At 71.3% G+C, this 43599-nt stretch carries 48 protein-coding genes and 1 tRNA gene (1 of these 49 only partly in view); 7 read left to right on the plus strand and 42 right to left on the minus strand.

What is annotated here, in order from left to right:
* Nucleotides 1–55, plus strand: the 3' end of a protein-coding gene (nucS, locus tag ABZ883_RS25540; protein WP_360909854.1) for an endonuclease NucS. The gene continues 608 nt to the left of window position 1, outside the view; 55 of the gene's 663 nt are visible here — the last part of the coding sequence; its start codon lies beyond the left edge, outside the window; the stop codon is at nt 53–55.
* Nucleotides 56–138: 83 nt separating this feature from the next.
* On the opposite strand, the gene ABZ883_RS25545 is transcribed toward nucS, so the two are convergent.
* From ABZ883_RS25545 to ABZ883_RS25555, 3 genes are all read right to left on the minus strand, one after another.
* The gene (locus ABZ883_RS25545) at nt 139–2706 is read right to left on the minus strand and encodes an ATP-binding protein (RefSeq protein WP_360909856.1); all 2568 of its coding nucleotides are present in this window, start codon (nt 2704–2706) and stop codon (nt 139–141) included.
* A 237-nt stretch (nt 2707–2943) separates the two neighbouring features.
* Nucleotides 2944–3267 (minus strand): STAS domain-containing protein, encoded by a 324-nt coding sequence (locus tag ABZ883_RS25550; RefSeq protein ID WP_018563514.1) that lies wholly within the window; start codon nt 3265–3267, stop codon nt 2944–2946.
* 205 nt (nt 3268–3472) lie between these two features.
* A complete protein-coding gene (locus tag ABZ883_RS25555) occupies nt 3473–4321 on the minus strand; it encodes a 3-hydroxyacyl-CoA dehydrogenase family protein (protein ID WP_360909858.1) in 849 nt (282 codons plus the stop codon).
* Between the two features lie 171 nt (nt 4322–4492).
* Here ABZ883_RS25555 and ABZ883_RS25560 point away from each other — a divergent pair, with 171 nt between their 5' ends.
* Complete coding sequence (locus ABZ883_RS25560) at nt 4493–5065, plus strand: cob(I)yrinic acid a,c-diamide adenosyltransferase (RefSeq protein WP_360909860.1); 573 nt, start codon at nt 4493–4495, stop codon at nt 5063–5065.
* Between the two features lie 19 nt (nt 5066–5084).
* Here the strand turns inward: ABZ883_RS25560 and ABZ883_RS25565 are convergent, their stop codons facing one another.
* Nucleotides 5085–5288 carry a hypothetical protein gene (locus ABZ883_RS25565; protein WP_360909862.1) on the minus strand — a complete coding sequence of 68 codons (204 nt, stop codon included), beginning with the start codon at nt 5286–5288 and terminating at the stop codon, nt 5085–5087.
* A 459-nt stretch (nt 5289–5747) separates the two neighbouring features.
* Between ABZ883_RS25565 and ABZ883_RS25570 the strand changes: the two genes are divergently transcribed.
* On the plus strand, nt 5748–6950 hold the full coding sequence (locus tag ABZ883_RS25570; RefSeq protein ID WP_360909864.1) for a histidine kinase: 1203 nt from the start codon (nt 5748–5750) through the stop codon (nt 6948–6950).
* A complete protein-coding gene (locus ABZ883_RS25575; protein WP_360909866.1) occupies nt 6947–7600 on the plus strand; it encodes a response regulator transcription factor in 654 nt (217 codons plus the stop codon). Before ABZ883_RS25570 ends, ABZ883_RS25575 begins: the two co-directional genes overlap by 4 nt.
* Nucleotides 7601–7616: 16 nt before the next feature.
* On the opposite strand, the gene ABZ883_RS25580 is transcribed toward ABZ883_RS25575, so the two are convergent.
* The 25 genes from ABZ883_RS25580 to ABZ883_RS25700 all read right to left on the minus strand — a co-directional run bounded on the left by ABZ883_RS25580 (nt 7617) and on the right by ABZ883_RS25700 (nt 33150).
* Entirely contained in the window at nt 7617–8063 is a 447-nt protein-coding gene (locus ABZ883_RS25580) for a DUF2550 domain-containing protein (protein ID WP_360909869.1), read from the minus strand.
* A 100-nt stretch (nt 8064–8163) separates the two neighbouring features.
* Nucleotides 8164–8541 (minus strand): F0F1 ATP synthase subunit epsilon, encoded by a 378-nt coding sequence (locus ABZ883_RS25585; RefSeq protein ID WP_360909956.1) that lies wholly within the window; start codon nt 8539–8541, stop codon nt 8164–8166.
* Between the two features lie 122 nt (nt 8542–8663).
* Nucleotides 8664–10106, minus strand: coding sequence for a F0F1 ATP synthase subunit beta (atpD, locus tag ABZ883_RS25590; RefSeq protein WP_360909871.1), 1443 nt, complete (start codon nt 10104–10106; stop codon nt 8664–8666).
* A gap of 2 nt (nt 10107–10108) precedes the next feature.
* Entirely contained in the window at nt 10109–11026 is a 918-nt protein-coding gene (locus ABZ883_RS25595) for a F0F1 ATP synthase subunit gamma (RefSeq protein WP_360909873.1), read from the minus strand.
* Nucleotides 11027–11028: 2 nt separating this feature from the next.
* On the minus strand, nt 11029–12600 hold the full coding sequence (gene atpA / locus ABZ883_RS25600) for a F0F1 ATP synthase subunit alpha (RefSeq protein WP_360909875.1): 1572 nt from the start codon (nt 12598–12600) through the stop codon (nt 11029–11031).
* Nucleotides 12601–12688: 88 nt separating this feature from the next.
* Nucleotides 12689–13504 (minus strand): F0F1 ATP synthase subunit delta, encoded by an 816-nt coding sequence (locus tag ABZ883_RS25605; protein WP_360909877.1) that lies wholly within the window; start codon nt 13502–13504, stop codon nt 12689–12691.
* Complete coding sequence (locus ABZ883_RS25610) at nt 13501–14046, minus strand: F0F1 ATP synthase subunit B (RefSeq protein WP_360909879.1); 546 nt, start codon at nt 14044–14046, stop codon at nt 13501–13503. The genes ABZ883_RS25605 and ABZ883_RS25610 overlap by 4 nt, the downstream gene beginning before the upstream one ends.
* A 43-nt stretch (nt 14047–14089) precedes the next feature.
* On the minus strand, nt 14090–14332 hold the full coding sequence (gene atpE, locus ABZ883_RS25615) for an ATP synthase F0 subunit C (RefSeq protein WP_018563527.1): 243 nt from the start codon (nt 14330–14332) through the stop codon (nt 14090–14092).
* 78 nt (nt 14333–14410) lie between these two features.
* A complete protein-coding gene (gene atpB, locus ABZ883_RS25620; RefSeq protein WP_360909958.1) occupies nt 14411–15241 on the minus strand; it encodes a F0F1 ATP synthase subunit A in 831 nt (276 codons plus the stop codon).
* A 210-nt stretch (nt 15242–15451) separates the two neighbouring features.
* On the minus strand, nt 15452–15865 hold the full coding sequence (locus ABZ883_RS25625) for a hypothetical protein (RefSeq protein ID WP_360909881.1): 414 nt from the start codon (nt 15863–15865) through the stop codon (nt 15452–15454).
* Between the two features lie 254 nt (nt 15866–16119).
* Nucleotides 16120–17421, minus strand: a complete 1302-nt coding sequence (locus ABZ883_RS25630) for an MraY family glycosyltransferase (protein WP_360909883.1) — start codon at nt 17419–17421, stop codon at nt 16120–16122.
* Between the two features lie 117 nt (nt 17422–17538).
* Nucleotides 17539–18840 carry a serine hydroxymethyltransferase gene (gene glyA, locus ABZ883_RS25635; RefSeq protein WP_360909885.1) on the minus strand — a complete coding sequence of 434 codons (1302 nt, stop codon included), beginning with the start codon at nt 18838–18840 and terminating at the stop codon, nt 17539–17541.
* A 129-nt stretch (nt 18841–18969) separates the two neighbouring features.
* Nucleotides 18970–19593 (minus strand): protein-tyrosine-phosphatase, encoded by a 624-nt coding sequence (locus ABZ883_RS25640; RefSeq protein WP_360909887.1) that lies wholly within the window; start codon nt 19591–19593, stop codon nt 18970–18972.
* Complete coding sequence (locus ABZ883_RS25645; protein WP_360909889.1) at nt 19590–20237, minus strand: L-threonylcarbamoyladenylate synthase; 648 nt, start codon at nt 20235–20237, stop codon at nt 19590–19592. Before ABZ883_RS25645 ends, ABZ883_RS25640 begins: the two co-directional genes overlap by 4 nt.
* A gap of 31 nt (nt 20238–20268) precedes the next feature.
* The gene (gene prmC, locus ABZ883_RS25650; protein WP_360909891.1) at nt 20269–21114 is read right to left on the minus strand and encodes a peptide chain release factor N(5)-glutamine methyltransferase; all 846 of its coding nucleotides are present in this window, start codon (nt 21112–21114) and stop codon (nt 20269–20271) included.
* Nucleotides 21115–21128: 14 nt separating this feature from the next.
* Complete coding sequence (prfA, locus tag ABZ883_RS25655; protein WP_360909893.1) at nt 21129–22217, minus strand: peptide chain release factor 1; 1089 nt, start codon at nt 22215–22217, stop codon at nt 21129–21131.
* A 117-nt stretch (nt 22218–22334) separates the two neighbouring features.
* On the minus strand, nt 22335–22559 hold the full coding sequence (rpmE, locus tag ABZ883_RS25660) for a 50S ribosomal protein L31 (protein ID WP_319659968.1): 225 nt from the start codon (nt 22557–22559) through the stop codon (nt 22335–22337).
* Between the two features lie 123 nt (nt 22560–22682).
* A complete protein-coding gene (locus ABZ883_RS25665; RefSeq protein WP_360909960.1) occupies nt 22683–23810 on the minus strand; it encodes an LCP family protein in 1128 nt (375 codons plus the stop codon).
* A 348-nt stretch (nt 23811–24158) separates the two neighbouring features.
* Nucleotides 24159–26099 (minus strand): transcription termination factor Rho, encoded by a 1941-nt coding sequence (rho, locus tag ABZ883_RS25670; protein ID WP_360909895.1) that lies wholly within the window; start codon nt 26097–26099, stop codon nt 24159–24161.
* 393 nt (nt 26100–26492) lie between these two features.
* The gene (gene thrB / locus ABZ883_RS25675) at nt 26493–27416 is read right to left on the minus strand and encodes a homoserine kinase (RefSeq protein WP_360909897.1); all 924 of its coding nucleotides are present in this window, start codon (nt 27414–27416) and stop codon (nt 26493–26495) included.
* Between the two features lie 263 nt (nt 27417–27679).
* Nucleotides 27680–28768 (minus strand): threonine synthase, encoded by a 1089-nt coding sequence (gene thrC / locus ABZ883_RS25680; protein ID WP_360909899.1) that lies wholly within the window; start codon nt 28766–28768, stop codon nt 27680–27682.
* Between the two features lie 7 nt (nt 28769–28775).
* Nucleotides 28776–30110: a homoserine dehydrogenase gene (locus ABZ883_RS25685; protein WP_360909901.1), complete on the minus strand. Its 1335-nt coding sequence runs from the start codon at nt 30108–30110 to the stop codon at nt 28776–28778.
* 126 nt (nt 30111–30236) lie between these two features.
* On the minus strand, nt 30237–31628 hold the full coding sequence (lysA, locus tag ABZ883_RS25690) for a diaminopimelate decarboxylase (protein ID WP_360909903.1): 1392 nt from the start codon (nt 31626–31628) through the stop codon (nt 30237–30239).
* A gap of 19 nt (nt 31629–31647) precedes the next feature.
* On the minus strand, nt 31648–32625 hold the full coding sequence (gene nrtL / locus ABZ883_RS25695; RefSeq protein WP_360909905.1) for an ArgS-related anticodon-binding protein NrtL: 978 nt from the start codon (nt 32623–32625) through the stop codon (nt 31648–31650).
* A gap of 66 nt (nt 32626–32691) precedes the next feature.
* Nucleotides 32692–33150, minus strand: coding sequence for a response regulator (locus ABZ883_RS25700; RefSeq protein ID WP_360909962.1), 459 nt, complete (start codon nt 33148–33150; stop codon nt 32692–32694).
* Between the two features lie 180 nt (nt 33151–33330).
* On the opposite strand from ABZ883_RS25700, the gene ABZ883_RS25705 reads away from it, so the two are divergent.
* Nucleotides 33331–33402 (plus strand) — tRNA-Arg (locus ABZ883_RS25705).
* A gap of 218 nt (nt 33403–33620) precedes the next feature.
* On the opposite strand, the gene ABZ883_RS25710 is transcribed toward ABZ883_RS25705, so the two are convergent.
* The 13 genes from ABZ883_RS25710 to ABZ883_RS25770 all read right to left on the minus strand — a co-directional run bounded on the left by ABZ883_RS25710 (nt 33621) and on the right by ABZ883_RS25770 (nt 42663).
* Nucleotides 33621–34994: a site-specific integrase gene (locus tag ABZ883_RS25710; protein WP_360909907.1), complete on the minus strand. Its 1374-nt coding sequence runs from the start codon at nt 34992–34994 to the stop codon at nt 33621–33623.
* A complete protein-coding gene (locus ABZ883_RS25715) occupies nt 34991–35164 on the minus strand; it encodes a helix-turn-helix domain-containing protein (RefSeq protein WP_360909964.1) in 174 nt (57 codons plus the stop codon). The genes ABZ883_RS25710 and ABZ883_RS25715 overlap by 4 nt, the downstream gene beginning before the upstream one ends.
* 11 nt (nt 35165–35175) lie before the next feature.
* The gene (repSA, locus tag ABZ883_RS25720; RefSeq protein WP_360909909.1) at nt 35176–36567 is read right to left on the minus strand and encodes a replication initiator protein RepSA; all 1392 of its coding nucleotides are present in this window, start codon (nt 36565–36567) and stop codon (nt 35176–35178) included.
* Complete coding sequence (locus ABZ883_RS25725) at nt 36564–38093, minus strand: DNA cytosine methyltransferase (RefSeq protein WP_360909911.1); 1530 nt, start codon at nt 38091–38093, stop codon at nt 36564–36566. Before ABZ883_RS25725 ends, repSA begins: the two co-directional genes overlap by 4 nt.
* Nucleotides 38087–38284 carry a hypothetical protein gene (locus ABZ883_RS25730; protein WP_360909913.1) on the minus strand — a complete coding sequence of 66 codons (198 nt, stop codon included), beginning with the start codon at nt 38282–38284 and terminating at the stop codon, nt 38087–38089. The genes ABZ883_RS25725 and ABZ883_RS25730 overlap by 7 nt, the downstream gene beginning before the upstream one ends.
* 91 nt (nt 38285–38375) lie before the next feature.
* The gene (locus ABZ883_RS25735) at nt 38376–38693 is read right to left on the minus strand and encodes a SpdD-like protein (protein WP_360909914.1); all 318 of its coding nucleotides are present in this window, start codon (nt 38691–38693) and stop codon (nt 38376–38378) included.
* A gap of 11 nt (nt 38694–38704) precedes the next feature.
* Complete coding sequence (locus ABZ883_RS25740; RefSeq protein ID WP_360909916.1) at nt 38705–38860, minus strand: hypothetical protein; 156 nt, start codon at nt 38858–38860, stop codon at nt 38705–38707.
* A gap of 12 nt (nt 38861–38872) precedes the next feature.
* Nucleotides 38873–39064 (minus strand): mobile element transfer protein, encoded by a 192-nt coding sequence (locus ABZ883_RS25745; protein WP_319159126.1) that lies wholly within the window; start codon nt 39062–39064, stop codon nt 38873–38875.
* 5 nt (nt 39065–39069) lie between these two features.
* Nucleotides 39070–39249, minus strand: coding sequence for a hypothetical protein (locus tag ABZ883_RS25750; protein WP_360909918.1), 180 nt, complete (start codon nt 39247–39249; stop codon nt 39070–39072).
* Nucleotides 39250–39264: 15 nt separating this feature from the next.
* Nucleotides 39265–39942, minus strand: a complete 678-nt coding sequence (locus ABZ883_RS25755; RefSeq protein WP_360909920.1) for a DUF2637 domain-containing protein — start codon at nt 39940–39942, stop codon at nt 39265–39267.
* An 85-nt stretch (nt 39943–40027) separates the two neighbouring features.
* Nucleotides 40028–41389, minus strand: a complete 1362-nt coding sequence (locus ABZ883_RS25760; protein ID WP_360909922.1) for an FtsK/SpoIIIE domain-containing protein — start codon at nt 41387–41389, stop codon at nt 40028–40030.
* Between the two features lie 3 nt (nt 41390–41392).
* Nucleotides 41393–41743: a hypothetical protein gene (locus tag ABZ883_RS25765; protein ID WP_360909924.1), complete on the minus strand. Its 351-nt coding sequence runs from the start codon at nt 41741–41743 to the stop codon at nt 41393–41395.
* 140 nt (nt 41744–41883) lie between these two features.
* Nucleotides 41884–42663 carry a GntR family transcriptional regulator gene (locus ABZ883_RS25770; protein WP_360909926.1) on the minus strand — a complete coding sequence of 260 codons (780 nt, stop codon included), beginning with the start codon at nt 42661–42663 and terminating at the stop codon, nt 41884–41886.
* A gap of 18 nt (nt 42664–42681) precedes the next feature.
* On the opposite strand from ABZ883_RS25770, the gene ABZ883_RS25775 reads away from it, so the two are divergent.
* On the plus strand, nt 42682–43149 hold the full coding sequence (locus tag ABZ883_RS25775) for an NUDIX domain-containing protein (protein WP_360909928.1): 468 nt from the start codon (nt 42682–42684) through the stop codon (nt 43147–43149).
* Nucleotides 43146–43379 (plus strand): e9imm peptide, encoded by a 234-nt coding sequence (locus ABZ883_RS25780; protein WP_360909930.1) that lies wholly within the window; start codon nt 43146–43148, stop codon nt 43377–43379. Before ABZ883_RS25775 ends, ABZ883_RS25780 begins: the two co-directional genes overlap by 4 nt.
* The last annotated feature ends 220 nt before the right edge of the window (nt 43380–43599 follow it).

A 43599-nucleotide genomic window follows, 5' to 3' on the forward strand; every position in this document is an offset into this window, starting at 1 on the left:
GCTCGACTACGACGCGCTGCGCGGCATCGAGGACGACAAGCTGCGCCTCTTCTGAGCACGGGCCGCGCGGCGGCCCCCCGACAGCGCCGTGGCCCCGTCGTCTGCCGACGACGGGGCCACGGTGCGCTTCCGACGGCCTCAGATGACGGGCGTCCCGGCGGTGCCGGTGGCGCTCTCGCTCGCCGTCACCGGGGTGTCGGTCGACGGGCCGCCGGCGGTCGTGGTGCCCTCCGGCCCGGTCGGGGTGTCCGTCGGCGTCGGGGTGCCGGGCGGGGTCGACGGGCTGCTCGGCGGGGTGGAACTCGTCGACGAGCTCGGCGACGTCGACTGCGTCGGCGTCCACGACGGCGGCTTGGGGCCGCCCTTGGTCGGCTTCGTGGAGTGCGACGGCGTGCCGCTGCCGCCCTCCTCGCCCGTCGTGGCGCCACCGTCCGTGTCCGGGTCCTGGCCGCCGCCCGAACCGCCGCCGTTGCCGCCGTTCGTGCCCGTGCCCGGGGCGCTGGGGTCCGTGGCGGGGCCGCTGCCGGTGGCGGAGGGCGAGGGCCCGCGGTGGGTGGAGCCCGGGGTGGGGGACACGCCGTCCGCCGGGAGGCCGTCGTCGGCGTCGTCGGGCTGCGCGGTCTCGAGGGGCTTGACGTTCATCGGGGTGTTCTGGTCACCGCCGGAGGCCGTCGTGCCGAGGGTGACGATGGTGCCGAGCACCGCCGCGAGCAGCGCGCCCGCGCCGGCGGCGACGAGGTTGCGGCGCGAGCCGGTGAGGCCGCGGCGGCGCGGCGTGGTGACGGCCAGGCGCTTGCTGATGATCGTCGCGGGGGAATCGGGCAGCGCCAGGTCCGTCGTGGCCGTCGCGGCGCTCTCCGGGGTGGTGAACGGCGCGATGTGGCCCGAGCGGTCGAGGACCAGGGCGAGGGTGCGGCGGCCGACCGTGGTGCCCTGGCGGTCGGCGAGCGCGGCGCGCAGGGCTATGGAGGCCTCCAGCTCGCTGCGCGCACGGTCGAAACCGCCGAGGCAGAGCGCGAGGACGCCGAGTTCGTGCAGGAAGTACGCCTCCTCGGCGACCTCCCCGGACTGCCGCGCGGCCTCCTGGCCGGTCCGCAGGGCGCGTTCCCAGGCGCTCCAGTGCAGCGACGCGGCGAACACCGGTGCCGCCGTGCGCGCGAGAAGGACGGCCGCGCTGGCGTGGCCCCCGTCGCGGCAGGCGCTGAGGGCGGCGAGGACCGCCTCCGCCTCGGCGGCGACGCGTTCGGGCGTGACGGAGGGGTGGCCGACCCACCAGGTGTAGTGCTGGGCGGCCGTGAGGGCCTGCGGGGCGCCCTCCGCGGCGGCGTCCTCGGCGAGTTCACCGGGGGCGGCGAGCTGCGTCCGTACGCCCGCCGCGAGGCGGTGGTGCCGGTCGACCGGCGCGACGAGCCCCACGGCGAGGAGTTCGCCGAGCGCGGCGTCGCCGTGCGTCTCGCCGACCAGCGCGGGCAGGTGCGACTGGTGCGGGCACTCCCCGCCCAGGGCCACCGCGAAGCGCAGCGTCTCCTGGGCGGCGCCGCTGAGCCGGGAGGCCAGCAGCGCGGCGGGGGCGGCGCTCTCGGCGAGCGAGGGCAGTGGAACGTGCGAGGAAGACGAGGAAAACACCTCCGCCCCCGGCCCGGGGATCGCGTCGAAGGGTGCGTCGACGGGCAGTTCGTCGTCCGGCTCCGTGCCGCCCCAGACGGACTCGTCGGCGGCGAGGATCTCGGCCGCGAGCACGTCGCGCTGCCGCAGCAGCGCGCCGGCCTGGACGAAGCGCAGCGGCAGCCCCTCGGACTCGAACCACAGGTCCGCGGCCCAGGCGGTCTCCTCCTCCTGCAGCGGCCGCCCCGCGGCCAGTTCGAGCAGTTCGAGGCAGGCGACCCGGGTCAGCCCGGGCAGGAAGACCTCCTCGACCGCGGAGTCGGAGGCGGGCGCGGCGACGTCGGGCGTCGCGGCCATCAGGAAGGCGCACTCGGGTGCGGCGGCGAGCAGTTCCTCCAGGCCCGCGCCGCCGAACTCCAGGTCGTCCAAGACGACGACCGCGCCGACCTCGCGCAGCAGCTCGGTGAGCCGCCCGCGGTCGGGGCGGTAGCCCGCGACATCGCCTGTCTGCGAGGACTCGTCCTCGCCGCCGTAGACCGTGCTGAAGATCTCCTGCAACAGGTCGCTGGGCGTGCGGCGGTAGCCGGAGAGCCGGATCACGCCGTCGGGGGCGACGCCGGCGGACGCCTCGGCCACGGCGTCGAGGAGCACGCTGCGGCCGGCGCCGGACGGGCCGGTGACCCGGACCGAACGCCCGCGGGTCAGCAGCCGGGTGAGCCGTTCGCGCTCCTCCTCCCGCTCCAGCAGCGGCAGCTCGGGCCCGCGGGGGCCCGGCGGCACGGCGGGGTGCGTGCCGGACGTGCGCACGGCCCGCGCGTCCGCGTCGCGGCGCACCGGGGCGGGCAGCCCCGCGGCCGGCAGGGTGCTCACCTCGCTGCCGTCGACGGGATTGAGGGTCAGCAGGCAGTCGCCGACGACGAGCTGGACGACCCGGGGTGCGTCGCCGTCCGCCGTGCCGGAGCCGACCTCGGGGGTCAGCGGGTCACGCGGGGGCCGCGTCACGCGCGGCACGGGCTGTGTGCCGTTCTCGGGCCCGGCCGGGGCCGGCCGCTCGGGAAAGCTCGGGGAGTCCTGCTGTGCGCCGTACTCGTCGCCGGACATGTCGGGTCCGATGTGTGGGTCCATTAGTCTCCGCCCCCCATTCGCGTCGCAGCGGGGCCGTACCGGGCCCGCACGTCCGCAGCTGGACCGGTCCGGCTCCCCTCCTCGGCGTACGGGGTGTGGCACGCCGGAACCGAACCTTAAACCTTCCCACAGTATGTGCGAACCCCAGGGCCGCCATGCCGCCCATGCGTCCAAATCTGTCCGGGCTTGCCAGTTCCGTTGCGGCACGCCCCGCTAGGTACGCGGCAGTGCCTCTGCCGCGATACCCCCCTCGATGACCAGAATGCGGTGCAGCCGCGTGGCGACGAGCAGCCGCTGCATCTGCGCCGGGACGCCCCGCAGGACCAGCCGGCGGTCGGCCCGTCCGCAGCGGCGGTGCGCACCCATGATCACACCCAGTCCGGTGGCGTCCCACGAGTCGAGCTCGGTCAGATCGAGCACCAGGTCGCCGTGGCCGCCGTCCACCGCGGAGTGCAGGACCTTGCGGGCGTCCGCCGCGGTACGGACGTCGAGGCGACCCCCGACAACCAGTTCGGCGTGGTCGCCCCTGATGTGCATGAAGCCTCCCCGTGGAGTGAATGGGTGGGAAAGTACCGTGGTTCTACGTAACTGACGGTCCGTCGTACGAAGAGGTTGCCGTCTGTGAGCGAACCGATACCGAATTCACTCTGGAGAGTGATGTGATGCGCCCGCCAGGCCCACCCTCCCCCCGGGTGATCGCCCCGGCGGGGGCCCTTGGCCGCCCGCCGGGACCGACCGTCCGTCAGTAGCGGTAGAAGCCCTCGCCGCTCTTGCGGCCGAGCGCGCCCGCGTCGACCATGCGCCGCATCAGCTCCGGCGCCGCGAACTTCTCGTCCTGCGACTCGGTGTAGATGTTGCCGGTGGCGTGCAGCAGGATGTCGACGCCCGTCAGGTCGGCCGTGGCCAGCGGGCCCATGGCGTGGCCGAAGCCGAGCCGGCAGGCGGTGTCGATGTCCTCCGCCGAGGCGACGCCGGACTCGAAGAGCTTGGCGGCCTCGACGACCAGCGCCGAGATCAGGCGGGTGGTGACAAAGCCGGCGACGTCGCGGTTGACCACGATGGTGGTCTTGCCGACCTCCTCCGCGAAGGCCTTGGCCCGCTCCAGCGTCTCGTCGCTGGTCTTGTAGCCGCGCACGAGCTCGCACAGCTGCATCATCGGGACCGGGGAGAAGAAGTGCGTGCCGACCACCCGCTCCGGACGCTCCGTCACGGCCGCGATCTTCGTGATCGGGATGGCGGAGGTGTTGGAGGCGAGCACCGCGTCCTGGTGCGCGATCTTGTCCAGGGCCCGGAAGATCTCCTGCTTGACCTCGATCTTCTCGAAGACCGCCTCGACGACGATGTCCGCGTCGGCGGCCGCGTCGAGGTCGGTGGTCGTGGTGATGCGGCCCAGCGAGGCGGCCGCGTCCTCGGCCGACAGCTTGCCCTTGGCGACGAACCGCTCGTACGACGCCTCGATACCGCTCCTGCCGCGGGCCAGCGCCTCGTCGGTGATGTCGCGCAGGACGACCTCGTAGCCGGCCTGGGCCGACACCTGCGCGATTCCGGAGCCCATCAGGCCGGCTCCGACGACGGCGAGCTTCTTCGCCACGGCACACACCTATCTTCTCGATGCTGTTGCCGGGACCTTAACGGTGCTTCGCAGCCCTGCGCAGCAGTTGGAGACCCGGGTCACCGTGTGTCCTTCGTCGCAATCACGGAGCGACCGGGTACGCGGTGGGACACCGGCGGCCGGGCACCGCCGGGGACTACGCTCGGCCCCATGGTCAATCTGACACGCATCTACACGCGGACCGGGGACGACGGGACCACCGCCCTCGGCGACATGAGCCGCACCGCCAAGACCGACAGCCGCATCTCGGCCTACGCGGACGCCAACGAGGCCAACGCCGCGATCGGTGTCGCCCTCGCGCTCGGCGGGCTGCCCGCGGAGGTCGCCACCGTCCTCGTGCGGGTCCAGAACGACCTCTTCGACGTCGGCGCGGACCTGGCGACGCCGGTCGTGCCCGACCCCAAGTACCCGCCGCTGCGCGTCGAACAGGGCTATGTGGACCGGCTGGAGGAGGAGTGCGACCGCTTCCTGGAGGAGCTGGAGAAGCTGCGCAGCTTCATCCTGCCCGGCGGCACCCCGGGGGCCGCGCTGCTCCACCAGGCGTGCACGGTGGTGCGGCGCGCGGAACGCTCCACGTGGGCGGCGCTGGAGGAGCACGGCGAGACGATGAACCCGCTCACCGCGACCTACCTCAACCGTCTGTCGGACCTGCTGTTCATCCTGGCCCGCACGGCCAACAAGGAGGTCGGCGACGTGCTGTGGGTGCCCGGAGAGAACCGCTGAGCCGCTGACGGCACGTCATTCATCGGCGCGGGCCCGTGGCGGGCTCGCGCCGCGGCCGCAGCGAGTACGACGCCGCGAAGGCGGCGTTGAGCCCGGTGACCCACGCCATCCGCAACCGCCACTGCCGCAGCGCCTCCGTGCGATCCGCGTCGCCGACGAGCCGGACCGCGCACTCCAGCAGCAGCACGGCCAGCACCGCCGCCAGGGCCGTGCGCCCGCACATCCGCCACTCGTGCACGACACGCGCCCCGGCCGTACTTCGGCGGGCCCTGCGACCTCGGCCCGCCCGCCAAGCGGTACGCGACACGGGCGTCGGCCCAGCGCACCAGGTAGTGCCCGTAAGCGACGGAGAAGCCGAGGTACGCGGCGGCCAGGCCGTGCCGGAATCCGGCGGTGCCGCCCGCGCGCAGGTCCGCGACGGCCGCCGCCGGCAGCACGACGTCCACCAGCGATAGCGCACGACCAGGCGAGTGAGCCAAGGGGGCGCGGCGCCCGCCGAAAGGGAGAACACGCGCAGGTCCCGAGGAACGAGGGACCGAGCATGATCGACTGTCGGCGGGTGCTCCGAGCGCCCCGGAGGCGAACCGAGCCTCAAAGGAGCCGCGCCTGCATCCTTTGGTGCAGGGCGCGTTCCACCCACGGGCCGACGCGCCCCCGGCAGCGGGCGTGCTGTCATGGGGGCATGCCGACCACCGCCTCCCCGCGTCCGCACCGCGACGACGTGCTGATCGCCGCGGCGGGCCTCGTGGGCGGCGTGCTGATGTGGGCGCTCGGGCTCTACACGTACTCGGGCAACCAGCCGCGCGGCGGCTCCGCGTGGCTGTCGCTCCTGCCGCTGACCGCGATGGCCGGCTGCGAACTGCTGCGGCGCAGTGCGCCCCGCTTCGCGGTGGTGGCCGGGACGCTGGTCTTCGCGGCGGACTTCGTGATCGGCTCGCTGCTGGTGACCGTGCTGATGTACACGGACCTGGTGTACGCCGCCGTCGTGTACGGGCCGAAGCGGCTGATCCGCGTCGTGCCGGTGGCGAGCGTCCTCGGCACCGCCGCGCTGACCGCCACGGCGCTGGCCCTGCACCCGGTGGCCGACTCGCTGCTGATCGGCGTCGTGGGCTCCCTGGTCTCCGTCGCCCCGGCCTTCACCGGTGTCGTCGTACGGCGGCACCGGGACGAGGCCGCGACCGAACGGCTGCGCGCCGAGCAGACCGCGCTGCTGGCCGAGATGGACCGTCGCGAGGCGGTCGGCACCGAGCGCGCCCGCATGGCGCGCGAACTGCACGACATGGTCGCCGGCCATCTGTCGGCGATCGCCATCCATTCCGCCGCCGCGCTGTCGCTGGACCGGCGGGACGGGCCCGCCCGCGAGGCGCTGTCGGTGATCCGGGAGAACAGCGTCCAGGGCCTGTCGGAGATGCGGCGGCTCATCGGCCTGCTGCGCGATGCCTCGGGCGCGGACGCCGAACCCGCGGCCGTGCCCCGGCTGCACAGTCTGGACGTCTTGCTGGAGCAGATGGGGGCGGCGGCCCCCCACGCGCGGTTCGTCCTGCGCGACGAGCGGCCGGCCGGCGCTCCCCCACCGCCCGCGCCGGTCGAGCTGGCCGCGTACCGGATCGTGCAGGAGTCGCTCACCAACGCGCTCAAGCACGCCGCGCCCGGCGAGGTCCCGGTGGTCCTGGGACAGCATGCCGGGGTGCTGACCGTCACGGTGGCCAGCCCCTGCGGCCCGACGGGCACCGCGGACCGGCCGGGTCCGCGGGCCCCCGGCTCCGGCAGCGGCCTCATCGGCATGCGGGAACGCACCGAACTGCTCGGCGGCACCTTCGAGGCCGGCCGGCACGGGGACATCTGGCGCGTACGGGCCGCACTGCCCGTCAAGGGGGAAGCATGATCCGGGTCGTCGTCGCCGAGGACCAGTCGGCGGTCCGGGCGGGGCTGGTGCTGATCCTGCGCTCGGTGCCGGACATCGAGGTGGTCGGCGAGGCCGCCGACGGGGAGGCCGCCGTCCGCGCGGCCCGGGAGCTGCGGCCCGACGTGATCCTCATGGATGTGCAGATGCCCCGGCTCGACGGTGTGCGGGCCACCGGCGAGATCGTCTCCGAGGGCCTGGCGGACGTACTGGTGCTGACCACGTTCGACCTGGACGAGTACGTCTTCGGCGCGCTGCGCGCCGGGGCCGCGGGATTCCTGCTGAAGGACACCGAGGCCGACCGGCTGATCGAGGGAGTGCGCCTGGTGGCTCGCGGCGAGGGGATGATCGCCCCGGCGGTGACCCGCCGCCTGATCGGGGAGTTCGCCCGGCCGGCACGCGCGGTGCGCGAGGCGGACCGCGGTTTGCTGGACGGCCTCACACCGCGCGAGCGGGAGGTACTGGCCTGTGTCGGCCAGGGACTGTCGAACGCGGAGATCGCGGCCCGGCTCGGGATGGCGGAGGCCACGGCCAAGACCCATGTCAGCCGGATGCTCGCCAAGCTCGAACTGCGCAGCCGCGTGCAGGCCGCGGTTCTCGCGCAGGAGTGGGGACTGCCGGCGAAGCCGTGACGGGGGCGCTCACCCCTCAGGCCACGTTGACCCTCTGGCCGGGAGGGGCGGCTTCCAGCCAGGCGAGGAAGCCGGTGAGGGCGTCCTCGCTCATCGCGAGTTCGAGCCGGGTGCCGCGGTGCTCGCAGACCAGGACGACGGCGTCGGAGAGCAGCGCCAGTTCCTCCTGGCCCTGGGGCAGCCGCCGGTGCAGCACCTCGATGGCGGAGCGTTCCAGGGACCGCCGCGGCCGGGGGGCGTAGGAGAAGACCCGGAACCACTCGATCCGGTCACCGCTGTAGCGCGCGACGCCGTACGCCCAGCCCTTGCCCGAGGGGGCGTCGACACCGCCGGGCGCGGTACGCAGGCTGCAGTCGAAGGTGCCGCCGGGACGCTGGATGAGCCGCCGTCGCAGGCCGAAGACGAACAGCCCCAGCAGCGCCACCGCGACAAGGGCCCCGCACAGCTGAAAAGCGAGGATCACGCCCATCGACCTCCTCGCTCAACGTCACGTACAGGAATACTGCAACCGCGGGAAGCCCTCTCGGGCCTCCCGCGGCTCATGGCCCCAGTGGGCCGGATGCTCAGCGCGAACCGGTCGCCGCGATGAGACGGACCTCGGCACGCCGCTCGCCGACCGCGTCGGCGTCGGCCTTCGCACGCTCCAGGGCCCGCTCCGCGCGCTGGACGTCGATCTCGTCGGCCAGCTCCGCGATCTCCGCGAGGATCGACAGCTTGTTGTCCGCAAAGGAGATGAAGCCGCCGTGCACCGCCGCGACAACGGTGCCGCCGTCGGTGGTGCGGATGGTCACCGGGCCGGTCTGCAGCACACCGAGCAGCGGCTCGTGGTTCGGCATGACGCCGATGTCGCCCGACTCGGTGCGTGCGACGACAAGAGTGGCCTCGCCGGACCAGACATTGCGGTCCGCGGCGACCAGCTCGACGTGCAGCTCAGCCAAGATGGCTCCTCGGGTCGGCACCCACCGCCGTCCGGCGGGTGCATAAAACAAAGGATAACGGGGGTGCGGCAAGGGGGCGGACACAGGGTCCGCCCCCTGCCACGGTGAGCCGTCGGGCGAAGGCGTCAGCCGACGCCGAGCTCCTTGGCGTTGCGCTCGAGGTCCTCGATGCCACCGCACATGAAGAACGCCTGCTCAGGGAAGTGGTCGTACTTACCGTCGGCGATGGCGTTGAACGCGTGGATCGACTCCTCCAGCGGGACGTCGGAGCCGTCCACACCGGTGAACTGCTTCGCCGCGTGGGTGTTCTGCGACAGGAAGCGCTCGATGCGGCGGGCGCGGTGGACGGTGAGCTTGTCCTCCTCGCCCAGCTCGTCGATACCGAGGATCGCGATGATGTCCTGGAGGTCCTTGTACTTCTGCAGGATCCCCTTGACGCGCATGGCGCACTCGTAGTGGTCCTGCGCGATGTAGCGCGGGTCCAGGATGCGGGACGTCGAGTCCAGCGGGTCCACCGCCGGGTAGATGCCCTTCTCCGAGATCGGACGCGACAGAACGGTCGTCGCGTCCAGGTGCGCGAAGGTCGTCGCCGGCGCCGGGTCGGTCAGGTCGTCCGCGGGGACGTAGATCGCCTGCATCGAGGTGATCGAGTGACCACGGGTCGAGGTGATGCGCTCCTGGAGGAGGCCCATCTCGTCGGCGAGGTTCGGCTGGTAACCCACCGCGGACGGCATGCGGCCGAGCAGCGTGGAGACCTCGGAACCGGCCTGCGTGAAGCGGAAGATGTTGTCGATGAAGAACAGCACGTCCTGCTTCTGCACATCGCGGAAGTACTCCGCCATGGTCAGACCGGCCAGGGCGACGCGCAGACGGGTGCCCGGGGGCTCGTCCATCTGGCCGAAGACCAGCGCGGTCTTGTCGAGAACGCCGGACTCCTCCATCTCCTGGATGAGGTCGTTGCCCTCACGGGTGCGCTCGCCGACGCCGGCGAACACGGAAACGCCCTCGTGCAGCTTCGCCACACGCATGATCATTTCCTGGATGAGGACGGTCTTGCCGACACCGGCGCCACCGAACAGACCGATCTTGCCGCCCTTGACGTACGGGGTCAGCAGGTCGACGACCTTCAGGCCGGTCTCGAACATCTCGGTCTTCGACTCGAGGTCCTCGAACTTCGGGGCCTTGCGGTGGATCGTCCAGCGCTCGCCGACGTTGGCGTTCTCCTCGGGGACGTTCAGCACCTCACCGAGGGTGTTGAACACCTTGCCCTTGGTGAAGTCGCCGACCGGGACGGTGATGCCCGTGCCCGTGTCGGTGACCGCGGCCTGGCGGACCAGGCCGTCGGTGGGCTGCATGGAGATGGCGCGGACCAGGCCGTCACCCAGGTGCTGGGCGACCTCGAGGGTCAGCGTCTTCAGCTTGCCGTTCTCGGCCGGGTCGGCGACCTGGACGGTGAGGGCGTTGTAGATCTCGGGCATGCCGTCGACGGGGAACTCCACGTCGACGACCGGGCCGATGACCCGGGCGACGCGGCCCGTGGCAGCGGCCGTCTCAACAGTGGTGGTCATGTTTAGTCACTCCCCGCAGAGGCGTCGGCCAGGGCGCTGGAGCCACCGACGATCTCGCTGATTTCCTGGGTGATTTCGGCCTGGCGGGCCTGGTTGGCAAGCCGCGTGAGCGTCTTGATGAGCTCCTCGGCGTTGTCGGTCGCGGCCTTCATCGCGCGGCGGCGGGCGGCGTGCTCGGAAGCGGCACCCTGCAGCAGCGCGTTGTAGATCCGGCTCTCGACGTACCGCGGCAGCAGAGCGTCCAGGACGCCTTCCGCCGACGGCTCGAAGTCGTACAGGGGAAGGATCTCCCCCTCCTTGCGGGCCTGGCCGCCGGTGGCCTCGTCGAGGGAGAGCGGCAGCAGCCGCTTCTCGACGGGGGACTGCGTCAGCATCGACACGAACTCCGTGAAGACGATGTGCAGCTCGTCGACGCCGCCCTCGGCCGTGTCCTTGAGGACCTGGTCGATCAGCGGGTCTGCCACGGCCTTGGCGTCCGCGTAGGCCGGCTTGTCGGTGAATCCCGTCCACGAGGCGGTGACGGGACGCTCGCGGAAGCCGTAGTACGCGACGCCCTTGCGGCCGACGATGTAGTGCTCGACCTCCTTGCCCTCCGCGCGCAGCCGCTCGGTGAGCCGGTCGGCCGCCTTGATCGCGTTGGACGAGTAGCCGCCGGCCAGACCGCGGTCGCTCGTCACGAGCAGCACCGCGGCGCGGGTCGGGTTCTCGGTCTCCGTGGTCAGCGGGTGGTTCGTGTTGGAACCGGTCGCGACCGCGGCCACCGCGCGGGTGAGCTCATCGGCGTACGGGGACGAGGCCGCCACCTGGCGCTGGGCCTTGACGATCCGGGACGCGGAGATCATCTCCATCGCCTTCGTGATCTTCTTTGTGGCGGTGACGGTCTTGATGCGGCGCTTGTATACCCGAAGCTGGGCGCCCATGCTCAGCCCTCACCCAGAAGCTTGCCGTCCGAGGTCTCGAACTGCTTCTTGAACTCCGTGACCGCGTCCGTCAGGGCCTCGATGGTGTCGTCGCCCAGCTTGCCGGTCTCGACGATGCCCTGCAGGAGGTCCTTCTTCTCGCGGCGGAGGTAGTCCAGCAGCTCACGCTCGAAGCGGCGGATGTCCTCGACCGGAACGTCGTCCAGCTTGCCGGTGGTGCCGGCCCAGATGGAGACGACCTGGTCCTCGATCGGGAACGGCGCGTACTGGCCCTGCTTCAGCAGCTCGACCATGCGCTTGCCGCGCTCCAGCTGGGCCTTGGAGGCCGCGTCCAGGTCGGAACCGAAGGCGGCGAAGGCCTCCAGCTCGCGGTACTGGGCGAGGTCGACGCGCAGGCGGCCGGCGACCGACTTCATGGCCTTGATCTGCGCCGAGCCACCGACTCGGGAGACCGAGATACCGACGTTCAGCGCCGGGCGCTGGCCCGCGTTGAACAGGTCGGACTCCAGGAAGCACTGGCCGTCTGTGATGGAGATGACGTTGGTCGGGATGAACGCCGAGACGTCGTTGGCCTTGGTCTCGACGATCGGCAGACCGGTCATCGAGCCGGCGCCCATGTCGTCGGAGAGCTTGGCGCAGCGCTCCAGCAGGCGGGAGTGCAGGTAGAAGACGTCACCCGGGTAGGCCTCGCGGCCCGGCGGACGGCGCAGCAGCAGGGAGACGGCACGGTAGGCGTCGGCCTGCTTGCTCAGGTCGTCGAAGACGATGAGGACGTGCTTGCCCTGGTACATCCAGTGCTGGCCGATGGCCGAGCCGGTGTAGGGGGCGAGGTACTTGAAGCCTGCCGGGTCGGACGCCGGAGCCGCGACGATGGTCGTGTACTCCAGGGCGCCGGCCTCCTCCAGCGAGGCGCGCACGCCCGCGATGGTGGAGCCCTTCTGGCCGATGGCGACGTAGATGCAGCGGACCTGCTTCTTCGGGTCGCCGGAACGCCAGTTGTCGCGCTGGTTGATGATCGTGTCGATCGCCAGGGCGGTCTTGCCGGTCTGGCGGTCACCGATGATCAGCTGACGCTGACCGCGGCCGATCGGGGTCATCGCGTCCACGGCCTTGAGGCCGGTCTGCATCGGCTCGTGGACGGACTTGCGGGCCATGACGCCGGGAGCCTGGAGCTCCAGCGCGCGGCGGCCGTCGGTCTCGATCTCGCCGAGGCCGTCGATCGGGGTGCCGAGCGGGTCGACGACGCGACCCAGGTATCCCTCGCCGACAGCGACGGAGAGCACCTCACCGGTGCGGTGCACCGGCTGGCCCTCCTCGATACCGCTGAACTCGCCGAGGACGATCGCACCGATCTCGCGCTCCTCGAGGTTGAGGGCGAGACCGAGGGTGCCGTCCTCGAAGCGCAGCAGCTCGTTCGCCATGGCCGAGGGCAGACCCTCGACCTTGGCAACGCCGTCGCCGGCCATGCTGACCGTGCCGACCTCCTCGCGCGAGGCCGCGTCCGGCTTGTACGCCTGGACAAAGGTCTCCAGCGCGTCCCGGATCTCCTCCGGCCGGATCGTGAGCTCCGCCATCTGGGTTCCCTGCTCTCCTTGTTGGGCCCGAAGTATTCGCTACGGCCCAACTCGGGCCGCTGTACTGCTCTTTGAGTTGGTGGCTGGTTCAGCCGGCCATCCGCCGGGCCGCCTCTTCGAGGCGTTCCGCGATGGTCCCGTTGATGGCCTCGTCGCCCACCCGCACCTGGATTCCGCCGAGGACCTCGGGGTCCACGTCGAGGTTCAGGTGCACCGGCCGGCCGTAGATCGTGGCCAGCGCGGCGCCGAGACGCTGCTTCTGCCGGTCGCTCAGCGGTACCGCCGAGACGACGACCGCGACCGTACGGCCCCGGCGCGCCGCCGCCAGCTTGGACAGGCCGTCGAGCCCTGCCTCCAGGCTACGGCCTCGCGGATGGGTCACAAGACGGACCACAAGCCGCTCGGTGACCGGGTTGGACCGGCCTCCCAGCAGCGAGCGGAGCAGCCCGGCCTTGGCCTGGGCGCCCGCGGCGCGGTCGGTCAGCGCCGCCCGCAGATCAGTGCTGCCGGAGACGATCCGGCCGAAGCGGAACAGCTCGTCCTCGACGTCGTCGAGGTGGCCGGCGCGCTCCGCGGCGATCAGGTCGGCGCCGAAGGAGAGTTCCTCCAGCGCGTCGGTCAGGTCCCGCGACTGCGACCACCGGCTGCGGACCATGCCCGAGAACAGGTCGAGGGCTTCCCCGCCGACCTGACCGCGCAGCACCGTCTGCACCAGGCCCGCCTTGGCCTCACCGGACTGCGCCGGGTCGGTCAGCGCCCGGCGCAGGGTGCCTTCGCGGTCGAGCAGCCCCGTGACGGCGGCCAGGTCCTCGGCGAGCTTCGCCGCGTCGACGGACGTGTTGTCCGCCAGCGCGTCGAGACGCTCGCGTGCGGCGGCCAGTGCCTCGCGGCTCGCTCCGTTCATCGCGCGGCCTCGGCCTTCTCCTCGAGCTCGTCGAGGAAGCGGTCGATCACACGGCTCTGCCGGGTGGTGTCCTCCAGGGACTCACCGACGATCCTGCCCGCCAGATCGGTGGCGATCCTGCCCACGTCCTGGCGCAGCGCGTGCGCGGCGGACTTGCGGTCCGCCTCGATCTGCGCGTGGCCCGCGGCGATGATCTCCTCGCGCTGCCGCTGGCCTTCCGCACGCATCTCGGCGATGAGCGCGGCACCCTGCTCCTGCGCCTCCTGGCGCAGACGCGCGGCCTCGTGACGAGCCTCGGCGAGCGACTGCTTGTACTCCTCGAGGGTCCGCTGAGCCTCGGCCTGGGTGGCCTCGGCCTTCTCCATGCCGCCCTCGATGGCCTCGCGGCGCTCGTCCAGAACCTTGTTGATGTTCGGGATGAGCTTCTTGGCCAGGAAGAAGAAGACGATGGCGAAGGCGATGAGACCGATGACGAGCTCTGGGATCGGCGGGATGAGGGGGTTCTCCGCCTCCTCGGCCGCCAGCTGTACCAGGGCGTTCACATCAGTGCCTTCCGTCGAAAGGGGTTGGGCTCGTCAGCCCGGATCAGGAGGTCGGGTAGACGAACGGCATGACCAGACCGATCAGGGCGAGCGCCTCACAGAAGGCGAAGCCGAGGATCTGGTTGGCGCGGATCAGGCCGGCAGCCTCGGGCTGACGGGCGAGGGCCTGGGTGCCGTTGCCGAAGATGATGCCGATGCCGACGCCGGGGCCGATGGCCGCGAGGCCGTAGCCGATGGAGCCCAGGTTGCCGAGGATCTGGGTGGCGGCGAGGTTCACAGCGGACATGCTGTTTCTTCCTTCTCTTTCACGGACCGGTGGGGGTTGGCCACCGGACAATCGGGGGTGCCGAGCGGTGAGCGGTGCTCAGTGGTGCTCGGCCAGCGCGCCCTGGATGTAGGAGCAGGCCAGGAGGACGAAGACGTAGGCCTGGACGGCCTGGATGAACAGCTCGAAGGCGGTCATCACGATGACCATCACGAACGAGACGCTCGCGTAGGCGATGCCGATGCCGTTGAGCAGGTACCAGCTGGCGATGGTGAACAGCAGCAGCAGGACGTGCCCGGCGAACATGTTGGCGAACAGTCGCACCGCGTGCGTGAACGGTCGGACGATCACGTTGGAGAGGAACTCCAGGCCGACGACCATCGGCAGGACCGGGCCGAGGTTCTTGTCGTAGCCGGTGATGTTCTTCCAGCCACCGACGAAGCCGTGCTTCTTGAACGTCAGCGACATCCAGGTGATGTAGACGATCGCGGCGAGCGCTGCCGGGTAGCTGATGATCGCGGTGACCGGGAACTGGGCGATCGGAATGATCGACCACAGGTTCAGGATCCACACGAAGAAGAACAGCGAGACCATGAACGGCACGTACTTCTCGCCGTCGCGCTTGCCGATCGTCTCGTAGACGATGCCGCGGCGCACGAAGTCGTAGCCGGCCTCGGCCACCATCTGCAGCTTGCCGGGGACGACCTTCGGCTTGGCGAAGGCGGCCCAGAAGAAGCCGACGATGACGATGCTGCCGAGCAGCGCGAGCAGCATCGTCTTGTTGAAGTAGACGCTGCCGTCCCCGTCGCCGATCAACGGCTTGAAGAGGAAGGAGTGCAGGCCGGGGGCCGGGAAGCCGCACCCGTCGAAGATGTGGCAGTTCGTCTCGAAAGCGAGCGTCTTTACATCACTCACCGCGAGCTCCTTCAGCGTGGCGCATGGGTACGGCAACCTCGTTGTGTCGGCGCGGCGTAGGCCCGCGGAACGGCACTGGACTGGTCAAGCAGATGTGGGGGCGGCGGTCGGACATCGAGCCGGACGACTGTGGAGAAGGCATGACTGCCGCCCGCGCCAGCTCTGCCGCAGTTGAGACCGGACGATAGCAAACGAGCGGCAGCCCTCTTGCACCGGCCCCTGGGTTCACGACGACGTTCCGGCGGATCCGGGCTCGACGTACAGCATCTTGGTCTTCATGTGCGCACGGGCCTGGGCGGCGATCCACACCAACGTCGTGCCGAGCAGGGTGAACGCGAACACCTGGGTGTCGAACAGCGATGTGTGCTTGAACACGGCCAGGACGATGGCCAGCAGCAGCAGCTGCACCGTGTAGAGCATCAGGCCCATCGCCTGGAACAGCGTGGGATAGGAACGGGCGGTGCGCTGAAGCACCGTCAGGCCGATTCCCATGAACGTGATCACGACAACCGCGCCGAATCCGGCGCCGATCGCCCCCTTGCCGCCCGAGAGCACAGCTGCGACAGCGACCGCGATCACTCCCGCGGCTACGGCGGGCACGGCGCAATTCAGGAGCGTTCGGGCGTCGTTGGACTGCATGGCGGCAGCTCCTCCGGCGAGGTTGGGGGTACAGGGGTCGTCGTGGACGAGCGTAGCCCGGCGGCGGGGACATGCCTGACGCCGGAAGACCATCGCACTCGGTCTTTCGGCTTGCTTCCGGGCTTTCGTGAACGGTATCACAAACTATTTGATGAGGTCTTTACCCGGTTCGTGTGCGACCTGTCACACGACCGGAGTAACACCCGTGGCGCCCGGCTGACGGCCGGACGCCCGTGTGTTATTGGACCCGCGGATCAGTGACCGCTGCCCGCCGAACGGCCGGCCTCCACCAGCTGCCGGTCGATCTCGCTCAGCGCGGTCGCGCCGTTGACACCCGGCGCCTCCCCCGCGGCGATGGCGGCGCTCGCCGCGGCGTGCGCCTCGATCCGGGTGCGGCGGTAGCGGGGCGGCACGAACGACTCGGCCCAGCGCGGGGCCTTGGGGTTGAAGCGCGGCATGAGCAGCGCGATCAGTCCGATCGCGCTCAGCATGACGATGCCCAGCACGATCCACAGGCTGGAGGAGTTGACCGAGAACGCCACCGCGCCGAAGGCGATGAGCGCCGACCAGAAGTACATGATCAGCACGGCCCGGCTGTGCGAGTGGCCGATGTCCAGCAGCCGGTGGTGCAGATGGCCGCGGTCGGCGGCGAACGGCGACTGGCCGTTCCACGTGCGGCGCACGATGGCGAGCACCAGGTCCGCGGCGGGGATCGCGATCAACGTCAGCGGCAGCAGCAGCGGCATGTAGACCGGCACCATGAAGTGCGTGGTGTCCCGGGTGGATCCGGTGAGGTTGGTGATCGCGTCGGGGTCGGTCTGACCTGTGATGGAGATCGCACCCGAGGCCAGCACCAGGCCGATCAGCATCGAGCCCGAGTCGCCCATGAAGATCCGCGCGGGGTGCAAGTTGTGCGGCAGGAAGCCCAGGCACATGCCGATCAGGATCGCGCTGAACAGCGTCGCGGGCGCCGCGGCCTCGATGCCGTAGCCGTACCAGATCCGGTAGGCGTACATGAAGAACGCGATGGCGGCGATGCACACCATGCCGGACGCGAGGCCGTCCAGGCCGTCCACGAAGTTCACCGCGTTGATGGTGATCACCACCAGGGCGACGGTCAGCAGCGTCGACTGCACCGGGCTGAGCGCCACGATGCCCTTGCCGGGGATGGGCAGCCACAGCACGGTCAGGCCCTGGAGGACCATGACACCGGCCGCGATCATCTGGGCGCCCAGCTTGATCAGCGCGTCCACGCCCCACTTGTCGTCGAGCACGCCCAGCAGCCAGATCAGTCCCGCGCCGGACAGCAGCGCGCGCGGCTCGTTGGAGAGCTCGAAGACGCTCTTGAGGTTGGACAGGTGCGCGGCCACCAGCAGGCCGGCGCACAGACCGCCGAACATGGCGATGCCGCCGAGCCGCGGCGTCGGTTCGCGGTGGACGTCGCGATCACGGATCTCGGGCATGGCACCTGCCGCGATGGCGAACTTCCGCACCGGCCCCGTCAGGAGGTAGGTGACGGCAGCGGCCACGCACAAGGTCAAGAGGTACTCGCGCACGGGCACACCCTATTCGCGTCCGGGTGGCGACTGGAAACACAGTCAGAGACTCACAGCGGGTACCCAGGGTTGCACATGTCACTCCCCGGGTACCCGCGGGGGCCCGCGCGTGCCCGGTCAGACCGGGTACGGGGGGAAGTCGCCCACCAGTTCCGCGACCCGGTTCGCCAGTCCGCGCTCCTCCCGCAGCGCCCGCGCGATCAGGTCCGCGACCTGCGGCATCTGCTGCTCCCCCATGCCCTGTGTGGTCACCGCCGCGGTGCCCAGGCGGATGCCGGACCCGGCGGCGCAGGGCTCCTTGTCGTAGGGGAGCGTGTACTTGTCCAGCACGATCCCCGCGCCGGCGCAGAGCCCGCGGGCGCGCATCCCGGTGACCCCGAAGGCCGACACGTCGGCGGCGATCAGATGGGTGTCGGTGCCGCCGGTGGCGATCCGCATGCCCTGGCCGGCCAGCGCGTCGGCGAGCACGCGGGCGTTGGCGACCACCTGGTGCGCGTACAGCGCGAACTCCGGCCGGGCCGCCTCCGCGAGGGCCGCGGCCTTGGCGGCGATCGCGTGCATGTGCGGGCCGCCCTGCGAGAACGGGAACACCGCCCGGTCGATGCGCTGCGCGAGATCGGCCCCGCACAGGATCAGCCCGCCGCGCGGTCCGCGCAGCGTCTTGTGCGTGGTGGCGCACACCACGTCCGCGTACGGCACCGGGTTGGGCGCGACCCCGCCGGCCACCAGGCCCAGCGTGTGCGCGGCGTCCACGATCAGGTACGCGCCGACGTCGTCGGCGATCTCGCGGAACGCGGCGTAGTCGATCGTGCGGGGGTACGCGATGCCGCCGCACACGATCGCCTTCGGGCGGTGCTGCTGGGCGAGGACGCGCAGCCGGTCGTAGTCGATCAGTCCGCCCTCCTCGAAGGTGGCGCCCTGGGTCACGCCGTACCCGGCGATGCGGAACCAGCGGCCGGAGAAGTTGGACTCCGACCCGTGCGTGAGGTGCCCGCCGTGCGCCAGGGACATCGCCAGGATGGTGTCACCGGGGACCAGGAGGGCCGCGTAGGCGGCCAGGACGGCCGAGGAGCCGGAGTAGGGCTGCACGTTCGCGTGGGCGGCTCCGAAGAGCCGTGTGGCCCTTTCCACGGCCAGCCGCTCCGCGAGGTCGACCAGCTCGCAGCCCGCGTGGTGGCGGTGGCCCGGGTAGCCCTCGGCGTACTTGTTGGACAGCGGCGACCCGAGGGCGGCCAGCACCGCGGGCGAGGTGAAGTTCTCCCCCGCGATCAGCTGGAGGCAGGAGGCCTGCCGCTGGGTCTCCCCGAGCAGGATGTCCGCCAGCTCGGGGTCCTGCTCGCGCAGCCGGCCGAAGCCGGGGTCCCCGGCCGGGAGCGCGGTGGTGGTTATGTGGGCTGACGACGCTTCCGCGGTAGGCATGGGGCGCTCCGGGGCGGCTGGAAGGGACTCACCTGCCACTCTTGCACCGTTCCGGCCGTTTCGCGCCGTCTTGTGCTCCGCCGGTGGACGCCGGGCCGCGACCCTGTGCGGAAACCTTCCGGCAGGACCTCACCGGGTGGGCGCCGCCACCCCCGTCAGCGCGGTCAGCACCGGGTCCAGCGCCCCGTGGATCTCCTCGCCGATGGAGCGGAAGAAGGTCAGCGGCGCCCCGTACGGGTCGTACACCTCGTCCGCGTCCGGAGTCGGCGCCAGGAGCCAGCCGCGCAGCGCCGCCGCGGCACGCACCAGCGAGCGGGCGCGCTCGGTCACGCTGCCCTCCGGCAGCGTCGTGGGGTCTATCGCCCGCACCAGCCGGGTGAACTCCTTGAGCGTGAACGTCCGCAGCCCCGCCGCGTGCCCCATCGAGATCACCTGCGCGCGGTGGTCGCGGGTCGCGGTGAGCACCAGGTCCGCGTCGATGACGTGGTCGTCGAGCAGTTCACGGCCGAGGAAGCCGCTCGGGTCGGCGGCGTACTCGGCCAGCACCGTGGCCGCGTGCGCCTCCATCGGCGCCCCCTCGTGGCCCCAGGTGCCCGCGCTCTCCACGATGATGCCGGAGGCCCCGCCGCCGAGCCGCTGGGTCAGCTCGTGGCGGGTCAGCCGCTCGGCCATCGGCGAGCGGCAGACGTTGCCGGTGCAGACGTGAAGGATGCGGAAGTAGTCATCGCGCTGCCCGGGTATGGGCGGCGTCAATTGCCTACCTCCAGGTCGGGTACGACCTCGCGCAGCTGCTCGGCGCTGAGGGCCCCGGCCCGCAGCAGTACCGGCACCTTGCCGGTGACGTCGACGATGGAGGAGGGCACGGCCGCGGGCGTGGGCCCGCCGTCGAGGTAGATGGCCACGGAGTCGCCGAGCATCTCCTGGGCGGCGTCGCAGTCCTGCGGCGAGGGGTGTCCCGTGAGGTTGGCGCTGGAGACGGCCATCGGGCCGGTCGTGTTCAGCAGCTCGATCGCGACGGGGTGCAGCGGCATGCGCACGGCCACGGTGCCGCGGGTGTCCCCCAGGTCCCACTGCAGGGACGGCTGGTGGCGGGTGACCAGGGTCAGCGCGCCGGGCCAGAAGGCGTCGACGAGGTCCCAGGCCTGCTCGGTGAAGTCCGTGACCAGGCCGTGCAGGGTGTTCGGGGAGCCGACGAGAACGGGCGAGGGCATGTTGCGGCCCCGGCCCTTGGCCTCCAGCAGGTCGCCGACGGCCTCGGCGTTGAAGGCGTCCGCGCCGATGCCGTAGACGGTGTCCGTGGGCAGCACCACGAGCTCGCCGCGGCGAACGGCGGACGCGGCCTCGCGCAGTCCGGCCACCCGGTCCGTCGCGTCCGAGCAGTCGTAACGCCGTGCCATCAGCAGACCTCCATGACGTGCGGCGCCGTGCTCACGGCGTCGCCTTGCGGGCAGTGGTGAACCTGGGGCGGTTGTTCAGGTCGGGGTGGTCGGCGGCGTCGGCCCAGCCGGCCTCCTCCGTGAAGATCCAGGGCACCTGGCCGCCCTGGGTGTCGGCGTGCTCGATGACGACCACGCCGCCGGGCCGCAGCAGCCGGTGCGCGGTGCGCTCGATGCCGCGGATGGTGTCGAGGCCGTCCTCGCCGGAGAACAGCGCCATCTCCGGGTCGTGGTCACGGGCCTCGGGCGCCACGTGCTCCCACTCGGTGAGCGGGATGTACGGCGGGTTGGAGATCACCAGGTCCACCTGGCCGTTGAGGTCGGGGAAGGCCGCGAGGGCGTCCCCCTGGCGCAGGTCGACCTTGCTGCCCTGGACGTTCTTGCGGGCCCACACCAGTGCCTCGTCGGACAGTTCCACGGCGTGCACCCGGCTGCGCGGCACCTCCTGCGCCAGAGCGAGCGCGATGGCGCCGGACCCGGTGCACAGGTCGACGATGCGCGGCTCGGCGACGTCCATGGCGCGCACCGCGTCTATGGCCCACCCCACCACGGACTCCGTCTCCGGGCGCGGCACGAAAACGCCCGGCCCCACCTGGAGTTCCAGGTAGCGGAAGAACGCCCGGCCGGTGATGTGCTGCAGCGGCTCGCGGGCCTCGCGGCGGGCGACGGCCTCCCAGTAGCGCGCGTCGAAGTCCGCGTCGGCGACGGTGTGCAGGGCGCCGCGCTTGACGCCGTGCACGTACGACGCCAGTTCCTCGGCGTCGAAGCGCGGCGAGGGCACGCCGGCGTCGGCCAGCCGCTGGGTCGCCTGCGCGACCTCGGCGAGCAGCAGGTTCACTTGTCGCCTCCGGTTCAGCTTCCGTCGCCCGCGGCGGCCAGCTTGGCAGCCGAATCGGCGTCGACGCACGCCTGGATGACCGCGTCGAGTTCACCGTCGAGGACCTGGTCCAAGTTGTACGCCTTGAACCCGACGCGGTGGTCCGAGATGCGGTTCTCGGGGAAGTTGTAGGTGCGGATGCGCTCGCTGCGGTCGACCGTGCGCACCTGGCTGCGGCGGGCGTCGGACGCCTCGCGCTCGGCCTCCTCCTGGGCGGCGGCCAGCAGCCGGGAACGCAGGATGCGCATCGCCTGCTCCTTGTTCTGGAGCTGGCTCTTCTCGTTCTGGCAGGAGACGACGATGCCGGTCGGCAGGTGCGTGATGCGCACCGCGGAGTCGGTGGTGTTGACCGACTGGCCGCCGGGGCCGGAGGAGCGGTAGACGTCGATCCGCAGGTCGTTGGGGCCGATCTCGACCTCGACCTCCTCGGCCTCCGGGGTGACCAGCACACCGGCGGCGGAGGTGTGGATGCGGCCCTGCGACTCGGTCGCGGGCACGCGCTGCACGCGGTGCACACCGCCCTCGTACTTCAGCCGGGCCCAGACGCCCTGGCCGGGCTCGGTGGCGCCGCCCCCGCCCTTGGTCTTCACCGCGACCTGGACGTCCTTGTACCCGCCGAGGTCGGACTCGTTGGAGTCGATGATCTCGGTCTTCCAGCCCACGCGCTCGGCGTAGCGCAGGTACATCCGCAGCAGGTCGCCGGCGAACAGCGCGGACTCCTCGCCGCCCTCGCCCGCCTTGACCTCCAGGATCACGTCCTTGTCGTCGCTGGGGTCGCGCGGCACGAGCAGCAGGCGCAGCCGTTCGGTCTGCTCCTCGCGCTGCTTCTCCAGCTCCTTGACCTCGGCGGCGAAGTCCGGGTCGTCGGCGCTGAGTTCACGGGCCGTGTCGATGTCCTCGCCGGTCTGCTTCCAGCCCCGGTACGTGCCGACGATCGGGGTCAGCTCGGCGTAGCGCTTGTTGAGCCTGCGCGCGTTGGCCTGGTCCGCGAAGACTCCGGGGTCGGCAAGCTTCTTCTCGAGGTCGGCGTACTCGCCGATCAGTTCCTCGACCGCCTCGAACATCAGGATCCCTGCTTCTTGCGAATGGGTGAACGCCGGTGAACCAGCCTGTGGACGACAAAGCGCCGGTCCGGCCGCCGGAGGATATCCGGGCGGCCGTGGACCGGCGCTTTCGGGTCGCTACTTCTTGGCGGACCCGGCCGCCTTGCCGAAGCGGGCCTCGAAGCGGGCCACGCGGCCACCGGTGTCGAGGATCTTCTGCTTGCCCGTGTAGAACGGGTGGCACGCGGAGCAGACGTCGGCGCGGATGACGCCGCCGCCGACGGTGCTACGCGTAGTGAACGAGTTGCCGCAGGTGCAGCTGACCTGGGTCTCGACGTACTCCGGGTGGATGTCGCGCTTCAAGGGGAACTCCTAGTGTTCGGGAGGGTCCCGGGTCGTGGCACGGGCTTGCGTCACGTGAACCGGGGCCGACGTACCAGTCTGCCAGCACTGGCCGCATCTGCCCAAACCGGGGACGGCCCGGAACTATTCCCGGCCGTCGTCCCGGGCCTGCGGGGTGCTCCTGACGACACCGCCGGTGTCCACCTCGTCGGCGGCCGATCCCTTGGTCGCCGAGCGCGGGATCGGGCGGTCGGCTCGCAGGGCGGCCCAGATCTGCCGGGTCTGCGCGGTCAGCGGCACGACCCGGTTGGGGTCGGCCGGGTCGTAGCGCACCGGCATGGTGACCATGGAGATGTGCCTTGAGCTCAGGTCCTTCAGGCTCTCCCCCAGGCCGACCAGCTTCTTGACCGAGGCCAGTTCGGAGTCGGTGGTGATGGCGCCGGTGGCGGTACTGGCGATCTTGTACAGCCTGGTCGGCGAGCCCAGCACCCCGATCTTGTCGACCCGGTCGACCAGCGCCTTCAGGAAGGCCTGCTGGAGCCTTATCCGGCCGAGGTCGCTGCCGTCGCCGACTCCGTGCCGGGTCCTGACCAGGCCGAGGGCCTGCTTGCCGTCCAGGTGGTGGGTGCCGGCCGGCAGGTGCAGATGGCTCTCGTTGTCGCTGATCGCGCGGCTGGTGGTGACACTCACCCCGCCGAGGGCGTCGATGAGCCGCTGGAAGCCGGTGAAGTCGACCTCCATGTAGTGGTCCATGCGGATGCCGGTCATCGTCTCGACGGTCTTGACCGTGCAGGCCGGGCCGCCGATCGCGTACGCCTCGTTGAACATCTCGTTCGCCACGGCGGGCGCGGTGCCGCCGCCCGGCTTGGCGCACGACGGCCGGTCGACGAGGGTGTCGCGGGGGATGCTGACCACGGCGGCCTTGCGGTGGCCCGGGTAGACATGGACGATCATCGCGGTGTCCGAACGGGCCGTCCCGTCGTCCTGGCCGCCGCCGGCCTCGGCGTTCGCGCCGGACCGCGAGTCGGAGCCCAGGACGAGGATGTCCATCGAGCCGTTGTCGACGTCGCGGGGCCGGTCACGCCCCAGCAGGGCGTTGATGTCGATGCCGCGGATGTTCCCGTTGAGCTTCAGGTACAGGCAGCCTACGGCCGCCGTGGCCAGCAGCAGGACGGTCGCCACGCCCCAGGCCGTGTAGCGCAGCGCGCGCCCGCGGGCGCTCCTGCGCCGCCGCGATGACGTCCGTCGTCCGTGGTCCGCCTCGTGGCCCATGAGCTCCTCGGTTCTCGTCGGCTCGTCGTGGCTTCGGGTGCCCCCCGTGGTCGTGGTCATCGGTCATGGGACGAAATGTCCCCCCTTGGGAGACGTCCGGGGACGGCTCGGGGTTCCTGGCGATCGTGCACCCAGCCATGACAGCGGGTCCCGGTACGCCCTGTCGCAGGACGCGCCGGGACCCGTGGTCCCAGAGCCACACGGTCGGCCCTCACCCGGCGCCCGCGCCGGTCCCCGGAGGTCACCCGGATGCCGCGGGCGCGCGAGGGGGTTCCGCCGCCGCGTATGCGAAAAGGGGCGGGTCCCGGCACTCAAGTGCCGGGACCCGCCCCGTGGTTCGCCCGGACGTCAGTCGTTGTTCGTGCCCGGGGTCGTCTTCGCGATCTGCATCAGGAACTCGGCGTTGGACTTGGTCTGCTTCATCTTGTCCAGCAGCAGCTCGATCGCCTGCTGCGAGTCGAGCGCGTGCAGCACCCGGCGCAGCTTCCAGACGATGCTCAGCTCGTCGGGGGCGAGCAGGATCTCCTCCTTGCGGGTACCGGACGGGTCGACGTCGACCGCCGGGAAGATCCGCTTGTCGGCGAGCTTCCGGTCGAGCTTGAGCTCCATGTTGCCGGTGCCCTTGAACTCCTCGAAGATCACCTCGTCCATGCGCGAGCCGGTCTCGACCAGCGCGGTGGCCAGGATGGTCAGCGAGCCGCCGTCCTCGATGTTGCGCGCCGCGCCGAAGAAGCGCTTCGGCGGGTACAGCGCGGTCGAGTCGACACCACCGGACAGGATGCGGCCGGAGGCGGGCGCCGCGAGGTTGTACGCGCGGCCCAGACGGGTGATGGAGTCCAGCAGGACCACCACGTCGTGACCGAGCTCCACCAGGCGCTTGGCCCGCTCGATGGCGAGCTCGGCGACCGTGGTGTGGTCCTCGGCCGGGCGGTCGAAGGTCGAGGAGATGACCTCGCCCTTCACCGACCGCTGCATGTCGGTGACCTCTTCCGGACGCTCGTCGACGAGGACGACCATCAGGTGGCACTCGGGGTTGTTGCGGGTGATCGCGTTGGCGATCGCCTGCATGATCATGGTCTTGCCGGTCTTCGGCGGGGCCACGATCAGACCGCGCTGGCCCTTGCCGATCGGCGCGACGAGGTCGATGATCCGGGTCGTCAGCACGCCCGGGTCGGTCTCCAGGCGGAGCCGGTCCTGCGGGTACAGCGGCGTCAGCTTGTTGAACTCCGGCCGCCCGCGCCCGGAGTCGGGGGCCATGCCGTTGGTCGAGTCCAGGCGTACCAGCGCGTTGAACTTCTCGCGGCGCTCGCCGTCCTTCGGCTGCCGGACGGCGCCGGTGACGTGGTCGCCCTTGCGCAGGCCGTTCTTGCGGACCTGGGCCAGCGAGACGTACACGTCGTTCGGGCCGGGCAGGTAGCCGGAGGTCCGGATGAACGCGTAATTGTCGAGGATGTCCAGGATGCCCGCGACGGGGATCAGGACGTCGTCGTCGGCGACCTGCGGCTCGCTCGCGAAGTCCTCGCGGCGGTTGCCGCCGCGCCCGCGGCGGTCGCGGTAACGGCCCCGGCGCCGGCGGCCGCTGCCGTCGAACTCGTCGTCGTCCTGCGCGCCGCCGCCCTGCGGGCCGCCGCCCTGCTGCTGGTGCTGCTGCCCCTGCTGGCCGCCACCGCCCTGCTGACGCTGCTGCTGGCCGCCGCCGTCCTCGCCGCCCTTGCGGCGGTCGCGCTGACGGTCGCGCTGGCGGTCGCGACGGCTCTCGCGGCGGTCCTCGCCGCCCTTGGCGTCGCCCCCGGTACGGCCCTCGGCCGTGTCGGCCGCGGCCTCGGCACGCGCCTCGCCCCGGCCCTCCGCGGACTGCTCCGCCCTGGCCGCGGGAGCGGTCTTCTCGCCGGCCGGCTGGCCGGGGATCTCGATCTGCTTCGGCTGCTCGGTGCCCGTGGCGGCCGGGGCCTCACCGGATTCACCCGTACGGGTGCGGGAGGTGGTGCGGCGCTTCGGCTTGTCGGCGGCGGGCTCGGCGCCCTCGCCGGCAGTGGCCTTGGGGCCGCCGGACTGCGCGGCCTTGATGGTCTCGATGAGCTGGCTCTTGCGCATCCGCGCGGTGCCCTTGATGCCCAGACCGGAGGCGAGCTGCTGCAGCTCGGCGAGAACCATGCCCTCCAGACCGGTCCCCGCGCGGCGACGCCGCGCGGCGGGGGCAGTGGCAGCACCGGTGGCAGGCGCGGCAGCATCGGACGCGGCGACAGGGCTGTCTGCGCGTACGCCCATCAGATCGGTGGTGTCGCTCACGAAGGGTCCTTCCCTGGAGCGGACGTCGGCCTGTCTGGCTCGGCGACCGGTTGTGCTGTCCGGATCCGGTCCATATGACTGTCCGGATTCGGGGCGGTGGTCCGCCTGATGGCGGAGAAATAATGGAACGAGTCAAAACACAGTTCCGGCGAGGTGAGAGTTCACTCTCGGGTGAAATGTCACCCGCGCCGACTCCGGAGCGTGCTCGGCACTGCTCAGGCAGGCTGCCTATGCGGTGTGGGAGGCTCCCGGAAGAATGGCGGTCCCGATGCGGGACACAGAGCACCCGGACAACAGGAACAGTGGTTGAGTACCTGAGTCCGCGAGTGCAGCAATGAGATTAACACTACCCGATCCACCAAACATTCCCCCTCTCTTCGACCGGCAATCGTGTCACTGCCCCACAGCGAGTGGCAGCACACTCGCCCCCGCCGCGTCGAGGGTCAGGCGATGGGCCGCCCACCCCTCCCCCGCGAGCAGGGAGACCTTGTCGGCGGTGTCCTCCGCCGTCAGCGCGAGCACCGTCGGTCCCGCACCGGAGATGACAGCAGGGACGCTCTCCGCGCGCAGAAGGTTCACCAGCGCCACGCTCTCGGGCATCGCCGGCGTCCGGTACTCCTGGTGCAGCCGGTCCTCGGTGGCGGGCAGCAGCAGCTCGGGGCGCCTGGTCAGGGCCTCGACGAGCAGTGCGGCGCGTCCCGCGTTGGCCGCGGCGTCCACGTGCGGAACGGTGCGCGGCAGCAGCCCCCGCGCGGTCTCGGTCAGCACCGGCCGCGACGGCACGAAGACCACCGGAACGACCGACTCCACGGGGTCCATCCGGACCGCGTGCGCGGAGCCGCCCTCCGTCCAGGCGAGGGTGAAGCCGCCGAGCAGACAGGCGGCGACATTGTCGGGGTGGCCCTCGATCTCGTTGGCCAGCTCCAGTACGGCGGCGTCGTCGAGCCGTTCCTGGCCGCCTATCGTCACCGCGCGGGCGGCCATGATGCCGGCGCAGATGGCGGCGGAGGAGGAGCCGAGGCCGCGGCCGTGCGGGATGCGGTTGGCGCAGACGACCTCCAGGCCGCGCGGCTGGCCGCCCAGCAGGTCGAAGGCGGTGCGCAGGGACCGTACGACCAGGTGGTTCTCGTCGCGGGAGAGCGTCTGCGCGCCCTCGCCGGCGATGTCGACGTGCAGACCGGAGTCGGCCACCCGGACCACGACGTCGTCGTAGAGCCCGAGGGCCAGGCCGAAGGCGTCGAAGCCCGGTCCGAGGTTGGCGCTGGTCGCGGGGACGCGCACTCGGACGGCGGCGGCGCGGAAGGCGGGTCCGGCCATCGTTCGATGACTCTCCTTGCTTCAAGTGCGTTCCGCCCCGCGGCACGAGGGCATCGTTGCCGTACGGGGGCGGGGACTTGGGGGACCGTACCAGGACCGTCCCCTGCTCGGGGACGATGCCATTGGCATGGGCCGGAACGGCGTGCAGTGGCGCCGGTGTGAAGCCAGCCTATCGAAGGAAGGTTCTGCCGCGACATAGGGCGCACGGACAGCGCGTGATGCGTGTCGCGAGCGGGACCGTGCGCCCCTGCTGCCGGAGCGGGTCAGAGCAGCCCGAGCCGGTCGGCGGCCGCGTCGGCGTCGACCGGGACGACGATCGGCTGCGGCGCGCCCTCCACCGCCCAGCCCGGGTCCTTCAGGCCGTTGCCGGTGACGGTGCAGACGATGCGCTGGCCCGGGTCGACCCCGCCCTCCTCGGCCGCCTTGAGCAGTCCCGCGACGCTCGCGGCGGAGGCCGGCTCCACGAAGACGCCCTCCTGCGCGGCCAACAGCCGGTACGCGGACAGGATTTGACGGTCCGTCACCGAGTCGATGAGGCCGCCGGATTCGTCCCGCGCCTCCTCGGCGTACCGCCAGGACGCCGGGTTGCCGATCCGGATCGCGGTGGCGATCGTCTGCGGCTTCAGGACCGGGTGGCCCAGCACGATCGGCGCCGCGCCCAGCGCCTGGAAACCCCACATCCGCGGGTTGCGGGTGGAGATCCCGTCCCGGGAGTACTCGCGGTACCCCTTCCAATAGGCTGTGATGTTGCCCGCGTTGCCCACCGGCAGCACATGGATGTCGGGGGCGTCGCCGAGCGCGTCGACGATCTCGAACGCGGCGGTCTTCTGGCCCTCGATGCGCACCGGGTTCACCGAATTCACCAGCGCCACCGGGTACTTGTCGGACAGTCCGCGCGCGAGGTCGAGGCAGTCGTCGAAGTTGCCGTCCACCTGGAGGATGCGCGCGCCGTGCACCAGCGCCTGTCCCATCTTGCCCAGCGCGATCTTGCCCTGCGGCACCAGCACCGCACACACCATGCCGGCGCGCACCGCGTACGCGGCCGCCGACGCGGAGGTGTTGCCCGTGGAGGCGCAGATGACCGCCTGCGCGCCCTCCTCCTTGGCCTTGGAGATGGCCATCGTCATGCCGCGGTCCTTGAACGAACCGGTGGGGTTGGCACCCTCGACCTTCAGGTACACCTCGCAGCCCGTGCGCTCCGACAGCACCTGGGCGGGCACCAGCGGTGTGCCGCCCTCCAGCAGGGTGACCACCGGGGTCCGCGCGCTGACCGGCAGGCGCTCCCGGTACTCCTCGATGAGGCCGCGCCACTGGTGGGTGGCGGGGCCGCGGACGGCCGAGACTGCGTTCATCGCTGGATCACTCCCCTTCGACGCGCATGATGCTGGCGACGCCCCGTACGGTGTCGAGTTTGCGCAGGGCCTCGACGGTGGCCGCGAGCGCGGCGTCCGGTGCGCGATGGGTGACGACGACGAGGGACGCCTCACCGCCGTCGACGGCGAGACGTCCGCCGTCGTCGGTGCCGGCCTGCTCCCTGCCCTGCTGGCGGACGGTGTCGATGGACACCTGGTGCTCGGCGAACACCGTGGCCACCTGGGCCAGGACACCCGGCTTGTCGGCCACGTCCAGGCTGATGTGATAGCGCGTGACCACGTCGTCCATCGGGCGCACGGTCAGCCGCGCGTACGCCGACTCCCCCGGGCCCGTGGTGTTCGCCAGCTTGTTGCGGCAGGTGGCCACCAGGTCGCCCAGCACCGCCGACGCCGTCGGCGAACCGCCCGCGCCGGGACCGTAGAACATCAGCCGGCCGGCGGCCGCGGCCTCCACGAAGACCGCGTTGTAGGCACCGCGCACGTTCGCCAGCGGGTGGGTCAGCGGGATCATCGCCGGATGCACGCGGGCCGTCACCGAACTGCCGTCGGCGCTGCGCTCGCAGATCGCCAGCAGCTTGACCGTGCAGCCCATCTCCTTGGCCGAGGCGATGTCGCCCGCGGTGACCTCGGTGATGCCCTCGCGGTGCACGTCGCCGATGGTCACCCGGGTGTGGAAGGCGATGCCCGCCAGGATCGCGGCCTTGGCGGCCGCGTCGAAGCCCTCGACGTCGGCGGTCGGGTCGGCCTCGGCGTACCCCAGCGCGGTGGCCTCGTCCAGCGCCTCCGAGTAGCCCGCGCCCGTGGAGTCCATCTTGTCGAGGATGAAGTTGGTCGTGCCGTTGACGATGCCCAGCACCCGGTCGACCCGGTCCCCGGCCAGCGACTCGCGCAGCGGGCGGATCAGCGGGATGGCACCGGCGACCGCGGCCTCGTAGTAGAGGTCGACGCCCGCCTCGACGGCCGCGGCGTGCAGCGCCGTGCCGTCCGCGGCCAGCAGCGCCTTGTTCGCGGAGACCACGCTCGCGCCGTGCTCGAAGGCCGTGGTGATCAGCGAGCGGGCGGGCTCGATGCCGCCGATGACCTCGATGACCACGTCGATGTCCCCGCGTTTGACCAGGGCGGTCGCGTCCGTGGTCAGCAGCCCCGGGGCCACCCCCGCGCGCACCCGGTTCGGACGGCGCACCGCGATGCCCGCGAGCTCCACCGGCGCCCCGATGCGCGCGGCGAGGTCGTCCGCGTGCGTCGTCATGATGCGCGCCACCTCGGAGCCGACCACTCCACAGCCCAGCAGCGCCACCTTCAGCGGACGCGTACGCATCATCCGACCTCGCTTCGCGTTTTCGGCTCTTTCGAGCTCTTTGGACGGTCCCAGTCTCACGCACCGGACGGGAGATTCCACGCCGTGTCCGGATCGCGAGACCAGGCCCTTTCTGTACGGGACTCCACGTCAGCCGACGTCGAGACGGAGCAGGTCCTCCTCCGTCTCGCGCCGGACGATCACCCGGGCCGCGCCGTCCCCGACCGCCACCACCGGCGGCCGCAGCGCGTGGTTGTAGTTGCTCGCCATCGAGCGGCAGTACGCCCCGGTCGCGGGCACCGCCAGCAGGTCGCCGGGGGCCAGGTCGGCGGGGAGGAAGGCGTCCCGTACGACGATGTCGCCGGACTCGCAGTGCTTGCCGACGACCCGCGTCAGCATCGGCGCGGCCTCGCTGCTGCGCGACACCAGGGCGACGCTGTACTCGGCGTCGTACAGCGCCGTGCGGATGTTGTCCGACATGCCGCCGTCCACGCTGACGTATGTGCGCAGCCCCTCCAGCGGCTTGATCGTTCCCACCTCGTAGAGGGTGAACGCGGTCGGACCGACGATCGCCCGGCCCGGCTCCACCGACAGCCGCGGCGCGGCCAGCTCCGCCGCCCGGCACTCGCGGGCGACGATCTCGCCCAGCGACTTGGCGATCTCGTACGGCTCGCGCGGGTCGTCGTCCGCGGTGTACGCGATGCCGAGGCCGCCGCCGAGGTCGATCTCGGGCAGCTCCACACCGTGCTCGTCGCGGATCTGCTTCAGCAGCCCGATCACGCGGTGCGCGGCCACCTCGAAGCCTGATGTGTCGAAGATCTGCGAGCCGATGTGGGAGTGGATGCCGACCAGTTCCAGCGACTCCAGGCGCAGCACGCGGCGCACCGCCTCGGCGGCGTCGCCGCCGGTGAGGGAGAAGCCGAACTTCTGGTCCTCGTGGGCGGTGGCGATGAACTCGTGGGTGTGCGCCTCCACGCCGACCGTGACGCGGATCTGCACCGGCTGCCGCCGGCCCAGGCGCTGCGCGGCGTCCGCGACCCGGACGATCTCCTGGAACGAGTCCAGCACGATGCGCCCCACCCCGGCCTCGACGGCCTGGTGGATCTCCTCGCCGCTCTTGTTGTTGCCGTGCAGCGCGATGCGCTCGGCGGGCATGCCGGCCGACAGGGCCACCGCCAGTTCGCCGCCGGAGCAGACGTCGAGGTTCAGGCCCTCCTCGTGCAGCCAGCGCACCACCGCGCGGGACAGGAAGGCCTTGCCGGCGTAGAAGACGTCGGCGCCGTCGCCGAAGGCCTCGCGCCAGGCGCGGCAGCGGGCCCGGAAGTCGGACTCGTCCAGGATGTAGGCGGGGGTGCCGAACTCCTCGGCCAGTTGCCGGACGTCCAGCCCGCCCACGGTGGTGACGCCGTCGGCGTCACGGGTGACGGTACGGGCCCACACGCGCGGGTCGAGGGCGTTGAGGTCGGCGGGCGGCGCGGCGTAGTGGCCCTCGGGGAGGACATCGGCGTAGCGGGGGCCTGCGGGGTGTGCGGATCGGCTCATCGTCGGGTGCTCTCTGCTGTCACAGGTGTCGGGGGGCGCTGATGCCGAGCAGGGTCAGGCCGTTGGCGAGCACGGTCCCGGCGGCGTCGGCGAGGGCCAGCCGGGTGCCGTGAACGGCCGAGGGTTTCTCGTCGCCCTTGGGCAGCGCGGGGCACGTGTCGTGGAAGCGGAGGAAGGCGTCCGCGGTGTGCTCCAGGTGCCGGGCCAGCCGGTCCGGCGCGCCGTGCCGGGCCGCGGCCTGCACGGTGCGGGGGAAGTCGGCGATCAGGCCGAGCAGTTCGGCCTCCGCGGGGTGGCAGAGGTCCTCGGTCGCACCGGGGCCGATGCCCAGATCATGGGCGTTGCGCAGCAGGGCCCGGGCCCGGGCGTGAGCGTACCGGACCCGGAACAGGGGGTTGCCCTCGCGCTGCGCGAGGTGCTCGGCGGGGCCGGTGCGGGGGGCGTCCTCGGCGGGCGGGCGCAGCAGGGCCCAGGCGGTGGCGTCGGGGCCGAGGGTGCGCAGGAGGTCGTCCGCGGATTCGCGCACGGGGTGCGGGCGGCGGGCGGGCGGGGCGATGCCGGTGGCGGCGTGGAGCCGGTACAGGGCGGCGGCGAAGGCGGCGGCGCGGGCGTCGGCGTCCGGTGCCTGGGGGGCGGGGATGGGGTGGTGCCCGATGCCGTAGCGCGGGCCCTGCTCGCGGACGAGGCCGACGAGGGCGTCGTAGGACTCCCCTTCGAGGGTGATGTTGAGGAACCCGGGGTGGGCGACGTCGACCCGCGCGATGCCGGGGAGGGCGGTGAGGTGGCCGCGGATGACGTCGGCGACGGCGGGGGGCGGGGTCCCGGTGAGGGGGGCCAGTTGCAGGGCGACGTTGGTGGCCCAGTCCCCGCATCCGGGGCGGGGCGGCCGGCGTACGACGACCCGGTCCGGGACGGGCCCCGCGAGGTGGAGCTCGCCGGCCTCGACGGCACGGCGCACCGCGCTCAGCACGGTGCGGGAGAGCTCGGCGGGGGTCACGTCGGCAAGCCTAGGCGAGGAGGGGGGTGACCACGCGAACCGGTTTCACCCTTCGGGCGCCTTCGGTCAGGCGCTGCCGGGACGGGCGGCGGGGGCCTCTTCCTCTTCTCCGGTCCGGCCGGGGCCGGCGGCGAGGGCGCGGACGACACGTACCAGGTCGGCGGGCTCGAACGGCTTGCTCAGGAAGGCGTCCACGCCGGCGGCGACACCGCTCTCGACCTCGGCCTGGGTGCAGGCGCTGATCACGACGATGCGGACCTCGCGGGTGCGCGGATCGGCACGCAGGCGGGCCGCGGTCCGTATCCCGTCCAGGCGCGGCATGACGACGTCCAGGGTGACGACATCCGGGCGCACGCGGTGCACGACGTCCAGGCACTCGACACCATCGGCCGCGGTCACGACCTCGAAGCCCTCCAGCTCGAGATTGACCCTGATCAACTGCCGGATGACCTTGTTGTCGTCGACCACAAGCACCCGGCCGGACGCGCCCGGCACACAGCGAAGCCTAGGCGCGCGACATGGGATGCGTCCGCGTTTTCCCCACTTCTTCCCCGGACCGGGGGACGGGGGGTGGGGGTGCCGACGCGGGCCTGACGCCGGATGGGCGCGGGGCCGACGCGGGCCCGACGCCCCGGGAAACCCTGTACACGGTCACCCCCTGCGTACTGGTAAGGTTTCACCCGTCACCGCCGAGGCGGACGACACGCCCCCGTAGCTCAGGGGATAGAGCAACGGCCTCCGGAGCCGTGTGCGCAGGTTCGAATCCTGCCGGGGGCACCTCGCACGAGGTGCCAAAAGACCCCGCCACCAGCCAAGACGCTGAGTGCGGGGTCTTTGCGTATGCGCAGGCGTGTGCCGCCGAAAGTGGGCGTAGGACGGGGTCTGTGGACAGTACGTGGACAGGATCTTGAGCCATCGGCCCAGCTCAGCCCCCGAAAAACGGCGAAGGCCCCCGGACAGGTCCAGGGGCCAGGATCGCAGAAGTCCGCGGGGCGTCACTCGTACTCGCGCAGCAGGTCCTCAATCCGGCGGTTGGCAACCTCCTGCCGGCCGTCGATGCACTTGGCGTACCGACTCAGCAGCACCTCCACGCTGTTGCCCGCCCGTTCTGCAACCTCGGTGGCGTCCACGCCGGCGTTCAGCCAGGTCGACAGAGCCGAGTGCCGCAGGTCGTACGGGCGGCGCGCGAGGGGCGACACAGCCACGGCCGGCGGCAGCGCCAGTAGCCGAGCCTCCTGCCAGGCGCGGTAGTAGGAGGACGAGGAGACCACTCCCCCGCCCTCGCTGAAGAACAGACGCCCGTCGCCGGCGGTCCCGAAGATGTCGAGGTGTTCCCGGAAGATGGCCACCAGCTGCGGGGGAAGCGGCACCCGCCGCACGTCCTCAGCCGGCCGGTTCTTCAGCCCGCGGTCGTCGTGGCTCTCCCCGGAGTCGGTCCACTGCTTGCCGACGCTGGGACGGGTGCGGTGGAGCAGGGCGGAGCCCCATCCGGTGGCGGGCAGGGTGAGGTCCGTGTCGGCGAGGCCGACCGCTTCGGCCGGGCGCAGGCCCCCGAAGTACATCGCGGCGAACAAGCCGACCAGGCGCCGGCCGCGGGCACGCCGGTAGCCGCCGATGTACGACACGGAACACAGCAGGGCGCGCGCCTGGTGAGGGTTGGCGACGACCCGGGGATCTACCTCGCTGGAAACCTTGGGCTTTTGCCACCGAACGCCAGAGAGCGGATTCTCAGGAAACACGCCCAGGTCGACCGCGTAATGCATGGCGTTGACGAGCGTCCGTCGCTTTCGACGCACCGTCTCTGCAGCAGCGGCAGTACCGTCCAATTTGAGCTTGAGGGAATCGAGCACGGCACGACCGATCACCGGGTCACCGAGATCCGCGAGCGGCCTAGACGCCTTGGATACCCAGTGAAGGGCGTTGACGATCTCCGCAGGTAGTTCCCGATCATTCGGCCCCGGGAGGACGAAAGCCCAGTTCCGCAGAGCCTTGCGGAGCAGTTCCTCCGGCGGCCGGCCGAGACGATCGTCCAGGAGCGCCACGGTGACCGAAGCCAAGGATTCATTGATCCCGACACGCGTGTTCGGCGCAGCATGCGGCCACTTCATAGCAAGGTACTTGAGCGCGAAGTCGTACCAGGTCAGCGTGGGCTTCTTCTCAGCCATAGACCCGGGGAGACCGCTGCCAGCATCGAACTCTTCGCCATCGTGGGCGGCCCGCAGAATCTTGGAGCGAAAATTCTCGGCGAGGCCTTTGGTCCGGAACGTATCGGAGAAAACCTGGCCACCCACGGACCAGCGCACGTTGTAGGACGGTGTCTTGGTGTTGCGCTTACGAACTGCCCACACCTTCACGTCGAGAGACTTCACGCGGCGGTCCCCTCCAGCCGGCGCAGCCACGCCATGAAGTCACTACGCCACACTCGGAGCTCCCCATTGGGCAGCTTGAAGGCATCGGGACCGTGCCCCAGTTCGCGCCAGCGGTAAAAGGTACGACGCGAGACGCCTCCCAACTCGGCAAGGATTTGCGGGACGGTCATCAATTCGTCCTTCACTCTGCGGCTCCTTCCAGTGCGAGTTGGTCGTGCAGGGCTTCTCGTGCGGTGTCGCGGTTGAGCTGGAGGTCCCGGGCGATCGTGGCGGCGAGGGCGGATTCGCCGGGGGTGTGACCGTGGCCGGCGTATTGCCAGTCGGCCAGGACCAGAACGGTGTCGGGTTCGACGGGCTCCAGGCCGAGATCCGCGTGTTCTTGGGCGGCGCGGTAGTCGGCGCGTTCCTGGCGCAGGGCACCGAGGGTGGTGGAGTAGGCGCGGGATTTGGTGGAGAAGTGACCGCGGAAGCCGAGCATGTGCGCCCAGGCCCACAGCCTCCGGTCCGGGTAGAGGTCGTCGAGGTCGCGGCAGGCTTGGATGAGGCGGCGGGCATGGTCGGGCACGCCGTGGCGGTCGAGTTCGGCGAGTTCGCCGATGCGGCGGTCGAGGGTGCCGGTGTTCTCGGCTGCTTTGGTGGCGTACTTGGCGACGTAGGAGGCGACGGCCTGTTCGGTGATGTCGGAGCCGTCCCCGAAGGCCTTCACGGGGCGGACGTCGAGCTGGGTGCCCCAGCGGAAGGTGCGGGCCGGTTGGTCGCCGGCGGCGGGGACGCTGACGCTTGTGTAGCCGTGGTGGGCGGCGGTGCGGATGGCGTCGGTGAGCAGCTGCACGGTGGCCCAGGACGGGGGCTCGGTGTCGGGTCCTTCGGGGCCGTCGAGGCGGATGACGGTGTGGAAGTGGACGGCGCCGCGCTTTTGGAACTCGGCGACCTTGCCGAAGGAGACCCGCAGGACCTCTGCCATGGCCCGCTGTGTGAGGCCGGCGCGGGCGGCGATCTCGCGGCGGAGCCGGTTGGTGAAGCGCTGCCACAGCTGCCCGGCATGGTTGTTGAACAGCACCGCCCCCGCGTAGTCGTACGACACGGGATTGAGCGCGGTCCCCAAAGCGGAATCGTCGGCCGGGTGCTGGGTGCCGCAGCGGCAGCGGCCGGTGTCGGGCCGGTTGTGCACGCGGCCGAAGGACGGGGCGGTGAGGGTGGCGAAGACCCGGGGGTGCTCGCGCACGGTGGCGGGGATGTCGCGGCGCTGGTCTCCGGCGAGGCCGGCGCGGATGAGGTGGTAGGTGTCGCCCGCGTAGGTCCAGGCGCAGGCCGGGCAGCGGGAGGCGCGGCGGTTGCCGCAGGCGATGCGGAGGCGTCCGCCGGGTTCGTTCTCGGTGCTGTAGTGGTGCAGGGTCTCGCCGGTGGTCTTGTCTTTGGTGAGGGTCCAGCCGGTCAGGTGGATGGGGTCGGAGCAGCCGCCGGTGCGGTGGATCTGGTCTTCCCAGCGGTGGAAGTCCGGGGCGCCGGCCACCCTCAGCAGGTCGCGGAGGGTGGTCGGGTCCAGGCCCGCCGGGGTGGCGGTGTCGGTCATGCGCGGCCCCGTTCCAGGACGGTGCCGGTGATGGCTTCGACGAGGGCGGAGACGAGGACTTCGGCGACGGGGGGTGTGACGGCGTTGCCGTACTGGCGGACCTTCTCCCGCTTGTTGCCCAGGACGGTGTAGGTGTCGGGGAAGGCCATACCGCGGCCGATCTCGTCGGGCTCCAGCATCCGGAACAGCACCGCGTCCAGGTCGACGGCGGGGCCGTTGACCAGGGCGTAGCGGTCGCGGGTGGTGAGGGTGCCGACGGGCTCGCGGACGGTGTGGGCGGTGCCGGTGCCGTAGTAGGGGACGAGGAGGGTGTCCCAGTGGACGGGTTCGGGGGCGGTGACCAGGCCGTGGTGGTTGCCGGAGGCGGTCACGGTGGCGAGGGCGTCGGTGACGGGGCGGGCGTCGCTGGAGCCGCCGCGCAGTTCGGCGATGAACGGCAGCCAGGCGAGGCCGGTTTCGGTGCGGGCGGTCTGGGTGCGCAGCGGGTCGCCGGCCGGGGCTGCCTGCTTGCCTTCCCTGCCTTCCACCGGCACCAGCAGCGGCGGCACCGCGAGGGCGTCGTTCTCCCGGGTGGTGCGGGTCGGCAGCGGTTCGGTGACCGGGGCGGGGTCGGTGCGCCAGGTCCCGCCGGCCGGGACGGTGACGGGGAGGGCGTAGCGGTCCAGGCCCGCTTGGATGCGGGCGAGGGTCTTCGGGGACAGGCCCTTGGGGCGGTCGGCGATGGGGGTGCCGGGGCGGGTCCAGTCGATCGCCACCGCGGCTGGCAGTACGCCCGGTTCCACGACCGAGTTCCGGCAAGCTACCCGGGGGCAGCGGTAGACGTACTGCTGGCGGTAGCGGCCCATGTCCCGCTGGGGGTTCTTGAACGACTGCACCGCCGTGACGGTCTGCTCGCACCGGGGGCACCAGGCGGTGGGGCGGAGCCAGCGGTCCCAGTCCGGGTCACGGCCCAGGTCGGCGCGCCAGTAGGCGAGGTAGAGGCGGTCGCGGGACTGCGGCGCGGGTGCCATAACGGCCGGGCGGGCGTGCATGGAGTTCAGTGCGATCAGCCGGGTGCGGTAGCCCAGGGCGCGGATAGCGGCGACCCATTCGGTCCACCGGAACCAGGCGCGCACGTCGATGACGTTCTCCACCACCCCCGCAAGGACGGGCTTTCCTCGTGCGGCGCAGGCTTCCAGGTAGCGGGGGACGTCCCACATCAGCGCGCGGGAGCGGTCGGTCGCGGCGTCGGGGAGGGTATCGCCGAACAGGTCGGGCTGGGCGTCGAAGTCGCGTCGCTTGCCCCGGGCGTTGGACCACTGCGGGCACTCCGGGGAGGCCCAGAACAGGTCGGCGGCCGGGAAACGGGCCACGTCGGCGTCGTGCAGGTCGCCCAGGAAGTGATCCGCCCCGGGGAAGTTCTTGGCGTGGGAGGCGATGGCCTTGTCCCAGTGGTTCGCGGCCAGCACCGGACGGACACCGGGTACGGCGGCGGCGCCGGAGGAGGAGCCGCCCGCACCGCAGAAGAAGTCGACGTAGGTCAGCACGGCACACCCGCTTTCACCGAAGCCGGGGCGGCGGCCGGCCGGGCCGTGCCGGAGCCGGAGCAGGCAGGGCAGGTGACGCGGAGGGTGGCGCGGGTGCCGTCCGGGAGGCGGGTGCCGGTGGTGATGGCGACGACGGGGAAGCCGTCGCAGGCCGGGCAGATCCGCGGCGGGGGCGGTGTGGGGTGGGTCATGATGGGGGTTCCTTCCGGATCTCTGGTTCGGGCAGGGACACGGCTCCCGGGACGGGCGATACTTGGCGGTTGAGGCCGCCCCGGGGGCCGGTCAGCGCTTGTGCTGACCGTTGAGCATCGAGCGCAGGACCACGGCGCAGACGGCCACCGATGCGGCGGTGACGGCGACCGCCAGGAGCAGCGACACCAGGACCGTGCCGACGACCAGCACCACCGCCGTGCCGCCACCGACGAGCGCAACCAGAGCGCCCGGGGTGAGCTGGACGACGGGCCGGGACGACACCGGAGCAGCCGGAACAGGCGCGGGAGCCGGGGCCAGGGCGGACGGCACAACGGCGGTCGGCTCGACGGGCAGTGAGATGGTGACGCCGGTCGGGGTGGGGTTGGTGGGGATCTTCGGCCGAAGCATGAGGGGTCTCCCTACTTGATGACGGTGTCGATGACGGGGGCGAGGAGGCTGTCGGCGATGAGGTAGCCGCCCAGGAGCAGGACCAGGACGAGCCAGAGCGGTGGGCGGATGAGTTTGCAGCCGAGGTAGCCGACGATGATCAGGGCGAACCAGAGCGGGACGTCCACGGGCGGGGTCTCCTATCGGGCCGTACAGCGGTGGGTGCGAGCGGCCAACTGGGCGGCGGATTGGCTGGAGTAGTCGGCGGACCAGCCGCAGCGGTCGTTGGTGCACACCGCGGCGTGCTTCGTCTGGCCGTGCCGGTCGCGGTGGGTGCCGATCTGAACGGGGCCGATCCGCATCACGGAGTGAAAGAAGTCGCGGGCGGGCATCGGGGTCAGTCCTCCTGTCCGGTGAAGTCGCCGGCGTGGTCGGTGAGCCACTGCCGGATCTCGGGGTGTTCGTCGTCGGTGGCCTGGTTGATCGCGTCCTCGCCCAGGCGCATGGCGTCCACCAGGCGGTGGTTCCGGGTGAGTTCGGCGGACCGTTCCAGGGCGGCGCGGATGTGCGGACGCATTGCGGTGTTCTCCTGTCAGGTGAGATGGGCGGCGATGGCGTCGGCCAGCTGAGCGGGGACGCCGAGCCGGACCCGCAAGGTGTCGGTGTCAATCGCGGTGCCGGTCCGGGTGTGGTGGTCGTCCGCAACCTTCCGGGCATGAGCGACGAGTGCGGCCGGGACCGGTGGAGCGGCCGGCGCAGACGCAGGCTGTGAGGCGGGCAGGGCCGGGACGGGCTCGGCTGCGGCGACGACTTCCGGCACCGGCGCGGGCTCAGGGGCTCGTTCAACGCTGGCCACCTCGGTCACGTCGGGGGCCGGGGCTTCCTGGCGTTCTTGGGCGGGGCTTGGGGAGTGGACGAGGAGAGTGCCGCCGAGGAAGGCCAGGGCGGGCCATCCGGCCACGAGGATGCTCAGCCAGTCGGGCACGTGGTCCAGGTCGAGCAGCCCGGCAGTGGCGATGTTCGCCCCTAGGGATGCGGTCAGGGCCGTGGCGAACCAGAACCACGCAGCCCGCACCGGTTCACCGCTGGGACGGAGGGAACGGAGCTTTCGCCAGGCGGCGACGAGGAGCAGGTCGACGCTGATGGGGTAGGCCCAGGCTTTCCAGCCGTCCTGCCCGGCAGCGGCGGCGAGGTCGTGCAGGTGGGCGAAGGACAGGGCACCGGCGATCACGGCCTGTACGAGAACGGCGTCCACGCGGAGCTTGGGCATCGTCGGTCTCCTTCCTGGTTTTCGGCATGGGAGGGGTAGGGACGTGGCGCGAGGCGGGCGCGCCGGCCGTTGGGGCGGGGAGGGATCAGGCCGCGGCCGGGGCCGTTGTCTTGGTGGCCGGTGCCGTTACCGAGGTGAGGTGGACGGCCAGGGCGGGCCGGAAGGGTGCGAGTTCGGGCACGTCGGGGGTGTTCTCGGCGTGCCGGTTGCAGGCGTTGACGGCCTGGCGCAGCGTGGTGTGGGGGGTGCGGATGCGGGCCCAGCCGCCGGTGGAGTCGCCGGTCACGGCGATGCCGGGGGTGTCGGGACGGATTTGGATGGCGGCGAGGACGGCGTCGGGGGCGATGTCGCCAAAGGCCATGTTCGCGGAGGGTTCGTCGTTGACGCGGTGGGCGGTGCGGCCGGTGAGCTGGGCACGGAGCATGGTGATGCCCTTGCCGAGTTCGGAGCCGAAGCGCTGTCCGCAGATTTCCAGGTAGATGCCGGCGGCGCGGCCGAGCTGGGCAAGGCGGGCGAGGGCGGTGATGATGCGGTCGCGGCGCTTCTCTTCGTCCTTGGTGGTGAACAGGGCGAGTTCGGCGACCTCATCGACCAGGACCACGACCGGGACTGGGCGCAGGTGGTCGGGCAGGTCCCAGATGTCGGCGGCGATCTCCGCATCCGCTACGTCGGCGGTGATCCGCTGTTCGGCGCGGATGAGCTGGTAGACGGCCTCCATGCGGTCGATGAGGGCGTCGAGGAGATCGGCGGCGGTGTCGGGGTTGTCGGCCAGGGCGGAGAAGCGGCGGGCCAGCGGGAACAGCTCCACACCCTGCTTGCAGTCGATCCCGACCAGGGCGACGTCCTGCGCGGCCAGTTCGGCGACCAGGTTGCGCTGGTACACCGACTTGCCGGACTTGGTGGCGCCGAGGGTCAGGGCATGGGGAACGGTGCGGTAGTCGCGGTAGTGGACGGAGCCGTCTTCGCGCAGGGCGACTGGGACCCGCATCGGGGTGCGGTCGATCTTCGCGGGCATCTGCACCCGCTTGAGGACGTCGTATCCGGTCATCCGCAGCTCAACGACGCCCGAGCGCAGCTCGCGCGAGGTGACGCCGTACATGCCGAACGAGTGCCGCAGCCGGTCGCACGAGGCGGCGACGTCGAAAGCGTCCTGTCCCGGGCGCAGTCCTAACCGCACTACCAGGCCGGTACGGGTGGGGCGCAGCCGCAGGATGCGTGGGGCCCGCGAGTTGGGGGCGGGGCGGTTGGTGGCCCGTGCGAGGGCCATGCGCCAGCGGGACGGCGGCACGGTCAGCCCGCACGCCTCTATGACCGTGGTGTAGCGGACGAGGACCCGCAGGACGGCGAGGGTGACGCCGAAGGTCAGCCAGTACCAGGCGGGGCGCCGCCACCGCAGGATCAGCGCGGTGGCGACGACCAGCAGCAGCGCGACCGTGAAGCGGGTCATGGCTCAGGCCGCCTTCGCGGTGCCGGCGGCGAGCGAGGTAACCGCGACCGCGCGGAAGCTGATGCCGTGGCGGCGCTGGCCGTTGAACTCGTTCTCCCACGGCCGGGCCACCAGACCGGTGATCGCGACCGGGGTGCCCATCACCAGGTCACCGGAGATGCCCGGCTCCGGGACGGTCACCGACAGGATCTCGACCTCGCCGTTCGCCGCGAACATCACGTCCACGGTCATCATCGTCGCGCCGGTCTCGGCGTCGGTAGCGATCTCACCCGTGCGGCGGTCGCGGACCTTGGGCTGGGGCGGCTGGGCGACCATCACGGTGGCGGCGGAGGTGTCGACGGGGATCTGACGCACAGAAGATCACTCCTCTATAGAGGCTTCGACTCAGTCACTCATGTATAGGAGTGACATGAAGAAGAGTGCCCGACTCCTATACATGAGTCAACCCGCCGCGAAGAGGAAATCACGGCGGGCTGGGCGGAGTTGAGCGAGCGTCAGTCGACGGCGGGGATGCGGTAGGTGAAAACGAACTGGTCGGCGGCCATGAGCGTGTCGCACGCCTCCACGACCCGGCCGTCCACGGTGACCGCGTTCCGGATGAGGTGGATCACCGGCGCACCGGGGCTGAGTGCCAGTTCTGAGGACTCTGCCTTGGAGGCGGGCCGGGCCTGCAAGGTCTCGACGTACTCGGCGAACTCGTGCCCGTGGTCCTCCAGTCTCGCGTAGATGCCGCCGCCGCCCGGGTTCTCGGCGAACAGCTCGGGGATGTCCTTCGCGACGTCCCACGGCAGGTACGAGGTAGCCGTCTCGACCGGGGTGCCGTTGCGGAAGTAGAGCCGCCGCCGGGCCAGCACCTTGGCGCCGGCCTCCACACCAAGCCGCTCCGCGATGTCCTCGGGAGCCTCCACAGGGCCGATGTAGAGAACGCTGACCTTCGCCTCGGCACCGGACTGCTCGGACTCGGCCAGATACGCGGCCTTGCCACCCCGACGGAGCGAGCGACGGAAGCGATCCGACGACCGATGCCGCACCGGCGGGCGGTCCTTGACCGTCGAGCCCTTGCCGTGACGCGTCTCCACCAGGCCGCTCGCGCGGACCTCCGTCATCGCCCTGCGGATCGTGCCACCGGAGACGCCGTAGCGGTCCATCAGTTCCGACTCACTCGGCACCGTGGCGCCAGGCTTGAGAACACCCTGCCGGATCTGCAGAACGATCTCATCGGCGATCTCCACGTACCGAGGCACCGACTTCTCCCCTCCTACCGCGGTTCCCATAGTCCTTCTCAGCCTCCTATGCTCCTGTACATGAGTAAATCGCAGGGGCCCGCACCGACGCCAGCGCTGCACTCGGTATCCGTGGCCGGAGCCGTAGTGCGCGAAGACGGCCGGCTCCTGGCGATCCGCCGTGCAGACAACGGAACTTGGGAACTCCCCGGCGGCGTCCTGGAACTGGACGAGACGCCCGAGGCCGGCGTCAGCCGTGAGGTCTGGGAAGAGACCGGCATCCACGTCGAGGTCGACCAACTCACCGGGGTCTACAAGAACACCACCCGCGGCATCGTCGCCCTGGTCTTCCGCTGCAAGCCCTCCGGCGGCACCGAACGCACCTCCGACGAGTCCACAGCCGTCGACTGGCTCACGCCCGAAGAAGTCACAGAGCGCATGTCCGAGGTCTTCGCGATCCGCCTCCTGGACGCCCTGGACAGTGCTGGCCCGCATGTCCGCAGCCACGACGGCAAGCGCCTCACCACGGTCCAATGAACGTCGAGCACAGCCGAAGGATGAGCCGCGACGAGGCAATACCCCTCGTCCAACGCCTCCTGACCGGCGACACAACCGACGAGGCGCAAGCCTTAGAGCTCCTGGCAGCCTTGGAGCGTGGACTGAGGTGCCCACACATCTCGGACTACATCTTCTGGGACTTCGACCCCGCACTCACCGCCGAGAAGGTCGTCGACCGAGCCATGGCGTACAAGCCCATCGCCCTCTGAACACCGTCGCAGCTCAGTCGAGGCTTGACGTCGGGTGATGCTTGACGACCGCCCTAGACGATCATGAAGCGATTGCAGCGCGGTAAGACTTTCCCTACTTCATCAAGGCGCTCCCGCCGCGCAGGGCGCGGCGGCGCGCGGCCCGGCGCCTCGGGCCGCCGCTCCTGTCTGCGCCCCGCTCCGGCCCGGCCGCCGGCCGCCCGCCAGACGGCGAAGGTTG

The organism is Streptomyces sp. NPDC046977 (genome assembly GCF_040644455.1).
Lineage (GTDB): Bacteria > Actinomycetota > Actinomycetes > Streptomycetales > Streptomycetaceae > Actinacidiphila.

Bases quoted from the DNA above. Each gene is read 5' to 3' on its own strand.
- ABZ883_RS25545 (WP_360909856.1), bottom strand. From the start codon at position 2,706: ATGTCCGGCGACGAGTACGGCGCACAGCAGGACTCCCCGAGCTTTCCC.
- ABZ883_RS25550 (WP_018563514.1), bottom strand. From the start codon at position 3,267: ATGCACATCAGGGGCGACCACGCCGAACTGGTTGTCGGGGGTCGCCTC.
- ABZ883_RS25560 (WP_360909860.1), top strand. From the start codon at position 4,493: ATGGTCAATCTGACACGCATCTACACGCGGACCGGGGACGACGGGACC.
- ABZ883_RS25565 (WP_360909862.1), bottom strand. From the start codon at position 5,288: ATGTGCGGGCGCACGGCCCTGGCGGCGGTGCTGGCCGTGCTGCTGCTG.
- ABZ883_RS25570 (WP_360909864.1), top strand. From the start codon at position 5,748: ATGCCGACCACCGCCTCCCCGCGTCCGCACCGCGACGACGTGCTGATC.
- ABZ883_RS25575 (WP_360909866.1), top strand. From the start codon at position 6,947: ATGATCCGGGTCGTCGTCGCCGAGGACCAGTCGGCGGTCCGGGCGGGG.
- atpD (WP_360909871.1), bottom strand. From the start codon at position 10,106: ATGACCACCACTGTTGAGACGGCCGCTGCCACGGGCCGCGTCGCCCGG.
- ABZ883_RS25595 (WP_360909873.1), bottom strand. From the start codon at position 11,026: ATGGGCGCCCAGCTTCGGGTATACAAGCGCCGCATCAAGACCGTCACC.
- atpA (WP_360909875.1), bottom strand. From the start codon at position 12,600: ATGGCGGAGCTCACGATCCGGCCGGAGGAGATCCGGGACGCGCTGGAG.
- ABZ883_RS25605 (WP_360909877.1), bottom strand. From the start codon at position 13,504: ATGAACGGAGCGAGCCGCGAGGCACTGGCCGCCGCACGCGAGCGTCTC.
- atpE (WP_018563527.1), bottom strand. From the start codon at position 14,332: ATGTCCGCTGTGAACCTCGCCGCCACCCAGATCCTCGGCAACCTGGGC.
- ABZ883_RS25625 (WP_360909881.1), bottom strand. From the start codon at position 15,865: ATGCAGTCCAACGACGCCCGAACGCTCCTGAATTGCGCCGTGCCCGCC.
- glyA (WP_360909885.1), bottom strand. From the start codon at position 18,840: ATGCCTACCGCGGAAGCGTCGTCAGCCCACATAACCACCACCGCGCTC.
- ABZ883_RS25645 (WP_360909889.1), bottom strand. From the start codon at position 20,237: ATGGCACGGCGTTACGACTGCTCGGACGCGACGGACCGGGTGGCCGGA.
- prfA (WP_360909893.1), bottom strand. From the start codon at position 22,217: ATGTTCGAGGCGGTCGAGGAACTGATCGGCGAGTACGCCGACCTCGAG.
- ABZ883_RS25665 (WP_360909960.1), bottom strand. From the start codon at position 23,810: ATGGGCCACGAGGCGGACCACGGACGACGGACGTCATCGCGGCGGCGC.
- thrB (WP_360909897.1), bottom strand. From the start codon at position 27,416: ATGGCCGGACCCGCCTTCCGCGCCGCCGCCGTCCGAGTGCGCGTCCCC.
- thrC (WP_360909899.1), bottom strand. From the start codon at position 28,768: ATGAACGCAGTCTCGGCCGTCCGCGGCCCCGCCACCCACCAGTGGCGC.
- ABZ883_RS25685 (WP_360909901.1), bottom strand. From the start codon at position 30,110: ATGATGCGTACGCGTCCGCTGAAGGTGGCGCTGCTGGGCTGTGGAGTG.
- lysA (WP_360909903.1), bottom strand. From the start codon at position 31,628: ATGAGCCGATCCGCACACCCCGCAGGCCCCCGCTACGCCGATGTCCTC.
- ABZ883_RS25715 (WP_360909964.1), bottom strand. From the start codon at position 35,164: ATGACCGTCCCGCAAATCCTTGCCGAGTTGGGAGGCGTCTCGCGTCGT.
- repSA (WP_360909909.1), bottom strand. From the start codon at position 36,567: ATGACCGACACCGCCACCCCGGCGGGCCTGGACCCGACCACCCTCCGC.
- ABZ883_RS25730 (WP_360909913.1), bottom strand. From the start codon at position 38,284: ATGACCCACCCCACACCGCCCCCGCCGCGGATCTGCCCGGCCTGCGAC.
- ABZ883_RS25735 (WP_360909914.1), bottom strand. From the start codon at position 38,693: ATGCTTCGGCCGAAGATCCCCACCAACCCCACCCCGACCGGCGTCACC.
- ABZ883_RS25745 (WP_319159126.1), bottom strand. From the start codon at position 39,064: ATGCCCGCCCGCGACTTCTTTCACTCCGTGATGCGGATCGGCCCCGTT.
- ABZ883_RS25750 (WP_360909918.1), bottom strand. From the start codon at position 39,249: ATGCGTCCGCACATCCGCGCCGCCCTGGAACGGTCCGCCGAACTCACC.
- ABZ883_RS25755 (WP_360909920.1), bottom strand. From the start codon at position 39,942: ATGCCCAAGCTCCGCGTGGACGCCGTTCTCGTACAGGCCGTGATCGCC.
- ABZ883_RS25760 (WP_360909922.1), bottom strand. From the start codon at position 41,389: ATGACCCGCTTCACGGTCGCGCTGCTGCTGGTCGTCGCCACCGCGCTG.
- ABZ883_RS25770 (WP_360909926.1), bottom strand. From the start codon at position 42,663: ATGGGAACCGCGGTAGGAGGGGAGAAGTCGGTGCCTCGGTACGTGGAG.
- ABZ883_RS25775 (WP_360909928.1), top strand. From the start codon at position 42,682: ATGCTCCTGTACATGAGTAAATCGCAGGGGCCCGCACCGACGCCAGCG.
- ABZ883_RS25780 (WP_360909930.1), top strand. From the start codon at position 43,146: ATGAACGTCGAGCACAGCCGAAGGATGAGCCGCGACGAGGCAATACCC.